The following is a 56,343-nucleotide window of genomic DNA, read 5'->3' on the forward strand; positions in this document are numbered from 1 at the left end:
AGCTTCTGTTCGCATTGTTTTGGTCCCGCTTCAGAAAGTCCGCCAATGGCCTATTTCGGCGATGCGTCGCATTCTGCCGCGCCCTTGACCAACGCGCGCGTGGCGAACGGCCTGGCGTCGCCGTCACGGGGGCTGCTGAGAACGAACAGCGCCGTTACGCAAGAGCTCTAGAAGTCAAGGGGCGTGCAGTTCCAATCTGGATGAAAAGAAGTCCTAAACCCGCTAAGAACAATAGATAGCTGTGACTTCATACAGTATCATTAGCGTACCCACTAGATGTAGTGTGTTGACCCCTTGGCAAACGCTGCATATAGTGCATTAGCACTCTAGGCGGCTGAGTGCCAAATTCCCCATTGGCCGCCACTCTTAGACTGGGTCAATCGTGGCAGATAAACATCAACTCATTTTCTATCCCGTCGGAAACGGCGACACCACCCAAATCGTCTTGTCCGGCGGGCGCCGTGTCCTGTTCGATTTCTGCCACCGCGAGAAGGCCGAAGACCCGAGCACGCCCGAGATTGATCTCAAATCGACGCTGAAGTCCGATCTCAAGAAGGCTGAGCGCGACTATTTCGACGTGGTGGCCTTCACCCATGCGGACCTGGACCACATTCAAGGCAGCACCGAGTTCTTCGAGTTGCAGCACGCCAAAAAGTACCACGGCGAAGGTCGAATCAAGATTCGCGAACTCTGGGTGCCCGCGGCGATGCTGTTGGAGCAGGCCGACAACGAACACCAGATGGAGGAGTTCGTCCTACTCCGGCAAGAGGCAAGGTATCGGCTGCTCGAAGGCAAGGACATCCTGGTGTTCTCGAAGCCCCAAGCACTTGCCGATTGGCTCGAACCCCTCTTGAAAGAACGCGGCGAAGCGGCCTCGGCTCGCGATCACCTGTTCATCGACGCGGGCGAGATAGTGCCTGGCTTCTCGCTCGAGGCTGACAAGGTGGAATTCTTCTGCCACTCGCCCTTCATCAAGCACTGCGACGAAGGCGACATCATCCGCAACGATGCTTCGCTGGTCTTCAACGTGCGCTTTCGTGCCGATGGTGCTCACTACGACTACCTCGAAGTCGGCGATGCCACCTGGGAGAGCATGGAGGACATCGTCAAGACGACGCAGTACCACAAGAACGAGGACAGGCTGGCATGGGATCTCTACAACATCCCCCACCACTGCAGCTACCTCGCGCTGAGCGATGAAAAGGGCGAGAAGGAAACCGAACCCAAGCCGCTGATCAAAGAACTTCTGCGCATGGGCAAGCCGGACGCATACATCGTTAGCTGCAGCAAGCCAGTCCCGGACGCGAGGGACTCGTACACCCAGACTCAGCCCCCGCACATCCAGGCCCGCAAAGCCTATGAGCGGTACCTAAAGGAAGTTGGTGGCCGCAAATTCCTCGTCACAATGGAAGAGCCGAACGCCAACAAGCCAGAACCCATCACGTTCGAAATCACGAGCGGCGGCGTCAGTTGGATTCGCTCCGCGTCTATCGGAGCGCCGGCCGTCATCCTGTCTTCGCCCCCGCGAGCAGGTTGATGACCGGCGAGTATCACGAGCTAGCCAACGTCGTCGAGATCGCGGATGCGGCGGCTCTGACGATTCCGCGAGCCCGGCTGCTTCACGATGCTATCGTGAGACAGCGTGATTTCACGATTGTGCAGCTCTTGCAGTACAGCAAGGACGAAACACCGAAGCTCGAGTGCATCATCCTCGATGTCGAGTGCGACGGCGTTCCTCCGAAGAACAGTGTCGGCATCCACTATCGAGAACGTCTGGCGCTGTGCGTGTCGGACGATCCCAAGTTGCTCGTCGAGGTGCTAGCGCTGCGCAAGGACTTTCCGGTCCTGATGCACCAGAACCAGGGCGCCCCGGACGCTCCCGCCAGCCTCTGCCTGTACTTCGAGCCTGCAGCGGCCGTGATGCGCACCTGGACGCCGCAGAGTTTTCTGCGCCGAATTCAATGGTGGCTCGAAAAAAGTGCGCGGCGTGAACTGCATCCGGCAGACCAACCGGTCGAGCACCTGTTCTTCGCGACCAAATACGAGTTGGTCCTGCCGTGGAATCTGCCGGCACTGCGCAAGAGTGCCGAGCACCGCTTTGTCATCGAGCGAGGGCCCGAGCGTCCCGGCGGAGGGTTCACATGTTTCCTGGAAGCCGTCCCAAGGGATGCCGCCGTCAAGTCCGGCACGACAGCTCCGATCGAGCTGGTGCTGCCGCCGATAGTGCATGGGCTTGTAGAACGCGATCCCGCGACCTTCGGGCAATTGGCCGACCTTCTCTCCAGGCGTGGCATCGAACTGCTGCCCAGGTTACAGGCAACTCTCCAGGCGCGCGTGGGCGACAAAGGCGCCGCGGTATCAGGCGACGACAAATCCACGATCATCTTGCTTCACATCCCCCTGTGTCGCGCCGAAGGCGAAGAACCAGTGGGCATGACGCATCGCGCGTTTGTACTGCTGACGGGCGGACTGGAGTTCGGTGTTGCCATCGGCGCATTGTTCTTCCATGAAAAAAGGTACTTCAGCGCAGCCGGACTGATGGATACGCAGCCGACCACCGAGTGGCGTGCGCAGCCGCTGCTGCCGATGGCCGTGTTACATGGAAATGATGCTGTCGCGGCGCGGAGGCAGTCGGGCATCACCGACGAAGGCCCCGTCGGCGTACTGGTCGGTGCGGGCTCGCTCGGCAGCGCGATGCTCAACCTGTGGGGACGTTCCGGCTGGGGGCGCTGGAGCGTCATCGACAAGGACCACATCAAGCCGCACAACCTGTCGCGGCACACGGCCTATTCGATGCACATCGGGCGCCCCAAGGCGTCCGTCGTAGCGGACTTGCACGCGGCGGCCATGAACGGGGCCACCGAGGTCACCCCGCTGGATGTGGATGCCAGCGATTTCAGCGCGGGGGCAGTCGCCGATGCACTCTCAAGTGCGAAGTTGGTGGTCGATGCCTCGACGACCCTGGAATACCCTCGGGGCGTCAGCGCGGTCGACCGCTTCGCTAGGCACATTTCGGCCTTCGTCACGCCCAGCGGCAACGCCGCGGTGCTGCTCGCGGAGGACTCCCAACGGCTCATACGGCTGCGCACCCTCGAAGCACAGTACTACCGCGCCTTGATCCAAGAGGGCTGGGGAGCCAATCACCTCGCGGGCAATGCCGGCTCGTTCTGGAGCGGCGCGAGTTGCCGGGACATCTCCATGGTCCTGCCCTACTCACGGATCATGGGGCAGGCCAGCACTCTGGCCGAGCAGATTCCCGCTGCCGCTGAGCAAGACGGCGCGATGATCCGTGTCTGGCAGCGTGATCCTGTTCGCGGCGCGGTGGAGGTCCACGATGTGGCCGTGGCGACCGAACGGCGCATGGAGCTTGGCGAGTTCGCTCTGTTCATTGACTCGGGTGTCGAGCAGCAGCTTCGGGACATGCGCACGAAGGGCTTTCCGAATGAAACCGGCGGCGTGCTACTCGGCTACTACGACTTCAACATTGGCGCCGTCGTCGTGGTCGCGGGCTTGCCGCCTCCGCCGGACAGCAAGTCCAGTCCCAGCTCCTTCGAACGCGGCGTCGCAGGCTTGGCGGAGGCAGTTGCCGAGGCCTCCCGTCGTACCGCTGGCGTCGTCAGCTACATCGGTGAATGGCACAGCCATCCGCCGGGACATTCCGCCTCGCCCAGCCGGGACGACCTTGTGCAGCTCGTTCACCTAGCCCTGGGCATGGCCGACGATGGCCTCCCCGCCGTTCAGCTGATCGTCGGGGAACAAGATTTGCAAATCTTGCAGGGCGCGATCAAATGATGCGCGGCACGCAGACGTTCGCCAGCTTGGCAAAGCTGGGAGGCTGTGCTTGGGCTGATTTCAGGAATTCCCTGCCTCCTGCGCGAGATGGAGGTACGGCATGCCAGGGCAAATGATCCTGCGGATCTGGGATGTGCAGCACGGCGCGTGTGCCATGCTCACCCATGAGTCCGACAACGGCGTGCAGGGCCGGCTCGCAATGATCGATTCCGGCGACAACGGTTTGACGGGCTGGAAGCCCAGCACCTACATCAGGAATTACCTGCAGCGCAGCGTGCTGGACTATCTGTTCATCACGAATGCCGACATGGACCACATGAGCGATCTGGACAATCTGTGGAGCGAAGGCGTCAGCGTCTCCTCGTTCTACCGGAATCGCTCTGTTTCACCGGGAGCTCTGAGGATCATCAAGGAAGCAGGTGGTGAGCTAACCGATGACATCGAACGGTATCTCAGCCTTCATTCCGACTATATCCACCCTATTGACGCCCCCTTCGATCAGCACATGGGCGGCATCACTGCGACCACCTTCCACAACCCCTACCCTCTCTTCCATGACACGAACAACCTGAGCTTGGTCGTGTTCTTCAAGTTCGGGCCGTTCAAAATCCTGTTTCCTGGCGACCTTGAAGAAGATGGATGGCTCGCGATGCTCGATCAGCAGGCGTTTCGCGAAGAGTTAGCCGACACGGCGGTGTTGGTCGCCTCCCACCACGGACGCACGAGCGGCTATTGCGCTCGGATCTTCGACTACTTCACGCCGCAAGTGGTGGTGGTCTCCGACAAATCGATCGTCCACTCTACCCAGAAGCCACACTACCAGTACGCTGCGTCGGACCTTGGCGTGTTGGTGTCCAACACCAACCGACGCCGGCGCTGCTTGACGACACGCAAGGACGGATCGATCCTGTTCGAGGTCCGCGATGATGGCCGTTACAAGATCACCACGGAGTACGACGGATGAGGGACATGAAGGATTACAGCAGCAAGACCCTCAAAGGTCGCAACCTCGCGTGGCTGGTCGCCACGCTCGTCCTGGACGTCCTCGTGCTGCTTGTCATCGCGTTCCACACCGCTATCGACGAACTGACGCCGACGAAGGTCGCCATCATTCGTGCCAGCCTGACGACATTACTGCCTATCCCGGCGCTGATCCTCTCCTCACTCATTTCTTCGGATCACAAGGCCATCCTGGTGTTCTGGCGTCTGCAGCATCCGCTGCCGGGTGCTCGAGCCTTCTCGGTGCATGCGCCTGCCGACCCACGCATTGACCTGGAGAAATTGAAGAAAAACGTGGGCGAGTTTCCGAGCGCGCAAAGAGAGCAAAACTCGAAGTGGTACGGCTTATACAAGCAGGTAGACTCCGACTCATCGGTGGTCGACAGCCACAAGAATTACCTGCTGTTCCGCGACATCGCCGCGATGTCGCTCCTGCTCGTACCGGCGCTACCGCTGGTCATGCATCTCAACGGTGTCGACTCGACTCGCATATCGGTATCCGCCGTATGGTTCCTCGGACAGTATTTGATCACTGCCTTTGCAGCGAGAACCACAGGCATTCGGTTCGTACAGAACGTCTTAGCTGTGCATGCCAGTCGAAAAGTGGTCGGCTCAAGGCCTACAACTCGCAAGGCCGCATCGACACAAGCACCAGCGGAGAATTGACGCGCATCTCTGTCTCCTCTGGGCAACCAGCCACGCATCCAAGGACCGGCTCGCGTGGTCTGGCAAGACTACGGCCTGACGGCGACGCTGAACTCGAGCCCGGAAAAGCACATTCAACATTCGGGATGGCAAATGTCGAAGAAGTACAGAGGGAAGACATGCGTCTACTGCGCTGCAGTGGGCGCTTCGGAGACTGCGGACCATGTCGTGTGCAGGGAGTTCTTCCCCCTGTCGGCGCGCGACAACCTCCCGAAAGTCCCTTCCTGCCAGATGTGCAACGGCGAGAAGTCGTACCTGGAGCATTACCTCACCGCGGTGATGCCCTTCGGTGGTGCGCAAGCAGGCGCGCAAGAGATGCTCGAGGAACAGATCTCCAGGAGGCTGGAGCGAAACGAGAAGCTGCGTGCAGAGCTTTCCGCGGGTTTCAGCTACAGGTTCGTCTCGAAGGACGGTGGCCCGTGGCAGCGGCAGTTGGCGATCTCCTTCGACGGCGACAGGCTCAATCGGCTCTTCGGGTACATCCTGCGAGGCCTCGCCTTCCATCACTGGGGACTGGTCTTCAACAAGGAGCATGCAGTCAGCGCCAGCTTCGTGGGCGAGGTCGCCCGGCCGCTCATCGAGGAAAGCCTCGCGCAGGACGGCGTGCGGATCACGGGGCGTCTCGGCGACGGAGTGTTCGTTTACGAAGGGCTGCAAGCACAAGGTGACCCTTATTTGACGATCTGGCGCATGTCGCTCTACGGCTCCGAAGTCTTGGCGCAGCGGCCGAGCGGTCGCATGACATGGGCCTACGGCCTGACGGCGCCCAGATCTTCGCTGGCGGCCGCGGAGTTCGTGCAGATGCTCCAAAACTCTTGAACTTCCGTCGGCGACACGGCAGCCGCCCGTCGACTCCAAGACGAATTTTCAACACGCACGAGACAAGGCCCATGACGATCGAGGCGTATCGACAGTACCGCCGAATCCTGAAAACCACTCCCAACAAGGGAAAGTACGTGGAGTATGGCTGGGGAGGCTTGCCGCAGTCGCTGTACATCGCCTTTGCATGAATGAAGGCAATCCTGGGCGAGCCGGTCACCTGCAGTCCGATAAAGTCCGCAGCCTCATCGTTCAATTCGTCGCAGACGAGATGCTCGAACCGGTTGCCAAAGACGCGATGCCTACCGGCAGACGCGGCGGTCTTCTGGTCGATGAACTCGAACAAGGACCCAGCCGACCAGCCTGTGCCCGGCCCAGGACTTGGCCCCGTCCCTTTTTCGCTGTCTATGTGCTGCAAGGCCGGGAGAGGATGAAGCAGCGACAACACCGCCGTTCGCATGCGCGCCAGACGGCCGTTGCTCGCGATGTCATCGAAGTCGCCTGCCACGTAGATGACACCGCGCGTCCCGGTGAAGATTCGGAATGCCTGTTCCTTGTTCAGGCCGTGCCCTTAGTGCGTATTCCGGCGAACGTGACCGACGATTCCGCTCTATCGTGACCGGTCGTCACGCGTGTTGAGTTGCGCGTTCAGATTGTAGAAGTGGCGGTCACGATGGGTCTTTGTTCTTCTCCTTTTGGGGCGTTTTCGCGGTCTGACGCAATGACTCGCCCGTGAGGGTGAGTCGGTGGTTCTGCTGGGCGCTGTTGCATAACCCGAATTCAGGGCGAGCCTCCCCTTACCCCAGACGCAGCTATGCCACGCGCACAGTCTCAGGCGTTCCTAGACTGGTGAACCTGTTGAGGATCGATGCCCGCACCTGTAGCTCGGTCACCTGCCTCTGGAAGTCCCGTGCCATCACGCGATCGCCCAGTCTCTTGAAGCACCCCATCTTGGTCTCCACCAGGCTGCGGCGGTGATAACCGCTCCACTTCTTCCAGATTGAACGGCCCAGCTTGCGCGTCGCCCTCAGGATTTCGTTTCTTGCCTGCGCCCCAGCTTTGCCATCCGCCCAAGGCTTGGCGTTCTTGCGTGTGGGGATGATCGCCGCGGCCTGCCGGCTGGCAATGGCCTCGTGGCACGCTTTGGTGTCATAGGCACCGTCGGCGCTCACCGAATGCAGTTGTTCATCCGCAGGAATCTGCGCCAGCAACTCCGGCAGCATCGGCGCATCGCCAATGGCGTTGTCCGTGATCTCAATGGCGCGGATCTCCAGCGTCTGTGCATCGATGCCCAGGTGCACCTTGCGCCACTGCCGGCGGTAGTCGGCACCGTGCTTCTTCGTCTTCCATTCGCCTTCGCCCAGCATCTTCACGCCGGTGCTGTCGATCAGCAGGTGCAGGCCCGCGCTGCTGCGGCGCGTGGCAATGGCCACACTCAATGTCTTCTGACGCCGCGACAAGGTGCTGTAGTCGGGCACGGCCCAGTCCAAGTGGGCCAGTTTGATCAGGCTCTCGGCCAGGCCCGTAGCCTGGCGCAGGCCCAGCCCCAGCCCAAACATGCACTTCAAGGTCAGGCAGAACTGGATCGCAGCATCGCTGAACACAGCGGGCCGGCCCGAGCGACCACTGGCAGGAGCCTTCCATTGAAGGTCGGCATCGAGCCAAACCATCAATGATCCCCTGCGCTTGAGCGCCGCGTTGTACTCACTCCAGTTCGTCGTGCGGTACTTCGCCCGCGGTGGCTTGCTCATCTGTATAGCCTAACCACGATCGGAGGCCACTCCCGCAGGGTTATGCAACAACGCCGGATGAAGCCGCAAATGTCTGCTGCGCCGCAGAGCCCGACCAAGAGCCTGGGTCTCCGCTCCGTCTGACCAATGCGTGCGGCACCTGGCTAAAACCGAGGCAGACTGCGAGCGCGCGGTCTTCTCCAAGTTCAGGCGTTCTTCTTGCCCGAGCTCGATAGCCGAATCGGGCCCGACTTTGGCGCTCATGCCGCACGGACGATCGCGTCCCAAGACGGCAGTCCACCACGGGTTTCGCCGCGCATGTATTGGTAGGGAACCTGTGTCTTCACGCCCAAGGCCTCGGCGGCATGCCAGGCCCATCGGGGGTTGTTTAGCATGCCACGGCCCAGTGCAACCAGGTCCGCTTCGCAACGATCGACAATCGCCTGAGCGTGCATCGGGTCGCGGATCAATCCCACGCACATCGTGGGCAAATCGACCGCGCGCCGCACCTGCGCAGCGTAGGGAACTTGATAGCCTGGGACCAGAGGGATCTCGGCTCGTGCGTTGCCGCCCGATGATACGTCCATGTAGTCGCAGCCAAGGGCCTTGAGCTCACGTGCAAATGCCATCGCATCCTTCTCTTGCAGGCCTCCTGGCAACCAGTCGGTGCCATTGAAGCGCACGCCCAGCGGTTTGTGCGCAGGCCACGCAGCGCGCACCGCGTCGACAACCTCGAGCGGAAACCGCATGCGGTTGTGCAGGCTGCCTCCGTATTCGTCGGTACGCGCGTTGCCCAGTGGCGAAAGAAAGGCGCTTAGAAGGTACCCATGGGCAGCATGAATTTCCAACAGGTCAAGGCCGGCGCGGTCGGCACGCTGTGCGGACTGGGCGAATGCGCGCACCACGCGGTCCATGCCCTCGCGGTCGAGCGCGAGCGGCGCATTCCATCCTGTCTCGAAGGGCTGCGCCGTGGGCCCATAAGTTTGCCAGCCGCCTTCTTCTCGCGGCAAGGGACCGCGCCCCTGACCCGGTCGCCTCACCGATGCCTTTCGGCCTGCATGGCTCAGCTGGATGCCGATCGGCATGCTTGCGTAAGGGCGAATAGTGCGGACTACGCGCGCAAGCGCCGCTTCATTCTCGTCTGACCACAAGCCTAGACATTCGGCGGTGATGCGTCCTGCTGGTTCAACGCCGGTCGCCTCGATCATCACGAGACCCGCACCGGACACCGCATACTGCCCCAGATGCAGAATGTGCCAATCGGTCGCGCTGCCATCGACGGCGCTGTACTGGCACATCGGTGAGACGACGATGCGGTTGGGCAGCGTGAGGCCACGCAGGGTGAGGGGCTGAAAAAGAGCGCTCGACATCTTGTATTCTGCATGTGGGAAAGTCATTATCCGTGTCGCAACGCACCGCTTCAAGGCATTGCGCCGCCGACGGCCACAAAGCTGCTTTGCTCGCCTTGCAAGCATCGCCTGCAGGCGCGCCGGTATGCTGTGTCGTCATGACCATCAAGGCACAGGCCTGCATTGCAGGCGCATTCGAACACCCCACGCGGCACGCACCAGAGAAATCCGTCGCTCAACTGCATGCCGAATGCGCGCGCGGCGCGCTGGCCGACGCGGGCCTCTCGAAAGACGACGTCGATGGCTACTTCTGCGCGGGCGATGCGCCCGGCATGGGTCCGTTATCGATGGTCGACTACATGAATCTTCGCGTGCGCCACGTCGATTCGACGGACACGGGTGGGAGTTCCTACCTGATCCATGTCGCACACGCGGCACAAGCCATCGCGACCGGAAAATGCAATGTGGCGCTCATCACGCTGGCAGGCAAACCGCGCAGCGAAGGCACGGCCCCGCGCCCCGGAAATGCCAACCAGCCCGATCTTGAATGGGAGCTCCCTCACGCACCCGCCACCGTGAACATGTACGCATTGGCGGCGATGCGGCACATGCACGAGTTCGGCACCACGAGCGAGCAGCTCGCCTGGATCAAGGTGGCGGCGTCCCACCACGCGCAGCATAACGCCAATGCCATGCTGCGCGACGTTCTGACGGTTCGGCACGTGCTGGATTCGCCGATGGTGGCGGACCCGTTGCACCGGCTGGATTGCTGCGTGATCAGCGACGGCGGTGGCGCGCTCATCGTGACGCGACCCGAGATTGCAAAGAGCCTGGGGCGACCGACGGTGCGCGTGCTCGGCGCTGGCGAAAGCGTCAAAGGTCAGATGGGCGGCGCCGTCGACCTGACCTACACGGGTGCAGCCTGGTCCGGTCCGGCGGCATTCGCCGAAGCAGGCGTGGCGCCGAAGGACATTCAGTACGCGTCGATCTACGACAGCTTCACCATCACGGTGCTGATGCAGCTCGAAGACCTCGGTTTCTGCCGCAAAGGCGAAGGCGGTCGTTTCGTGATGGACGGCCAACTGATCTCCGGCGTCGGCGGCTTGCCCATCAACACCGACGGAGGCGGTCTGTGCAACAACCATCCGTCCAATCGCGGTGGCATGACCAAGGTGATCGAAGCGGTGCGCCAGCTGCGCGGCGAGGCGCACCCTGCCGTTCAGGTGCCCGACTGCCGGCTCGCGCTTGCGCATGGCACCGGGGGTTCACTGGGCACGCGCCATGGAAGCGCCACGTTGATCATGGAAAGGGTCTGAAGCATGAGCACGGTGGCGTTGCAAGAATCCACACGCGTCCTGGCAGACGTTGTCCGTCAACCTGAATCGCTGAGGTTCCAAGAAGGCGCTGCGCAAGGCAGGTTCATGCTACCCCGTTGCAGCGAATGCAGCCGCACGCACTGGTATCCGCGTGCCCTGTGTCCGTTCTGCTTCAGCGACAAGGTCGCATGGCACGATTCATCGGGCCGAGGTACGGTGTACAGCTACACCGTGATGCGCCGGTCCAGGCCGGTCTACGCCGTAGCCTATGTCGCACTGGAAGAAGGCCCTGCAATGATGAGCAACATCATCGGATGCGACGTCGATGCCATTCGCATCGGCATGGCCGTGCAGGTTGTCTTCCACACGGCAGGCAACGGCACGCTGGTGCCCATGTTCAAACCAGTGAACTGAGCACGGAAAACGCGGGCTTGGCCCGCGTGCCCGCATGCGGGCTCAGGTTGCCATCGTTGGCCCGTTCGCTTTGGCCAACGCCATCTCGCGCTGGAACTTCTCGACATGCCCGAAGTACGTGGTCATGGCCTCCGTGGCACCTTGTGCATCGCGGGCACGCATGCACTCCACCATCCTGTGCCGCAACGGTGTCAGCTCGGGCTGGTACATGGCGTCCCAGGGCAGGGCCGCAGCCTGCGCCGCCACGGAATGCTGCATGAGCGTACCCAACGACTGGGCGACGATGGCCAGCACATCGTTGTGTGCGGCCTGGGTCAGCAGCTTGAAAAAATCGAGCGCCGCCACGGCGCGCGCCGCCATGTCGCCGCGGGCCTTCTGCGCATCCATCTCCTGCAGGAGTTTCTCCAGCCCATCGAAGTCACCGTCGTTGCCCTTCTCGCAGGCCAGACGCAGAAGAACTCCATAGACCCTGGCGCGTGCTTCGATCAAAGCCGGTGTCGATACGCGACCCTCGGCCGATAGCGCGCGCAGCGACTGGGCGAGCATCATGTATGCGCCCTTGTAGAACACCAGCGGGTCTTCCTCGCGTCCGTGCTCGAAGCGCTCGACCTTGCCAATGAAGATCACATGGTCGCCAGCCTCGTGTTCGGAGAACGTGCTGCAGTGGAAGCGGGCGACGCAGTGATCGATGAGTGGCACATCACGAAAGCCCGGGCTGTGCGCAACGCCCTCGAACTTGTCCACGATCGAGCTGCTTGCAAATCGGGCCGATAGCGCGCTCTGGTCCTCCGCCAGCACGTTGATGGCAAAGGCAGACGTCCCTCGGAAAGCTCGCAGCAACTTGCTCGACGTGCGCAAACTCCACAGAACCAGCGGAGGATCCAGCGACACGGAGCTGAACGAATTGCAGGTCAGGCCAACCGGCATGCCATCGCCGTCGCGCGATGTGATGATGGCCACGCCGGTCGGGAAAGTGCCGAGGGCACGCCTGAATTCGCGTGGGTCGAATGGCGCGCACGCTGGTTGCAGCAGGGAGTTCGTATCGGACATGTCGTTCCTTTGACCGCGCCACCGTGGACAGTCGATGCGGTGCATTTCCGCCGATCGTTGGCGTCGGAAAATTCTAGGCATGCAAACAGCCAAACAGAAGCGCTCGGGGCGCACAGTTTCTTTTCGAGAACCGGAAGGATTTCAGTGCCCCCCACGTACCGTGTTCGTCGCACGCGGCACCTTCCCTGACGGTTCGAAGCACCACCCTCGCACCGACTCCAGCGTGGTCACGCCCAGGCGTGGTGGTGCAGCGGCCACGCCGTGCGACGGCATTGGTCTGCTATGGCTGCTCAGGACCGAATGGTCTCCCGGTGCGGAATGCGAGGCCTTGGGACGCACGATGGCGGCGCAGGAAGATCAAGCGTTTCGCGCGGCGCGGCTCGAGCCGACGGACTGCGTTGTGGTTTCACAAGCTCGAGACGGAGCCGACCGCGACGTGCGATGTCAGGTCGACTCTTTCACGAACGTACGGCCCTCGACACTCCGGCTGGACGCCAATGCTTCAGAGGCCAAGTTCCTGGCGGCGCACGTACGAGAGATCGCTCCGGTCGCGGACCGACGGTATCAGCGCGGGATTGACCGGTGCGCCGCGCCGGGCGATCCTGGAACGGTAAAGATCAAACAGGACGTCGCGGCGCTGAATCCGCCATTGACCTTCGCGCCGCGTGAAGTGGTCGACGTAGCGGCCAATGGCTTCGTTGTCCACGGAGTCGGTGTCGCTTGCCACCTCATCAACAAGATACATTTGTCGTGACGCACCTGCAGAGGGCGACAGGCGCTGGTAGGCCGTGAAGTAGCTCTCGACCAACGCACTGTCGGGCGCGTTGAATTCGACCAGCACGTTGCTGATGACATGCAGCGACTGCGCAATGTGCGCGTGACGCGCCACCAGCGAAGCTACGAACCCGTCGATGGGGCCGCTGTAGCTGCCGTGGTTGTCGACCGCATCGGGGTGATAGGCGGATCGCACCAGCGCCCAGTCTCTCCGGTCGACACCACGCGCGTAACGGAACAGCGCCTGTTCGATCGCCGTGACATTGGCGTGGCGGTCTGCCGTGGTGTGGTGTGCGGCGAGCGGCATCGGGCCTCCTTGTCGGATCTCTTGTGGTGGCGCGCAGTTGGACGGATGCGCCATGTCCTATTTTCCGCTGAAGACGGGCGCCCGCTTTTCGAGGAATGCCGCCACGGCCTCCTTGTGATCGTCCGTGGCGTAGACCACGGCCATGTGCGAGGAGATCTGGTCCAGGTGGGAGGCCAGGTCCATGGTCTGCGCCTGGCGAGCGGCTCGCTTGATCATGCGGATGGCGATGGGCGGCCCGGCGGCGATCCGCAGCGCCAGCGCCAATGTGTGGTCCATGAGGCTCTCGTCGGGAACCACTTCGCTCACGATGCCCAGCCTCAGCGCTTCTTGCGCATCGACAAAGCGGCCGGTCCAGAGCAGTTCCAGCGCACGCGACATGCCGACGATGCGCGGCAGGAACCACGCGCCACCATCGCCCGGCACGATGCCGATCTTCACGTAGCTTTCAGCGAAGCGCGCGCTCGCCGCCGCGATCCGGATGTCGCCCATGAGCGCCATGTCCATCCCCGCACCGGTGGCCGCCCCATTGACCGCGACGAGGACGGGCTTGTCCATTGCGAGCATCGTCAACGGGATACGGTGCACGCGATCGGTGAGCGAGTTCTTTCGATCCAGAGGGGTGTCTTCTGACCGATCCTTCATGCCGCCGACGTCCCCCCCCGAGCAGAAGGCCTGGCCCGCGCCGGTCAGCACGATGGCGCGTACATCGTCGCGCGCCTGCGACTCTTCAAGTGCAGCCGCCCAAGCCCGCAACATCGGGGTATCGAATGCGTTCCGCTTGTCGGGCCGGTTCAGGGTGATGGTTGCGATCCCTTGCGACACATCAAAATCAAGTTCACTCATGGCGTGGAGTCCTGACGCCCAATGCGTCGACGATGGTGAGACCGACGCCCTGTTCGTGTACCAGAATCGGGTTGATGTCCATCTCGACCAGATGGTCCCTCGTACTGGCCGCCAGCTGTGACAGTTTCACCAGCAGCTGGCACAGGGCCGGCACATCGCAGGGTGGCCGCCCACGCGCGCCGCGAAGCATCGGGTAGCCCTTCAAAGACTGGACCATCTTCAGGGCAGTGTGGGCCGTCAGCGGCGCAGGCGCGAGCGCGGTGTCTTCGAGAACCTCGACGTAAATGCCGCCCAACCCCACCATCACCATCGGTCCGAAGCTCGCGTCGTTGACGATGCCCGCCATCATCTCGAGACCGGGTTTGCCCATGGCCTGCACCAGGACGCCATGGATGTCGGCGCTCGGCGCATGCAAACGTGCATTCGTCAAAATCGCTTCTGCGCCCTGCCGCACAGCGTCCGAGGTTTCCAATTTTAGAAGAACGCCCCCTGCTTCCGTCTTGTGGGGAATGTGCGGGGACTGGACCTTCAGCGCGACCGCGCCACCGATGTCGGCGGCGTGCACCACCGCTTCTTGCGGCGTCTTCGCCAGGTGCTCGGCGGGCAGCTCGATGTCGAACGCGGCCAGCAGGTGCTTGGTCTCGTACTCGCACATCGTGGCTTCGGTTCCCTCCAGCGCGCGCCGGGCACCGGTCGGCAACGCTTGCGCATCCGGCACACCGAAGCGATCGTTCAACTCCTCCTGGAATTTCGAATAGGCTCGCAACCCCTGAAGGCCTCGCACGCACCCCGTGATGGTGGAATAACAAAAGAGACCGAGCCGCTGCAGGATCTGCATCGAACTCGCGCTCGGCAGTGTGTAGGTATAGATGAAGACGGGGATGTCCAACTCCTTCACCAGACGGGCAATCGCCTCACCCTCCTTCTTCAAACGCGTGTCGTGCGCAAAGGAAGAGGCGATGATGATCGCGTCGATATAGTCCGCGTCGCCCAGCACCTCCAGCGTCTGCGCGTAGGCGTTCACTCCCTGCGCCGTGATGTCCACGGGGTTGTTGGTCGACCCATACGATGGGATGAACTGCGCCAGCCGCGCCTGGCGCTCGTCGTCGATCGGCAGAACCTCAAATCCCATCTCTTCGCAGGTATCGGTGAGCCAGACGGCCGTGCCGCCGGATGTCGAGATAATCGCCACGCGATTGCCCCGCATGCGCTTTCCTTGCGAGAAGGCGGCCGCCAGATCGAGCATTTCGTCCTGGTCGTTGGCGCGCAGCACCCCATGGTGATCGAGCACGGCATCCGTGACCCGAACGGAACCCGCCATCGCGCCGGTGTGGGAAGCGGCGGCGCGCTGTCCGGCTCGGGAACGTCCCACCTTGGCCATGATGAGCGGCTTCTGGAGCTGCGCTGCGCGCTTGGCAACATCGAGAAAGCGTTTGGGCTTGCGGAAGCTCTCGACATACAACATCACGTTGCCCGTTGCCGGATCGCCCAGCAGATGTTCGATGTAATCGTTGAGTTCCAGATCCACCTGGTTGCCGACGCTCACGATGTGGCTGAAGGCCATGTTGCGCTGGCGCCCCCGGTTGTAGAGCGCGAACCCCAGCCCCCCGCTTTGCGAGACGATGCCCGTGCCCACGCTGCCCCGGGGCGGTCCCAGCACATCCAGCGCGGGGCTGAAGGTGGCCGCAACGCCGGCATGCACATTGAAGAAACCTTCCGAGTTGGGTCCGTTCACGCGGATGCCGGTGCGTTGGCAGATGTCTTCGATCTGGCGCTGCAGCGCCGCGCCTTCTCCACCTTCTTCGGAAAATCCCGAACTGAAAATCACGGCATTGCGGATGCCCTTTGCGGCGCATTCTTCGAGAGTACCTGGCACCTGGCGGGCAGGAACGGCAATCAATGCCAGATCCACGCTGTCAGGCACCGCGCCGATCGACGGGTACGCTGCATGCCCCGCGATGCGGCTGCTCGTTCGATTCACCGGATAGAACCTGCCTGCGTACTTCTCACGCAAGAGCGTCAGCACGATCTTTCCGCCAATCTTCGTGGCGTCGTCGGTCGCGCCGATGAGGGCGATGCTGGTCGGATTGAAGAAGGTCTCAAGCATGGCGTTCCATCCGAAAGCGGTTGGCGGATTGAAAGTCTCGCGCCTCGGTAACGAAGGCCCAAAGTTGGTCGCCACCGATGCCGGCCACTGTGCGACCGATCCAGGCCGACCATTCGGCCTCGGAGCCGAATTCGTCGCGCCAGGCCATCAGGCGGCGCGTGCTGCGGTGCAGCGCGTGTTCACGCGTGAACCCCATGGCACCGTGCACTTGATGCGATATGGCCACCACATGCCCCGCCGCCTCGCTCACGCGGGCCTTGGTCGCGGCCACGGCGAGGCCGGCCTGATGCCCGTCCGCGGCCGCTGCAACGGCGGCCTCGACCGCGGCCGCACCCGCCGCCACCTGCGACGCCATCATCGCCATTTGCTGTTGCACCGCCTGGAACTTTCCAATCGGACGGCCAAACTGTTCGCGCTCCATCGAATAGCGCAGCGACAGGTCCAGCGCGGTCTGCATGGCACCAGCCATCTGAGCGGAGCGCCACAAGGCGGCGTGAAAGTACAAGGTGTCGGCATCAAGACCTCGACCCTCTTCCCCCACGGACGCGGCCACCAATGGCCATGCATCAAAAGAGAAGTTATCGCGCGGCTCACCCGCGTAGTTCTGACCCAAGCTGGATGGCGTTGGCCGCGGAATGCAGACCGTGGCATGCGACGCGCCACAGCGTGCCACCGCGACGATGGCGTGCAAGTGGCGCCCCCACGGTATGCGGTGCAGGTCTCCGCTCAGCAACCAATCGGTCCCCCTGCGTTCGAGCGCCAACACATCCGTCGTCAACACCGGGCCAAAGGCGAGGGGGCCTTCAGGCACCGCCAGTCCAGCGGCGTTCAGGGCAAACTGTCCCAGCAAGGTTTCGACGATGGGAATAGGCGCCGCTGTGGCGCCCGCCGCCCGCGCCAGAGCGGTCAACAAGTCCAGGGGCAAGCAGCGTCCGCCATCGCTCTCGGTGTCGATCACCGAGGTCAGGCCGGTATCTGTCGCCAGCCGCCACAGATCGACAGGCCAGTCGCCCCCCTCGAGCCCGTCATACAGCTCGGCCGTACACGCGTCGGAAAACAGGCGCGTGGCCGACTCGACCACCATATCGTTCAATTCGCTCATCGCATTCCCATGCTCTTGGCAATGATGCCGCGCAGAATCTCTCGGGTTCCGCCGCGGATCGAAAAAGAAGGTGCGTGCAAGGTGGCTCGCTCCAGCGCAGCCTGTAGCACGCCGTTGCGGTCTGCCCCCAGGCGTGCCAGTTCGGGCACGACCATGCGGGCAATGTCCGGAATCTCGCGTTCGAATCCTGTCCCCAGATCCTTGACCAACGCGGCTTCGGTGTAGGGCGTGACACCCTTCTGCAACATGCCGGCGATCGACAACGACATCCGCTGAAGTGTCCACAAATGAGCGACGAGCCGACCGGTCGCAACATGCGATGAACCACCGCGCTTTCGAGCGGTATGCGCCACCAGTTGGCGAAGCAGGAAATAGGTGCTGAGCCAGCGGTCGGGTCCGCTTCGTTCGTAGGTCAATTCGCTGCTCACCTGATTCCAGCCATTGCCGACGGTGCCAATCAGCATGTCTTCGGGGATGAATACCTCGTCGAAAACGACTTCGTTGAAATCGGATTCGCCCGCCAGGTTCTGGATGCCGTTGATAGTGATGCCCGGTGACTGGAGGTCCACGAGAAACTGGCTCACGCCGCCACGCCGATCTTCTTCCACGCTCGCCGTTCGCGCAAAGAGAATCATCATGTGCGCGCGGTGCGCGTTGCTGGTCCACAGCTTGGCACCGGACACGCGCCAGCCGCCCTCGACCGGCACCGCGCGGGTTCTGACCGACGCCAGATCCGAGCCCGAACCGGCCTCGCTCATACCAATGCAGAACGTGCATTCGCCTTTGGCGATGCGAGGCAGGTAGAGCTCGCGTTGCCGCTCGGTCCCGAAACGCAGGAGCACTGGACCGCTCTGGCGATCAGCAACCCAGTGGGCGCGCACCGGAGCACCAGCCGAGAGAAGCTCTTCCGTGACGACGTGGCGCTCCATGGCGGTTCGCTCGTGGCCGCCGTACTTCTTGGGCCAGGTCATGCCCACCCAACCACGCGCGGCAAGCCGCTTGCTGAACCCGCGATCGAAGCCCGCCCAACCTTCGGGGCCCGGTGCCCAGCTGCCCTGCTTTTCCTCATCGCCAAGGAAAATCCGGACTTCCTTGCGAAGCGCCATCAGCGCGCTCGACTGAGGGAATGGTTCGAATCTGAAATGGGACTGTTGAGACAAGTCCGTCTCCTTCTGTATGAAGCCGGAGCGGCGGGCTAAAGCCGCGCGCCAGGGCTGGGACATCGCTTTTGTGAAGGAATTATTAGCCGTGCCGAAACGCGGATGCCCCACAGAAACTGCAAAGGTACTTTTCGACAACCACCAAAGCCGAGGCGCGCTATTCAAGGGAGATCGCACTGCGCTGGCCGATCTCGGTTCCGGTTCTTGCAAAGCAATTGTTCGTTTTGCTCCGCTTATCACACGCCGTATCGCTACCTAGAATTTTTGTCATCCCGCGAGGGTCGTTGACCCCCCGGCAACGTCAGGCAAACCAGGAACTGCAATGGACTTTGGCATCTTCAACCTCCTGCAACAACGCAATCAGACGCTCTCATCTCGCGAGATCGTCGCCAACACCGTCGAACTCACACGCCTTGCCGACGATCTCGGCTTCGGCGCCGCCTGGTTCGCGGAACATCACTTTTCCAACTACGGTCTGTGCCCATCGCCGCTGATGCTGGTCGCCCACTGCGCAGCACTGACAAAGAACATCCGCCTGGGCCCCGGCGTCATCGTCGCACCGCTTTACACGCCTGCACGACTCGTGGCCGAGATCGCTCTCGCGGACCAGTTGTGCGGCGGGCGTTTCAACCTGGGCATCGGCGGGGGCTACCAGCAGTTCGAGTTCGAGCGGTTCGGTGTGTTGATGGACAACACCAAGGAGCGCACGCAAGAGATGCTGGACATCATTGAGCGCGGACTGACCGAGAAGAAGTTCAGCTACGACGGCACTTACTACAAACAACTGCTGTCGTCGATCAGCGTGCGAACGGTGCAGAAGCCCATGCCCCCGGTCTGGATCGCCAGCGGAGATCCTGCGCTGATGCGCCGCGCCATCCGCGACGGCCATTCCATCTTCATCGGCGGTGGGCTGGGGAACTACAAGCGCATGGGCGGCTTGCGGGGTGTCATCGACGGCATCTGCGAGTCCGAGGGCAAAGACCCTGCCAAGGCCAAGCTGGGCTTGCTGCGATTTGCCTTTGCCAGCGACGACGACAGCGAGATCGATCACTTCGTGGAATGCGCGCGCTACCAGCAGCGCGTCGCCGTCGCGCTCAAGACGCGCAAGGAATCCGTTGCCGACGACTACATGATCCACGAGCAACCGTTCCCCGAGGAGCTGACGCTGGAAAAGATCAAATCCAACCTCCCCGTCGGCAACGTCGACACGGTGATCGAGCGCCTGGTGCGCGACATCCGGATCGTACGCCCGCACCACGTGGCCATCCACACGCAGATCGGTGACCTCCCGCACGACCGCATGTGCAAGCAACTGGCGCTGTGGGCGGAGAAGATCATTCCGGCGGTCAAGAAGGAGGTTGCCAAGTTCGACCCGTACATCAGCGTCGCCCCCGCCGTGGCCGAGGAGGCGGTAGGCCGTTGAGGCTCGCTGGTGGACCACCTGATGCAACAACAGAACACCAACCCGGCAGCAGACACCTCCAACATGCCCGAGGGACCTTTGGCCGGGATTCGGGTCATCGACGTGAGCCGCGTGCTGGCAGCACCTTTCTGCGGTCAATTGCTGGCCGACATGGGCGCGGACGTCATCAAGGTCGAGGGACCGAACGGCGACGAAAACAGAGGCTGGGCGCCTTTCAACGCATCCGGCGAGAGTTGCAATTTCATGAGTGTCAACCGCGGAAAGCGCGGTATCACGCTCAACCTCAAGACCGAGCGCGGCCGTGAAATTCTGTACGAGATGCTCGCAAACGCCGACGTACTGATCCACAACTATCTGCCGGATGTGGCCGAAGTCCTGGGCATCAACGAAACGCTCTTCCGGGAGAAGTACCCGCGTCTCATCGTGTGCGGTATCTCTGCGTTCGGTGCTAAGGGTGACATGCGCAACCGCCCCGGATACGACTCGCTGCTGCAAGCGTTCGCGGGCATCATGGGCTTCACGGGGGAGCGTGACGGGCAGTCGGTACGGTCCGGCGTGTCGTTTGTCGACATGACGACCGGCGTCTTTGCCTACAGCGCCGTCTTGTCTGCGTTGATGGGCCGGGCGCGCACCGGCAAAGGTGCGAACGTGCGCGCCTCTCTGCTTGAAACCGCCTTGGGCTTGTTGAGCTACCACGGCGTCTCGTGGCTCGAAGCGGGTGTGCTGCCGCAGAAGGAGGGCTCTGGTCTCTGGAACCAGGTGCCGTACCAGGCTTTTCCGTGCAAGGACGTGGAACTGGTCACGGGAGCACTCAACGACGCGACCTGGCGCCGCATGTGCCAGGCCATCGGCCGCCTGGACCTGCGCGACGATCCGACGCTGGCGACGAACGCACAGCGCCTCGAACGCCGACAGGAAGTCATCGACATCTTTGCCGAAACCTTTCTCCAGGACACGGCCGCCAACTGGACGCGAAAGCTCGGCGAGCTCGGCGTGCCCGTTGCGCCCATGCACACGGTGGCTGAAGCACTCACGCACGAGCAGTCGCTGGTCAACGACATGGTGCTGAACATGACCGACCAGGACGGCAAGGCCATCCACCTGCTGGGCGTTCCGTTCAAGGTGGGCGATGCGGCCAGCTTTGCCCAACGGCCTCCGCCGCGTCTGGGTGAGCACACCGAGCAGGTGCTGCGCGAAACCATTTCGCTCTCGACCGCCGACATCGCCGACCTGCGCGAGCAGGGAGTGATCTGATGGGACGGGTGGAGATCGCCGTTGGTGACAACGGCATGGTGACCTTCTGGCTGGACAACCCAGGCAAGCTCAACGCCTTGAACGAGACCATGTTGGCCACGTTGACCAACGGCATCCGCCACCACGGCGCGCAAGCGGCTTGCCGCCTCATCGTGGTCCGTGGCCGCAACGACACCTTTTGCGCGGGCCGCGACGTGGCAGGTCTGCAGCGCACTGAAGGCTCGGCATCGCCGGATGCCCTGGAGCAGATCCGACCGGCGCGAGAGCTCGCCGAGGCCTTGATCGATTGCCCCGTGCCGACGGTGGCGGCCGTGGCCGGCCGCGCGGTCGGGCTCGGCATGGGCATGGTGGTCTGGTGCGACATGGCCATCTGCGAGGCCAGCGCAACCTTCAGCGTGCCCGAAGCACGCATCGGCATACCGCCGAGCATGATCGCGCTCTCGCTCGTGCGCGCCATCGGGCCGCGCGCCACCGCCGACCTGGTCCTGCGCGGGCGCACGGTGGACGCCGGGCACGCATCGCAGATCGGACTGGTACAGAAAGTCTGCGAAGACGCTGCGGGCATGGACGCGGAGCTTGCCGTCCTGTCATCGGACGTCTGGCGCTGCAGCCCGGCTGCACTTCGAGGCAGCAAGCGACTCTTGCGCGAGATCAGCGACATGCCATTCGACGACGGTTTTTCGCGCGCCATCGAAGTGGCCGCCGCGTCTCTCGGTAGCGCCGATGCGATCGAAGGCATGGACGCCTTCCGCTCCAAAAGACCGCCGGGCTGGACGCTAGAGCCCACACCGGCCACAGCTGACGGTCGCAAAACGCCATCAAAATAATCAACGAACAAGGAGACACGGCAATGGAAACGACAACAGGACTCGCGGGCAAGGTGGCCGTGGTGACCGGCGCTGGGCGGGGCATAGGACGCGAAATCGCCCTGCTTCTCGGTCGCTACGGCTGCAAGGTGGTGGTGAACGACGTGGGTGCGAGCCTGCAGGGCGAGGGCGGCGACATGGCGCCCGCCGATGAGGTGGTGCACCTCATCAAAAGCGCTGGCGGCGAAGCGGTGGCCAACACCGATAGTGTGGCCGACTGGGACGGCGCAAAGCACATCGTGCAGCAGGCACTGGACACCTGGGGAACGCTCGACCTTGTGGTGAACAACGCAGGCATCCTGCGCGACGGCATCTTCCACCGCCTGAGTCCGGAAGAGTTCGACGCCGTGGTGAAGGTGCATCTGTACGGCAGCTTCCATGTGAGCCGCGCGGCGGCCCCGCATTTCCGGGACCGCAGCACCGGCGTGTACCTGCACATGACGTCGACCTCAGGCCTCATCGGCAGCCTGGGTCAGGCGAACTACGCATCGGCCAAAGCGGGCATCACGGGTCTGTCGCGTTCGTTGGCCCTGGACATGGCGCGTTTCTACGTGCGATCCAACTGCATCGCGCCCCACGCATTCAGTCGGATGATCGAATCTGTTCCCGGCAAGAGTCCTGAAGAGCAGGCGGCTTACCTTGAAAAGCGCAAGGCCACAACCCGACCCGAGCAGATCGCCACGGTGGCAGCCTTCCTGCTGGGCGATGGCGCCAAGGACATCACCGGCCAGATTTTCGGTGTGCGTGGCAACGAGGTGTACCTCTACAGCCAACCCCGGCCCATCCGCATCTTTCAACGCGCCGACCCTTGGACGCCCGAGACACTGGGCGAACAGCTCGCACCGGCGTGGGCCAGTTCGTTCGTGCCACTGGAACGCACGCGGGATGTATTCCCTTGGCAACCCGTCTGACCCGCAGGGAGCCCTGACGATGGCATTGAACCGGCAACAGCTGCTCGGATGGAAGGTGGACGACATCGTCCAGACCTACACCGAGCGCGACACGCTGCTATACAGCCTCAGCCTTGGCTTGGGCATGAACCCGATCGACCCGGCCGAGCTTTCGTATGTGCTGGAGCCCGCACCGAAGGTATTCCCGACGATGGCGCTGGTGCTAGGCAATCCTGGTCCCTGGACCGGCCATCCTGCCTTGGGCATCGACCGCAAGATGATCGTGCATGGCGAGCAGGGCATCACCTGGCACCGTGGCCTTCCAACTTCGGGTACCGTGATCGGCCAGACACGCGTGCTCGACGTGATCGACAAAGGCGCGGAAAAGGGTGCGCTGCTGCTCACCGAACGCAAGCTCTACCTGGCCGAGTCGAACGAGCTCGTCGCATCGATCACGGGCACGACCGTGTGCCGCGGAAACGGTGGCTTCGGCGGTCCATCGGGCCCGGTGCCGCCGCCACACAAGCTGCCCGATCGCGCACCCGATCTCGCTGTGGACATGCCGACCACGCCGCAAGCAGCGCTTTTGTACCGGCTCAACGGCGACTACAACTCCTTGCACGCGGACCCCGTTCGCGCCAGGCAGGCCGGATTTCCGAGACCGATATCGCACGGGCTTTTCTCATTCGGACTGTGCGCGCGGGCTGTCGTCCAGAGCCATTGCGGCATGGATGGCGCGAGGCTGAAAGCATTCTCGGGGCGCTTTGCGTCGCCCGCCTACCCCGGCGAGACATTGCGCATCCAGCTCTGGCGTGACGGCGACGTCGTGTCCTTCAACGCGATCGAGCCGCTGCGCAACGTGCAGGTGGTTAGCAACGGACGAGCACAAATCACTTGAACGCATTTCCGCGCTGGTGCCGCAAGGCCGGCGTCCAGCACGACCCGCAAGCCAGGAGACACCGTCCATGAGCATCACCGTCCAGCGCATCCAGAACACCTACCTCGCGGCCAAGGATGCCGGCGCGCTCGCGCACTTCTACCAGTCCGCGCTCCAGCTGAAGCTGAAGTTCCGCGACGGCGACCACTGGATTCAGCTCGATGCGGGAGGGCACAACTTCGCCATAGCCGGGCCGCGCGAAGCCGCCGTAGCACAGGGCGCGGTCGTGGTGTTTGAAGTCAACGACCTCGCTGCCGTGTGCCAGCGGTTCGAGGAACTTGGTGGCCGTGTGGAATCCACTCGAGACATGGGTTCGCACGGAAAAGTTGCGACCATGGTCGACATTGCCGGGAACGCGATTCAGTGTTTCCAGGGTGCCAGCCAGGGCGCGTGTGTCGAACAGAAACAGGAGACAACATGATGACGATCAAAACATTCAAGGCGTGGGGACTGGCGGTCATGCTGGGACTCGCCTCTGTGGGAGCCGTGCAGGCGCAGCCGGCCGCGCCATTCCCCTCGCAGCCGATCAAGCTGGTGCTGTCGTATCCACCGGGCGGGGTGATGGACCCCGTGGCCCGCTTGCTCGCACCGTACCTCACACAAGAACTCGGCCAACCCGTGGTCGTGGAGAACCGAACCGGCGCGGCGGGCACCATCGGTGCGGCCTACGTGGGACGCTCCAAACCAGACGGCTACACGATCCTGCTGGCGCCCAACGGCGTGACACTGCACCCCGTCACCATGAAAGCCACTGCCGGCTACGACGTGCGCACCGACCTCACCGCGGTCAGCATGATCGCAACAGGGCCCTACGTTCTGACTGTCAACCGCGACCTGCCGGTCAACAACGTGCGCGAACTGGTGGAATACGCCAAGCGCAATCCCACCAAGGTGTTCTACGGCACTGCGGGCGTTGCATCGCCCTTGCATCTGCTGACCGAGCTTTTCAATGGCGCTGCGGGCACCACCATGACCCATGTGCCGTACCAGGGGAACGGGCCCGTCGTGAAAGCGCTGCTCGGTGGCGAGATCCAGGTCGGCTTCGACACCATCCCTGGTGCACGCGCGTTGGCCGACTCCGGGCGGCTGCGCATGCTGGCCGTCACCACGCCCAAACGCAATCCGGCGCTGCCCGATGTCCCAACGCTGGAGGAATCGGGCATCAAGGGCCTCGAGGCGGACCTGTGGCAGGGCTTCTTCCTGCCCAAGAACGCACCCAGACCCATTGTTGACCGTTGGAATGCCGCCATTGTGAAAGTGATGGCAGTGCCTGAGGTGAAAGAGAAGATGGCCGGGTTTGGCTTCGAGATAGCGGGATCGAGTCCCGAGCAACTCGACGCACGCATTTACCGCGAGATCGCGCAATGGGAAAAGGTGATCAGGATGGCCAACATTGATCTGAAGTAATTTTCAGCCAGTAGATCGATGCAGGATCCATCCTCGACGCGGTGGGTTCTGATCCGTTGACGCGTGCTGTTGACTTCTGGAAGTTCCGCGCATGACTGTGCCAATATCGAGGCCGTCCCAGGCGCCAGCCCTGCCCGAGCAGCCGAGCTCAGGTGTTGCCTCGCTGGCCCCGGACGCACGCACAGGACCAGATTGTATCGGATCAGACAGGATGTTCAATTCCATTCGCCTATTTTTGAGAGTCGTGCAGGACGGCAGTCTTTCCGCAGCGGGCAAAAGCTCCAACTTGTCGCCCGCGTCCGTTTCCCGCCGCATCGCCGCGCTCGAAGAAGAACTGGGTATTCAGCTGTTCAACCGCACGAGCCGCAAAGTGGTGCTCACGGACGCCGGCGAAGCCTACTACCAAAGAATCAAGCCGGTGGTGGAGGAATTCCTGGACGTGCAGATCTCCGCTCGCCAGATGCAGGATGAAGCTCAGGGCCTGCTGCGCATTCACTCCAGAACGTCGGTGGGCATACAACTCATTGCACCGGGCATCAAGGAGTTCTGCGAACTCTATCCAAAGGTCACGGTGGAGCTGCAACTCTCCGAAACGCCCGTGAACCTGATGGACAAAAACTTCGACATCGACATCCGTCTCGGCGAACTCGAGGATTCGTCCTTTCTGGTTCGCAAACTTGCATCGAGCGAGCGCATCCTAGTGGCGAGTCCAGCCTACCTTGCCGCGCATGCACCGATCGAGAAACCCGATGACCTGATGCAGCACAACTGCCTGACCTATCGGCTGGATTCCGAAACGACATCCTGGCGATTCTCCAAGAAGGGCGAGCCAGCGCAAGAGCTCAAAATCACGGGCGGTTTTCACACCAACAATGCCGAAGTTCTCAGACGCGTCACCCTCTCAGGGCTGGGCGTCTCGCTGCTCACGGACTGGGGCATTTATGCCGACCTTCAGGAGGGTCGCCTGATGCAGGTCCTGCCAGACTACCGCACGACCAACTACTCCTTTACCAATGGAATTTACGCCGTATTCCGCCAGACACGCTACGTGCCGAAGAAGGTGCGGGTGTTCGTGGACTTTGTGGTCAAGAGAATGAGCGTCTCATAGCCTTAGGCGACCGGGCATCGAATGTTACGCTTCTCGAGAAGGTGATGTGCGCGCTGCGCAAACACGAACCAACGGGGTTTGTGCAAACATCCAACGCGTCAGTTCAAAAAAACCGGAGACACCATTGGTCGCAGCCTTCACAAGACGCGTCCTGCTCGGCGCTGTCTGCATGGGTACATGCATCGCAGCCACAGCGGTGAATGCCCAGGATCGTTTTCCCGGCCGTCCCCTCACCCTGGTGGTGGCGTATCCCCCGGGGGGGTCGACCGACCCGGTGGCGCGACTCCTGGCGCAGCACATGGCCAAGACCATGGGTCAACCGGTCATCGTCGACAACCGCCCTGGCGCGTCCGGAACCATGGGCGCTGCCTACGTCGGTCGCCAGGCGTCCGATGGCTACACGGCACTGTTCGCACCCAACGGCGTGGCCATTCACCCGGTCACCATGAAGAAGGCCGCCGGCTACGACGTCCGCCACGATCTCGTGCCAGTGAGCCTGGTTTCGCAGGGGCCCTACGTGTTGACCGTCGGCGCACAGGTGCCGGTCAACTCTGTGGCCGAATTGATCGCCTATGCCAAGGCACGCCCACACAAGCTGTTCTACGGCACGGCCGGCATGGCGTCACCTCTTCACCTGCTGCAGGAGGTGTTCAACCGGACTGCCGGCATCGACCTCACGCACGTTCCTTACAAGGGCAACGGCCCGATGCTGGTGGGACTTCTGGGCGGTGAAGTGCAGGTGGCGCTGGACACCGTGACCAGCGCACGCCCGCTGGCCGAAGCAGGCAAGCTGAAGATCCTTGCCGTGACCAGCCCGAAGCGAAACGGGGCGCTGCCAAACGTGCCCACGCTCGAAGAGGCGGGTGTGAAAGGCCTGACCGGGGGCACGCTGTGGCAAGGCGTCTTTCTGCCCAAGGGCACGCCGGCATCGATCGTTGCCAGATGGAACGCCGCCGTGCTGGACGCGCTGCGCGTGCCTACCGTGGTGGCCATGCTGGCCGAGTTGGGCTTCGATGCCGTCGGCACCACGCCGGCTCAGCTTTCGGAACGAGTCGACCAGGACATCGCCCTCTGGGAGGGCATCGTGAAAACCGCCAACATACCGCTCGATTGACATGCAAACAACATCCGACAAGCAAGAAGTCGCCGTCGTCATTGGCGGTGCAAACGGTATCGGTGCCGCCGTGTGCCGATTGATGGCGCAGATGGGCTGGCGTGTGGTGGTCGCCGATCGCGACGCTGCCGCGGCCGAAATGCTCGCGCAGGAGATCAATGGCGTGGCGCGGTCGGTGGACGTGACCGACGCCGGGCAAGTCAACGCGCTTGCCAGTGGCGTCGAAGCCGAGCTGGGCAGCGCGGATGCGCTGGTTGTGTCGTCAGGCGCATTTCAGCCGATTCTGCAGCCGGAGCAGATCACCGAGGATGTCTGGAACCACATCTTGAACGTCAATCTGTCGGGGACCTTCCGCTGTAACACCGTCTTCGGCGCGCAGATGGCCAAACGCGGCGGCGGCAGCATTGTCAACATCGCGTCGGTGACGGGCATGCAGGCCTCTCCCGTGCTGGCCTATGCGTCGACCAAGGCAGCGGTCATCAATCTCACGCAGAGCCTGGCTTGCGAGTGGGGGCACGCGGGGGTTCGTGTCAACGCAGTTTCTCCAGGGGTAACGCTGGTACCACGCATCCTCAAACGCTGGTCCGAAGGTGGCGGCACCCGCGCGGCGGGCGATCCGGGACAACATGCGGCACTGGGTCGCTGCGTGGAGCCCCACGAAGTCGCCGAGGCGGTCGAGTTTCTCGCGTCGAAGCGCGCGCGCGCGATCACGGGCATCAACCTACCGGTCGATGCGGGCTGGTTCGCGGCGAGCGGAACCGAAATGTACGGCGGCCCTCGCAGGGCAAAGGTCCAGTCTTGAAACACGGACAGCGATCGTCACGGAAAAAGCCGACGGACATGGCAAGGGCCGGCAATGACTTCATCACATCTCTCCGACCGCGTGGTCATCGTCACCGGCGCGGGTCGTGGCATTGGCCGTGAGTCCGCCTTGCTGATGGCGGCGGAGGGCGCGTCCGTCGTCGTCAACGACATGGGCACAGCGATCAACGGGGATGGCGCAGACGCCAGCGTCGCGCAATCGGTGGTCGACGAGATTACCGCGCGCGGCGGCAAGGCTATTGCCAGCAGCGCGGACATCTCGAAGACAGACAGCGGGATGCAGCTCGTGGCGGCCGCACTCGACGCCTTTGGACGCCTTGACGCCGTCGTGAACAACGCCGGCATCATGCGTGGCGCGCCGTTCTGTGAAATGGATGCCGATACCTGGGACCTTGTGCTGCGCGTCAACCTGAGCGGAGCCTTTTACTTGAGCCGTGCGGCAGCGCCGCACTTCGTCCAACAGAGATCGGGCGCCTTTGTTCACCTCACCTCCACGGCAGCGCTGATCGGCTCGATGAACCAGGCCAACTATGCGGCATCCAAGAACGGTGTGGCGGCCCTCTCGCGCTCGCTGGCGATCGAGTTGGAAGCGCACGGTGTGCGGTCCAACTGCGTGTCGCCGCTGGCGTTCAGCCGCATGACCATCGGTGCAACCGGGCGCTCTGAAGAAGACCGGGTGGTTGTGAAGCAACGTGAGGCTGAAGGCGCCGCCGCAGTGGCCCCGCTGGTGGCGTATCTCGCGAGCGACGCGTCCAGTGGCATCAACGGCCAGATCATCGGTGTGCGTGGCAAGGAAGTTCACCTCTATTCGCAGCCGCGCCCCGTGCGCACCCTGCACGAGAGCGATGGCTGGACGGTCGACAAGATGGCCCGCAAGCTCGCGCCGTCTTGGCGATCCTCGTTCACGCCGGTGGAACGCACGCGCGATGTGTTCACCTGGGATGTCTGACCACGCCGCCAATTGCGGCGTGACATGAGCTCCGGCAAGCACCACCGGCATCGCAGTTCAGCCTCGGATCGTCGGTCGTGTTCGAGGGGTCCAATGAGAAAGCGGATGTCCTGCGACCGGGCTTCGAAACGCCTTGATGACATTTCCATGGGTGGTGCCCAGATACACGGTCTTCAGATCGATTCCGCCAAATGCAAGGCTTGAGATGGGAAGTACGAATTTTCCGGTGTTCGAGCCGAGCTGCTCGAGGCTGAGCCGCCCCTCTTGATATGAGCGCTCGATCGCATTGACGGTGGACGCGTTATGGTCTTCTAGGGCGATGCGCGCATGGCCTCGGGGATCGATGCGGTACAGGCGATTGCTGATGATGCTCGTCACCCAGAGATGGTTCTCCGAGTCGAACGCGGCGCCGTCGGGGAATGCGCCGGTGCCCAGTTCGCAAAACAACTCGGGAGACCCGATCGTGCCCTGCTCCAGCGGCACGCGGCTGATGCGGCGACCGAATGTCTCGACCACATACAACGCCTTGCCATCGGGCGCCAGGCGGCACTCGTTGGTGAAGCCAAAGCCCTCGGCAACAATCCTTGCGCCCTTCTCGTCGACCATCACGACGAACCCGTCTCGGACCTGCTGGTTGTAGGCCAGCGTTCGAGGCTTGGTCTGCGTGCTGATGGATATCCAGACGCGCTGTTCGTGGTCGACCGTCACATAGTTGGCGGCGGAGAGTTCACGTCCGTCGACTTCCATCAGGAATGGCCGCATGTCGCCACGCGGCGTGATCTCCCAAACGCCACCCTCGGCGCCCATGTTGGCCATGAGAAGGCTCCCATCGTCGCGAAGCGCGATGCCGTTCGGGGTGAAACCGCTTTTTCCTTGACCCAGAATCCGACGTGTCCCGTCCGGCTTCAAGTGCAAAACCCCCGTGGGACGGTGCGACACGAACATGCCCGAATCGCGAGTGCACAAGATGCACTCCGGCCTGTCCATGCCTTCGTAGGCGGTGGAAATCATCGAAGGTGAAATCTGGGCGAACTCCATGAACGGTCTCCTTGAGGCCGATCACTTTACCGATGCAGGCCGCCGCGTCAAACGCCTGTCCTTTGCGTTCTTCGAACATGTCCTATGCATGAATCGAGCCGCTTCCCACGTTTTGCCGAACCTATGATTTGTCGCACAAATTCTGATGTGGAGACAACGACATGCCCATCTCGAAATCCTTCGTGCGCACCTGCCTTGGCGCAGCGTTGTGCCTGACACCGTGGCTGTTGGCGCAGGCCCAGGGCAATAGCGCACCGATCCGGATTGGCATCCTCAGCGATCAGAGCGGTCCGTACTCCGCGATCGGTGGCAAGGGCTCGGATGTGGCGGTTCGGCTCGCGATCGAAGACGTTGGAGGCAAGGTCCTGGGGCGTCCGGTGGAGTTCGTTTCCGCCGATCACCAGAACAAGGCCGAACTGGCCACCTCGCTCGCACGGCAGTGGATAGACGGCGGGCGCGTCAATGCCATTGTTCAGGGCGGCGGTACATCGGTGGTCGGCTTTGCGCTCAAACAGGTGGGCCAGGAAAAGAAGACCATCACGATGGATGCCGCGTCAACCAGCGTGGACCTGGTAGGAAAGGCCTGCTCTCCCTACGGGTTCCAGTTCGCGTTCGACACGTACTCCATGACGAATGTGCCCAGCGCACAGATGGTTCGCCAAGGTGGCGGGAAGTGGTTCTTCATCGCGGCCGACTACACCTTCGGAAAGAACATCGTGCGCGATGCCCGTGACTTCATCGAGAAATCGGGTGGGAGCATCGTGGGCGTGGCCTCCGCACCGCTGGGCTCGCTCGACTACTCGTCATATCTGCTTCAAGCCCGGAGTTCCGGCGCCGATGTGATCGGACTGGCTTTGGCGGGGACGGACCTGGTCAACGTGCTCAAGCAAGCCTCTGAGTTCGGCATGGACTCCGGCAAGCAACGGCTGGTGGGGTTCTTCGTGATGATCACGGACGTGGTCGCGCTGGGTCTTGAAAAGGCACAGGGCATGATGATCGCGTCGTCGTTCTACTGGGATCTGAATGACCAGACGCGCGTCTGGTCCAAACGCTTCATGAACCAGTACGCCGGGAAGGTACCTTCTGAAGTGAACTCGGCGACGTATTCGGCTACCCTGCATTACTTGCGCGCGGTCGAAGCAGCAAAGACAACCGACGCCGATGCGGTCGCCGCAAAGATGCGCGAAATGCCCATCAACGACATGTACAACAAGTCGATTCAGATCCGGGCTGACGGGCGCGCGCTGCACGACAAGTACTTGCTTCGAATCAAATCCCCGCAACAGTCGAAATACAAGTACGACCTGTACGAAGTGGTCTCCCGGGTGCCCGGTGTGCAGGCCTATGCGCCAATGAGTGAGGCATGTCCTCTGGTCAAGCGCGAGGGTAAGTCCTGATCAACGCATATGAACCGTTCCAGTACCGAAACGTGCCTTGAACCCATTGACTACATCTTGCGAGCTGAAGGGCTGACGCGGCGCTTCAATGGATTTCTGGCGGTGGACGGTGTTGATCTGGCCGTGCGGCGTGGCGGTGTGCATTCGCTCATCGGCCCCAATGGAGCTGGCAAGTCCACGCTGTTCAACCTGCTGACCAAGTTCGTACCACCCAGTTCGGGCCACATATGGTTCGATGGTCAACGCATCACCCAGGTACCGCCTCACGAGGTTTCTTCGCTGGGTATGGTGCGGTCTTTCCAGATATCGGCGGTGTTTGCACAGATGTCCGTCCGGGAAAACATCCGTGTGGCACTGCAGCGCCACCACGGCGGCACCTTCGCGTTCTGGCGCTCGGCTGCGACCCTGCGCAAGCTGGACGGCGAGATCGAAGTGCTGGCCGACCGGGTCCGTCTCTTGCCTTTTCTGGATGTGCAGGCAGGTGTTCTTTCCTATGGACAGAAACGGGCTCTGGAGATTGCCACGACCTTGGCCATGAAGCCCCGGTTGCTGTTGCTCGACGAGCCCACCGCGGGCATGGGCAGCGAGGACATCGATCGGACTGCCGATCTCATCGAGGACGTTGCAGCGTCCGTGACCATTCTCATGGTGGAGCACAACCTGGCTGTCGTTTCTCGCCTGTCCCGTTGGGTATCGGTGCTGGCGAGAGGGCGCCTCCTCGCCGAGGGAAGCTACTCGGACGTGTCCGCCGACCCGCAAGTCATAGAGGCCTATCTGGGGAAAACGCATGTTTGAAAAGACGATCAAACGGTCGCCAGCGGGTGTGGCGCTGGACACGACGGGCGCACATCCCGCCGGTCTCGCTATCCGGGAACTGGACGGGTGGTACGACGATTCCCACGTGTTGCATGCGGTGTCCTTGTCGGTCCTCCCCGGTGAGGTAGTCACGCTCGTTGGGCGCAATGGCGCGGGAAAGACCACCACCTTGCGCGCGATCATCGGCTTGCTCCGCAAGAAGCGCGGATCGATCCGGTTCGGCAGTGCGGACATCGGCGACTTGGGGCCACGCGACATCGCGCGGCTCGGCATCGCATACGTGCCGGAAGAGCGCGGTATCTATGCGCGCCTGAACGTGCTTGAGAACCTTCGCCTTCCGCCGGTATTGCGACAGGGGGGCATGACGGAAGCGCAGATATTCGCGCTGTTTCCGAATCTTCAGGAGCGGCTTTCCAGCATGGGAACGCAACTGTCCGGGGGCGAGCAACAGATGCTGGCCATTGCGCGCGTTCTCCGAACAGGGTCGAGGTTCATCCTGCTCGATGAACCGACCGAAGGACTGGCTCCCGTGATTGTTCAGAAGATCCGGGACACGTTGATGCACCTTCGGTCCCTGGGCTACACCCTCCTGCTGGTGGAGCAGAACCTCCAGTTCGCGGCATCGATCACAGACCGGTATTGCGTGCTGGAGACGGGTCGAGTCGTAGACACGTTCGACAATCTGAATGCGCACCATGCACACGCGCAATTGCGGCGCTATCTCAGCGTCTGATACACCCCGCATCCACTCTTCATCTGTCTATTCACCAGGGGAATTCATGTCCGAATTGTTCGGTGTGCCGATGACGGCTTTGGCCGGCCAGCTCATGCTGGGCATCATCAACGGGGCGTTCTACGCCATCCTCAGCCTGGGCTTGGCCGTGGTCTTCGGATTGCTGAACGTCATCAACTTCGCCCACGGTGCCCAGTACATGCTGGGTGCCTTGGTGGCATGGGCACTTCTCAACAGTTGGGGCATCTCGTACTGGTGGTCATTGCTGCTTGCGCCAATGGCGGTGGGCGCAATCGGCCTCGTGCTCGAAAAGTTTTTGATCGCCCGCGTGGCCTACGACCATCGGTACGGGATGTTGGTGACGTATGGCCTGGCACTGATTGCGCAAGGACTGGTTCGCGATCATTTCGGTGCGGCAGGCTTGCCCTATTCGGTGCCGGAGGCGCTCAGAGGCGGTGTTGACCTCGGCTTTGTCTTTGCGCCTTACTACCGGGTCTGGGTGGTGGCCGCGTCGCTCACTTTGTGCGTTTTGACCTACCTGTGCATCGAAAAAACCCCGTTGGGTGCCAACCTTCGAGCCGCCACGGAGAACGGTGCACTCGCGGAGTGTTTCGGCATCAACGTGAAGCTGTTGTCGACGCTTACGTATGGCGCCGCGGTGGCCCTGGCCGCCTTCGCGGGTGTGCTGGCCGCACCCATGTATTCCGTCAATCCCGTGATGGGCGCGGATCTGATCATCGTGGTGTTCGCCGTCGTTGTGATCGGCGGCATGGGCTCCCTGTCTGGCGCCGTCGTGGCAGGGTTGGGGCTCGGCATCGCCGAAGGCTTGACCAAGACCTTCTACCCGCCCGCTTCCAACATCGTCATTTTCATCATCATGGCCGTCGTGCTGACACTCAGGCCCGCGGGCCTCTTTGGGAGGGACAAGGGATGAACAGTTTGCTGCGTGGAAACGCCATGGCGTCAAAATTGAGAGGTGCCGCGCCTTCGGGCACGTGGCAGCTGTTCGCGGGACTCACTTTCCTGCTGCTGATCAGCCCCTGGTTCCTCTACCCGCTGTTTCTCACCAAGGTCTTGTGCTTTGCCTTGTTCGCTACAGCGTTCAACCTGCTGATCGGCTTTGGTGGCTTGATGTCCTTTGGCCATGCCGCCTTCTTTGGCATCGCCAGTTACATCGCGGCCTATTGCGCCAGAACATGGGGAGTCCCACCTGAGCTGGCCATTCCATTGGCGGTGGCCGGCGCGGCGGTTTTGGGGGTTCTCATCGGCGCCCTGGCCATTCGCCGACAGGGTGTTTATTTTTCGATGATCACACTGGCGCTGGCGCAGATGGTCTATTTCCTGTGCGTACAGTTGCCGTTCACGGGCGGTGAAGACGGCATTCAAGGCGGCGTCAGGCTGCCTTTTCTGGGTCTCTTCGAGCTGAACAACGACTGGGGTTCGTACTACTTCTGCGCGGTGGTCTTTCTGGCCGGCACCTGGTTCGCACACCGTGTGGTTCATTCTCCTTTTGGTCAGGTGATCCAGGCTATCCGAGACAACGAACCACGTGCCATATCGTTGGGATACAACGTCTACCGGTACAAGCTGACACTGTTCGCTCTGTCGGCAGGTCTCTCGGGGCTGGCGGGTGGCTTGAAGGCAACGTTGTTCCAGGTGGCCTCTCTGCCGGACGTGCACTGGTCCATGTCGGGTGAGGTGCTGCTGATCAGCCTGATCGGTGGCGTCGGAACCCAACTGGGTCCATTGGTCGGTGCGTTTGTGGTTATCGCCATCGAGCACTATCTCGCGCCCTTCGGATCGTGGGTGACGATCACGCAAGGGGTCGCCTTCATCGCCGTGGTGGTGTTGTTTCCCAAAGGCATCGTCGGTTCGTGGGGTAGCCGCGTTCCGGGGCTGTTCCGGTCTCGAGCGCAGGCCGCAGTTCACTCCCCCCCCAAACAGGACTGAACCCGTGATCGCGCACACAAAACGATGGACTCATCGACCAGAGGGATCCAATTGGGGCGACTTCGGCGAAGACGACCGCCTGGGGCGGCTCAATCTGCTGGACACAGATCGGGTGTTGCAGGGGCTGCAGGAGGTCAAGGATGGGCGCATCTTTTCGCTCACATTGCCCTTGAACCTGCCTGGTGGCGAATCGTCCATTGGCCGGCAGCCGCCGCGTTGGGCGGCCAGTGCGGAAGACGAGGGCTGCCGGTGCAATTTTCATCGGCCGTTCACGGACTTGCTGGCGGGGGCGACGGGCTATGTGTGCGACGACTTGGTGACGCTGCACACGCAGTATTCGACGCAATGGGACGGACTGGGCCATGTCGGCGTCGATTTCGACATGCATGGCGACGGGAACGCGCAGGTAACCTACTACGGTGGATTTCAGGCGCGGGACATTCAGCTTTCCGATGTCGAGGGGACGTGCCCAACCAATCCGCTGGGGATCGACCAGGTGGCCAAAGCCGGGGTTCAAGGGCGGGCCGTGCTGGTCAACCTGAGATCGATGTGCGGAGACGCGCGTGTGGTGGTGGGTTACGACCTCTGGATGGAGGCTCTTCACCGGCAGCGCATTCAGATCCAGCCTGGCGACATGGTCTGCATCTACACCGGCTACAGCGACCTGCTGCTTCAGGTGCAAGGCAAGCCGGACCACGAAAGGCTGCGGGGGAGTTGTGCTGCGCTGGACGGAAGCGATCAGCGCCTGCTTCAATGGATCACCGACAGCGGCGTGGTGGCCTTGTGCGCAGACAACAACGCGGTGGAGGTGGTGGACCGTGGCTCGTTTCACTCGGCGAATCCCAAGCCGTTTCTGCCGCTGCATGAACATTGCCTGTTCAAGTTGGGGGTCCATCTGGGCGAACTGTGGTTTTTGCGCGAGCTAGCGCAAGCGCTTGAAGCCGGTGGGCGTTCGGCTTTTTTGTTGACAGCCCCACCGCTGCGGCTTCCAGGGGCATTCGGTTCGCCTGTGACGCCCATCGCCACTATCTGAATTACCGTGGCGGCAGCATCCGGCGCGTGGGTGCCCTGTCCATCCACTGGCGAATGGTTTCGGCCTTTTGGCCAAAGAGCCGGCGAGGGTTATTAGCTGTCAGCGACCGCTGTAGTCCGCCCACTTCAGTGTAGGCGTAATCCGGCCAACGCAGAGTCGCATCAGCCGGCCAGCGTATCAGTTCTGATTTGCCCGGTGGTCCAGCCCCAGGGGTTCACTCCAATCGCCGGGGTTAGTGGGTCACTTCTGGATGGAAATCAACAATCGCTCGACTGCTGCACGGTCTGCGCCCGCGGACAACAGCAGCGACAGCAGTAGCCGAGCCTTGGCCGCCGGCAGGCTGGCGCCGTGGATCAGGCCCCGCGACAGCAGATCCATTTCGGAGCCCGGGAAGCCATAGGTTCCGGTGAACACGGGGCCCGCGCGCACGCGCGTGCAGAGGATCACCGGCATGGTCGCGGCGAGTTTCTCCAGGTTCTGCACGCAGGCCGCAGGCACGTGGCCCGCGCCCATGCCTTCGACCACCGCGCCTGCGTAGCCCAGCGAGGCGAGCGCGGGCAGCATGCGCCCGTCCTCCCCCAGGCCCAGGGCGATCTGTGCGATCGCCGCAGGCGCCGCATCGCAGCGCACTGCCTCCACTGGCAGCGTGATGCGGCCCTCGGGCCGGGCGAAGAGTTGCACGCGTCCCTCCACCACGGCGCCGATGGCGCCCGTGCCCGGCGAGGCGAAGGCGCTCGTGAGTGCCGTGTGTGCTTTCTGCACCCAGCGCGCCGCATGGACTTCGTCGTTCAGCACCACGACCACGCCCAGGCCTCGCAAGCGCGTGTCGGCCGCTGTGGCGACCGCCGCGAGCAGGTTGGCCGGCCCATCCGCACCGGCGGCTTGCGGCCCGCGCATCGCCCCCGTCACCACGATGGACCTCGCATCGTGCGCAGCGAGCAGATCCAGCACGAAAGCCGTCTCCTCGATGGTGTCCGTGCCCTGCACCACGACCGCGCCAACGGGCGAGCCCGGTGCACCATCCAGATGCATGCGCAGCAGCGCGGCCACTTCCCGAAGGTGCTGCAGCGTCAACGATGCACCCGGCAGGCGCGTGGGCGTGACGGCGTCCAGCTGCGCGACCTGTGCGAGGCGCGGCTCGACCGCAAGCAGTTGTTCCGCTGTCAAGGTCGGAAGGATGCCGTGGGTGCCCGATGCGGCCGTCATCGTGATGGTGCCGCCCAACGAAAGCACCAGCACGCGCGGCAGTGACGGGCGTGCGTCTGCGAGTGCCGGGTCAGTGTTCACGGGTGGGCCTTGGGCTGATCTGAGGTCTGTTCCAGGAACCAGTCGAGGATCTGCTCGCCCGACCACACGACCACACCCGTGTGGCTCAACACGTAGTCGTACAGCTCCTCGACGAACCCGATGCGGTGCGGCACACCGCTCAAGTACGGGTGCACGGAGATCGCCATGACGCGCGGCTGCGTCGCGCCGTCCTTGTAGAGACGGTCGAAGTGCGCCTTTCCGCGGCGCAACATCTCGTCGGAAGGCTGTTGCTGCACGGCGCTGACCACGACGTCGTTGAGATCTACCGTGTATGGGACGGACGTGATGCGCCCTTTGGGCGAATGCAAGGCCACCGGTTGGTCATCCAGCACCCAGTCGGCCACGTACTCGACGCCGGACTCGGCCAGAAAGTCCAGCGTGTCGTCGGTCTCGGTGAGTCCGGGGCTTTCCCAGCCGCGCGGCGGCTTGCCCGTGAACTGCTGGATCGCGTCGATGGTTTGGCGGATCGCGGCGCGTTGGTCTTCCACCTTGTGCATGGGGCGCTGCACGTGGCCGTGGCCCATGAACTCCCAGCCGGCCTCATGCGCTGCGCGGCATGCCTCTTCATAGACGCTGATCGCGCTGCCATTGAGCGCAAGGGTCGCCGGCATGCTACGGCTCTTGATCGCCTCGAGGATGCGCCAGAAGCCCACGCGCATACCGTATTCGTGCCAGGCCCAGTTAGGCACGTCGGGCAACAGCGGCGCACCCATGGGAGGGGACAGCACTGCGCGCGGCATGGCGCCGGTGGGCTCCCATACCTCCACGTTGACGATGTTCCAGAGCACCACGCGCGCGTTGTCGGGCAGGCGAAGACGCGCGCGTCGCACGATGGACTGGTAGGGCGCGCGAGCGCGCACGCTGGTGCCGATGTCGGAAGTCATGGGTATCTCCAGGGAGGGGGAAACGGCTGCGCTGAGGACTGGGGCTGCGAGTTCTCTCTCTGCGTCCTCGCTCGCCCAACAGAGCGTGTTCAGGCGGTGAACACCTTTTCAGGTCGATCAGGCCGAAGGGCACATCCCGAATCGGTCGCATAGCCAATCGAGCATGAGTTCCTGACCGAGGGTCGGGTTGTCGTGCTGGCAGTGCTCCGCGCCGGTCTCCTCGGTGTCTGTCACGCGCAGCGTCACGTCGACGCCGTTGCTGCGCGCGTACTCGAACACCATCTTTGCGTCTTCTACGCCCAAGGTGTCGTGTCCGCCGTGCAGGATCAGGTAGGGGCAGCGCATCTGCGACAGCACGCCCTCCAGCTTGAAGGGGGCCGCTCGCGACACCACTTCCTTCATGCTGTCTGCGCCGAACACCCATTTCATGTGCATGGCGAGGCCATGGTCCTCCCCGCGCGTGCTGTAACGCTGCTGAATGTTCCAGATCGCGCCATGCGATATGCAGGCGGCGATGCGGTGGTCGCACGACGCGGCGCGCGCGGAATAGTAGCCACCCAGGCTGGAGCCGCTCAGTGCGATGCGGTCCGGGTCGATGTCGCCGCGCGCCAGAAGCCAGTCCACGCAGCGGCCCACGGGCACCTCGTAGTCGAAGCGGGACACGAGCCCGTGACGCCGCAGCGCGCCGCCCTGGCCCGGGCCATCGACCAGCAGTATGGAGAAGCCACGCTGCAACGCCCCCCGACCCGTCATGAACCACAGTTCGTCCTTGTACGAGTCGAGTCCGCCGAAGGAGACCAGCACGGGCTGCTTCGCGCCGCCGTGGGGCGAGCGGACAAAGTACGCCGGCAGGGTCGTGCCGTTCTCGTAAGGGATCTCGATCACCTCGCCGGGAATGTCGAGGAACCCCAGGTGCTTATGGGACGCCTGCTCGCACAGCGTGAATGTCGCCAGGCGTCGCGGGTCTTCCGGCTGCAGCCAGAATTCGGCCATGCGGAAGTAGTTGGCCGCCCTGAGCCAGCAGTTCATGGCGGTACGGCGGTGACCTGCCTGCGCCGCCGCGTCTCCACGCTCCACGTTCCGTTTGGCGACCCGCTCCCATTCCGCGAACCAGCTTTCATCATCGCCCGGCATCATGCGGCTCGCGACCTGGAAGCACTCGCTGATGGCACCACCACCTTCCTGCGTCTCCCCCAGGCCGCGCCGGAATTGGTATGAATGCCAGAAGTGGTCGGGCCATTGTTGCCAGCCGAACGGTTCGAAGCGGGGGGGCGTAGTCTCTTGCATCTTGTTGTCCATGATGGGTCTCACTGCGGTACGAAGCCGATGTTTTTCACAACCTGACCCCAAAGTTCGTAGGACTTGAGGAAGGTCTGGTTGAACTGCTCCGGCGTGCCGATCACGGGCTCGTATCCCACGTTGCGCAGGCTGGCCTGCACGTCCGGTTGCTGCAGGGCGTGGTTCACTGCTGCGTTCAGGGAATTGACGATCTGCGCTGACGTGCCGGCTGGTGCGAAGAGGCCGAACCAGCCGTAGACCTCGTAATCCGGCACACCGGATTCGCGGAAGGTCGGCAGGTCCGGCGAGGCATCGATGCGCTTGCCGGCCGAAGAGGCCAGGGCCTTGAGCCGGCCGTCCTTGGTGTACGCGATCATCCCGGAGTAGGAGTCGAGCGCCAGGTCGATCTGGCCGGACAACAGGTCTGTGGAGATCTGGCCGACGCCCTTGTAGGGCACATGGACCCATTTGACGCCCGTCTTGGCCATCAGCAGCTCCATCATCAGGTGCGGCAGGCCACCTTCCCCGTTGGTACCGTAGGTAAATCGGTCGGGCTGCTTTCTGGACAGTGCGATCAGTTCCTGAAGGTTGTTCGCGGGCACCTTGCCGTTGGCGAACAACACCAGGGAGTTGGACGACACCTGTGCCACCGGTAGGAAGTCCTTGCGAACGTCGTAGGACAGATTCTTGAAGGTATGCGGCGCCACCGCGAAGGCGCTCACCTGGCCCATCACCAGCGTGTAGCCGTCCGGTGCCGAACGCGCGACGGCGCCGATGCCGATCTGACCGGTCGCACCGGCGCGGTTGTCCACGATCACCGGCTGGTTCAGGTGGCTTGCGAGCTTCTGGGCGATCAGGCGCGCCTGAATGTCCGCCGCATTGCCCGCAGGGTATGGCACGATCAGCCGTATGGGCCGGTCTGGGTAGCTCTGCGCCTGTGCCGTCAGCGGTGCCAGGCACGCCAACAGCCCCAGGGCCGCAAAACGGCGCAGCGTGGTCCTCAACTTCGGTTTGCTCGTCATCGAATACTCCTAGGAAGCCATGGAAAGAATCTGGTGGATGTCGGCAGGTCCGGTGATGGGTCTGGGGTTGGTGTGCACCCACCGGTCTAGCATCGACTTCTCTGCGATTTCGTCGAAGCGCTCGGGGCCCAGGCCCACGGCGTGCAGCGTGCCGGGCAGATCCAACTCCGCGATCAACTGCGCGATGGCATCTGCCGCCGCTGCGCCGGACTGGCTCAGGGCCTTGCTCAGTTCCGCCTGCCGCGCACCGCCCGTGGCGGCGTTGAAGCGCAGCACGCTGGGCAGCGTCACGCAGGAGCAATACCCGTGCGGCACACCCATGGCGCCGCCCAACACATGGCCGATGCCATGACTGGCTCCCATCGGAACGCCGGACCACATCGCGATCTGCGCCAGCCACATGCCGTTCTGGCAGGCAGCGCGAGCTTCTACGCTGCCGGGGTCCGCCTTGCAGTCGCGCAGGCCCTGCGCCAGCAAGGGCAGTGCCAGCAGCGAGCAGGCATCGGACATGGCGTTGCCCTGCAAGGAGCAATAGCCTTCCACTGCGTGGTCCACGCAGCGGATGCCTGTGGACAGCCAGGTGTCCAGGGGCGTGTGCTGGACAAGCCATGGGTCCAGCACCGCGACATACGGAATGAGTCCGGGGTGGCGGATGCCTTGCTTGAGCTTGCGCACCGGATCGGTGGAGCCGGCCGTGGGCGCGAACTCGCCACCGGACAGTGTGGTGGGCACCGCGATGTGGCGGATGGCAGGCGGGCGGAAAGCTGGAGCGGTCAAGGCGCCCGTCTTGGGGTCCGAACGCAGCAGGAAGGGCTCGAAGGCGTCCAAGGTGCGCAGGTCGTGTTCCAGGCACAAGCGAACGGTCTTGGTCGCGTCGGTGACGGAGCCGCCGCCCACACTGACCAGCAGATCCGCGCCCGCCTCGCGGGCCGCGTCCGCCGCGCGCAGCACGGCGTCGCGTGGCACGTGCTGGGGAATGGCATCGAACTGCCCTGCGAAGCGGGCACCCAGCCGCGCGCGCAACTTCTCGATGTTGTCGGTATGGCGGTTGAGCGACCCACTCACCACCAGGAAGACGCGCTGCGCGCCCGCCCGCTCGACTTCCGTTGCCACAGTGTCCACGAAAGGCTTGCCGAAGCTGATGCGTTCCATGGCAGGTATCAGCAACTGGCCCGCGCGCAACGCGGGCGACTCCAAAGGTTTCATGGCCTTGCCCTTTGCTATAGGAAAGAGCCAGGGGAAAGTCCCCGGCTAGCTACCAGTCTATGGATGGGTGCCATGTCTTCCTAGAATATGTTTCATGCAAACAAGTTATGGGTCATAGTCATGGACATACGGCAGATGCGCACCTTCGTCGCCGTGGCGCAGCAGGGCAGCTTTACCACTGCGGGGCGCGTTCTGCAGGTGTCGCAGCCGGCGCTGAGCAACCAGATCCGCGCACTGGAAGAGGAGTTCGGCACCATGCTTCTTCTGCGGCATGCCCGGGGCATCACGCTCACCACGGCGGGCGAGAAGTTGCTGGTGGAGGCCCGCTCCATCGTGCGGCAGGTGGACCGGTTGCAGGCCACCCTGGCGGCCGAGAGCCCGCAGCCGCGCGGCGAACTGGCCGTTGGAGGACCCCCTTCGTTCACCGAATCGCTGTTCCCCTCCGTCGTTCGCCAGTACCACTCCCGTTATCCGGGCGTGCTCCTGAAGATGACGGTGGAGCTGACGAGCGAGTTGGAGGTACTGCTGCTGCGCGGCGAAATGGACTTGTGCATCCTCACCAACCCGGCGTCGAACAAGAAGCTCTCTTTCACCCCGTTGGTGACCGAAGACCTGTTCCTGGTCGGCCCGCCCGGCAGCCCGGTGTTCAGGCGGCGCGAACTGGAGATCACCGACTTGACGGACCTCCCCCTCATCGTGGCGGGCAGTGGAAACTTCGTGCGCGTGCAACTGGACCGGCTGGCACGCGAGGAGGCCGTGTCGCTGCGCATCGTGGCCGAAGTGACGAACTTGGGCGTGCCGCTCATCGGTCGCTTTGTGCGCGACGGCCTGGGCTATGCCGTCCTGACGAAGCGGGCCGTGCAGGACGAGTTCCGCCCCAAGGAGGTCGGGCTCTCGCGCCTGAAGGGCCTCGTCATGACCCGGGTGCTGGCGCGCCGCGCGGACGTGCCACTGTCGGCCGCCGGCCTGGAGATGGCCAGCCTCATACGGCAGGAAGCAAAGTTATTTGTCAAGTGATGCGGACGTGCGGGCGCCATCCCTTGCCGGCATGCGACTTGCCCGGCCAGTGGCATGGTCCGACTGGCTTTCCGCGTACCGCTGGCTAGGCGTCAACCAACTCATCCAAACCATCGAATCGTGACGGCTGGCTCCGGTGACGCAGAACATCAACGGGATGCCCTAGCCCACCGAATCAGTGGAAGTTCAATCCCGGGGCGATTCAAGCGCGATGCCGTCGATGCGCTTGAATTCCTTGCATAACGCGCTGAGCACCCCAGCTTCAAGACGGTGAACTGCACAGGAACGCTGATGGCTTGCGCCCGCGTGCAAAGGCCCTAATCGAGGCGAATGCCCGCGCTGTCGATCACCGCCTTCCATTTCTCTGTTTCGGAAACTACCAGCGATTCAAGCGTGGCGCTCTGTCCGCCAGCTGGCTCCATTCCCATCTCGCTCATCTTCTTGCGAAAAGCCTGGTTCCCAAGTACTTGGTTGATCAGCCCATTCAATCGCGCGATGACTGCTGGCGGACTGCTGCTCGGCGCCATGTACGCAAACCAGATCGGTACGTGGAAGCCCTTCAGATCTTTCGCCGCACTCATCGGGGGCAGCTCCGGATACAGAGCTGTGGCTTCCGCATTGGCAACCGCCAGTGCCCGCAGCTTGCCAGCCCGGACATACGGCATGCTCTCCGCGGCCACTGCAATCATGACCTGGACCTGTCCCGACATCAGGTCCTGCAGTGCCGGTGCGCCTCCTTTGTAGGGTACGTGGAGGATGTCGATTCCGGCCGACCGCTTGAACACCTCCATGGCCAGGTGGGTCGATTGACCCGCGCCGGATGAGCCGTAGCTCAGCTTGCCGGGGTTCGCCCGCGCGTAGGCAATGAGTTCGTCCACAGTCTGCACCGGCAACGACGGAGTGACTAGGAGAACGTTCGGGAGGACGGCCGCCAGGGCAATCGGCTTGAGATCCTTCTGCGGATCGTACGTGAGCTTCTCGCCGTACAGGCTGGGATTCACCGTGAGGCCGCCCATCGTTGACAGCATGAACGTGTGGCCATCCGGGGCGGCGCTGCGCAATGCCGCCACCGCGATTTGCTCGCTGGCGCCGGCACGGTTGTCGACGATGACAGGCTGGCCCGCGTGCTTGGCCATCTCCTGAGCGATCATGCGCGACAGCGCATCCGTGGCGCCGCCCGGGGGATAGGGGACGATGATGCGCAAGGGCTTGGTCGGAAAATCAGCAGCAGGCACTTGTGCGTGCGCAATGCAAGCGAGAGCAGCGCACAGGATGGAGGCGACGGCTTTGCGGAGTGTGGTCATGGGCATCATGGGTGAAGGCGTGAGGTGTTCAGTTCAGTTCGTCTTTGCCGAGGTCCCAGAGCAGCGCGTACTGCTCTTTGCGGGTGTAGTGCGCTGCGGCGAAGCTGGGTGAGCGCAGCAGCTTCTGCAGGACCGACTCGGACGACGACTCGACGAGGATCAGCCACTGCGAGTGATCGGGATCGTCCGGCTTGCCATTGGCGATCGGGATCGACAACTGGACGTCGGGCACGATCAGGCTCGCTCCGAGGACGTGTCGTGTTCGCGCCAGTGTCTGGAGCAGGTCTGCGACCTCAGTCCGCAGCATGTCCTGGCCCATGGCATTGAAGTCGATCCGCACGACACCCAACGCCGCACCGCGTCCCGCTCCAGCGCACATCTCCACTCGGCCCAGGATGCGAAGAGGATCGACCTGGCGGTCGATGTTGGTCAGGGACCAGGGCGTCTGGTTGGCCAACGCTGCCTTGTAGGCCGGGCCGGTCAGCGTCTCGAAGTTCTCGGTCGTGTAGGTCGCAAAGTACCTGCGCTTGGCATCGCGCGACTGGTAGCGCCTTGCGTTGAGAAACCCCGGGATGCTGACCCGCTCTTCCAGGTGCTCTCTGTCGTACCAATCGTTGAACTCCTCGTCATGATCGGGCGCAACGTTCATGGACGTGACGAGGATGCCGTTCCCCTGTAGTGGCATGGTGTCTTTCGTGAAATGTGGCGATTGCCGGAGCGGCCATGTTCCAGGAGCAGACCTCACGAAGCAAACTTGAAATTTGAGGGAAGTCGCTATCGATTTGGCTATCACTGCGTTGGTGCCAGACCTGCGCGAGCTGGTGCACGCGCACGGCAACGGTGCGCGAGAAATGCGGGCCACGGGCACGCGCGAAAGCGGGTCGGGCGGCAGGCTCTCGAGCTGCTCTGGCGACCGTTCGTGAGATGGGGATGGAGGCCGCGGGGGCCTCACGCAAGCCAAGGGCGCTGTGGATCGCGCCGGGGTGCCGCATCGCCTGACCCGCCTGTCAGCTGGCGCCTGCGGCCAGGGTTCGCGCTTCGGCGCTCACCGCACGGCCGTGCCTGCACGCGCTCGATGCGCAGCCGGGTTCAGCAACCGCCAGGCCGGCGCTGGTGCCACGTTGTGGCGTGCTCGTAGGCCCATCCGATGCGCAAGGCTGTGGCTTCGTCGCAGGCACGCGTGACGATCTGCAGCGAGGTCGGCAGTCCGGCCTGCGACGCGCCGTTCGGCAACGACAGTGCCGGCAGGTTCAGGTAGTTCGCGAACCGCGTGAAGTGCGCGGGAGCCTTGGTCTGATCGACCTCTTCGAGCGGCAGGGCCACGGTCATCGTCGTGGGCGTCAGCAGAGCGTCGACGTCCTGCATCGAGGCCAGGAACCGGGCCAGCATGGTGGACCGCATGGCCAGCGCCTCCAGATACTGCCGTGCCGTGACGCCGCGCCCTGCCTCGATGCGCGGACGCACATGCGGATCCAGCGGACTAGACGGATCGTCGATGACCTCGTGGTACAGGGCGTAGCTCTCGGCGGCCATGATGCGCAGGTTATGCGCGGCCACGTCCGCGAAGCGGAACGGCAGTGACAGCGGGACGATCGTTGCGCCCAGCTGCGCCAACGTGTCGATGGACTGCTCGTAGGCTTCGAGCACGTCCGCATCGGCGTACTGCATCTCCTCCTGCGGCATCCGCGCCAGGCACATGCCTTGCACACCTCGTCGCAGCAAAGGATGTGGATCGACATAGGTCAGACCGGTGGTCGCCGGATCCTTGACGTCCGAGCCCTGCATGGCCGCGTACAGCAACGCCACGTCCTCGATGCAGCGCGCCATCGGGCCCGGCGTGTCCAGCGTCGGGCTCAGGGGTCGGATGCCGTGCGTGCTGACGCGGCCCGTGGTGGTCTTCAACGCGCAGATGCCGCACCACGACGCGGGTAGGCGGACCGAGCCGCCCGTGTCGGTCCCGACCGCCCAGGGCGCGAGATCTGCCGCCACGGCCACGCCCGAGCCGCTGCTCGAACCGCCCGGCGTTCGCGCACGTGCCATGTCCCAGGGATTGCGGGGCGTGCCGAGGTGGGTGTTGGTGCCCCAGCCGCCCATGGCGAACTCCACAGTGTGCGTCTTGCCGAGAACGATCATCCCCTGGGCGATCAACCGCGAGGCCAGCGTAGCGGTGCTCTCGGCCCGCCGGGTGCGCCAGTGCGCGGAGCCGCCGTTGGTGATCTTTCCCTGGATGTCGACTAGGTCCTTGAGCGCGACGGGAATGCCGTGCAACGGGCCGACCGCGTGGCCTGAGCGGATCGCGAGATCCGCAGCCTGCGCAGCGAGCCTGGCGTCTTCGGCGTACACCTCGCTGTAGGCGTTCAGGGATGGATTCGCTTGCGCGATCCGCTGCAGGTAGGCCTCGACGAGATCGGACGACGTCAACGTGCGGCCTCGCAGCTGTGCCGCGAGTTGATGGGCCGGCGCGAAGGTCGCGGGGTGTTCAGTCATGCTTCGGTTTCCTCGAATCGTCGTCATTGAGGATCGACGCCCGCGTCCTTCAGGATCTTCCCGTAGTTCGCCGCATCCCTGCGCAGGGCTTCGTCCACGTCATGGACGGTGCCGCCCGAAGGCTCCAGCGCGATGTCGCTGAACTGCCGGCCCATGTCGCCCTTCAGCGCCTTGTTGAGCTCATGGTTCAGGCGTTCGATGACGGCCGCGGGCGTCTTCGCCGGCGCGGCGAGCCCGATCCAGGTGGTCGACACGTAGCCTGGAACACCGGATTCCGCCACCGTCGGCAGATCCGGAAGCAGCGCGGACCGCCTTTCGCTGGTGATGGCAATGGCGCGCAGCTGCTTGCCTTCCCGTGCGTGCTGCAAGGCGGTGGGCGAGGTCTCGAACATGCTCTGGATCTGCCCGCCGAGCAGGTCGGACAGCGCCGGCGCGCCACCCCGGTAGGGAACGTGCAGGAGGTCGACGCCGGTCATCGACGCGAACTGCCTGGCCGAGATGTCCTGACCGGTTCCAATGCCGGCGCTTCCCATCGTCACCTTGCCCGGCTCCGCCTTGGCTTTGGCGACCAGGTCCTTCACGCTGCCGACCTGGGCAGAGGGATGAACCAGCAGGATGTTGGGTTGCTCCGCCAGACGGATCAGCTGGGAGAAGTCCTTCACGGGATCGAAGCCGGTGCGCTTGTACAGGAACTGGTTGGCGGCCATCACGCCCGAGCTGTACACGAACAGGGTCTGCCCGTCGGGAGCGGCCCTGGCCGCGGACTCGGCGCCGATGTTCCCCGATGCGCCGGAGCGGTTGTCCACGACAACGGGTTGGCCGAGCACGTCGCCCAGGTGCTTTCCGACGGCTCGCGCGACCATGTCGACGCTTCCTCCAGGGGGAAAGGGCACGACGATCTTGATCGGTCCGCTCGGCCACGCCTTCTGCTGCGCCATCGCAGGGGCACACAGCGCGCACATCGACAGGGCCAGGACACCGCATCGGGTGAAGATGGAGATCATGAGTTTGCTTTCAGGTTGGTGAGAACGACGCGGCTCATGCGAGCCGGTTGGCATGGGTGTGCTCGATCGTGTCCAGGATGACTTGTGTCGATCCCATGATGTCGGGGTACTTCTCGCCCGCATCGATCCTTGCGAGAGTCTTCTTCTCATCGCGCATCATCTGCAGGGCCCGCAAGGCCGATTCCCGGATGTCCGAAGCCGGGATGACGAGCACCCCGTTCTCGTCCGCGAGCACGGCATCTCCAGGTTCGACCGCAGTGCCGCCGCAACTGACCGTGCTGCAGAACTCGCCACCCAGGCCGAGCGTCTTGACCGTCACAGCCGACGTGCCGCGCGACCACACTGGCACACCGTACTGACGCAGCTCGGCGAGATCCGTCACCAGCCCGTCGACGACGATTCCCACGACGCCTGCCGCACGCGCCGCGTATGCAACGGCACCGCCGAGGGTGGCGATGGCTCTGTCGCCGCACCGGTCGATCACCAGCACGTCGCCGGGCCGGGCCTGCCCGACGGCGTAGTGAACCATGGCGCCATCCATGCCCGGTGCGCGGACGGTGACCGCCGTGCCGGCGATCCGCCGATCGACGAAATGCGCGCGGATGTCGGGGCTCAGAAAGCCGGTGTGGCGGAAGTGGCCGATTACCGCCGGCTCGGCCTGGACCAGAAGTTGCAAGAGTTCCGGATCGATGGCCGGAGGGAGAGGATGAAGAACGTACATTGCACCGAGTCCGATTTGGAAAGCCACAATTTATCGACCACGGGCAGCAATGCCTACTGAGTTATTTGGAGCTGAGTTGATAGACTTTTTCGATCATGCGCGTCACCCTTCGGCAGCTTGAAGCGTTCTACTGGACGGCCAAACTGGGCAGCGTTCACGCGGCCGCGGGCCATCTAAACTTCAGCCAGCCTGCCGTGTCCGCGCGCATCCGCGAGCTCGAGGACGTTCTTGCGCTGCACCTGTTCACGCGCAACAAGCAACGCCTTCAACTCACGCCCGAAGGACGCCAGGCGCTTGCGCATGCGGAGCGCGTCCTGGGTGAGGCCCAGGACTTCGAGCGGCTCAGCCGTGGGGGGCCATCGCTGGAGGGCGTGATGCGGCTCGGTGCGGACGAATCCACCGCCATGGTGGTGTTGTCGGAGATCCTGAGCCAACTCAAGCGCAGCCACCCTAATCTTACTGTGTCATAAATGACATAATTCCATCTTCCGGACTTCGAGCTGGAGGATCGATGAATGCAGCAGAGCGATTCGATAGCTACCTGCAGCACTTGAGCGAAGGCTTGGGTCATGCGGACCGGCATGCAGGCCTTCGCGGTTACTGCACGGGCCTGATGCTTCCCCTGGCGCGCAAGAGCGTAGAGCCCATGGCCGCGCGGGTGGATCCGATGCACGCCAGCGCGCGGCACCAAGCACTGCACCACTTCGTGGCCAAGGCCGAGTGGTCGGACACGCAGATGCTGCGGCGGGTGTGCCAATGGGTGATGCCCAAGATGGACTTCAGTCAGGGCGGCTGGTGGATCATCGACGACACCGGGTTTCCGAAGAAGGGCCGCCATTCGGTCGGGGTCACGCGCCAGTACTGCGGGATGCTGGGCAAACAGGACAACTGCCAGGTGGCCGTGAGCATCTCGCTTGCAAGCAAGCAGGGCAGTCTGCCTGTGGCCTGGCAGCTGTACCTGCCTGAGGATTGGGCGGCGGATGCTGAACGCCGCGCCAAGGCCGGTGTTCCCGATGAGGTGCGCTTCGCCACGAAGACACAGATCGCGCTGCAGCAGCTACGCACGTTGTTGGATGAAGGCGCGCCGCATCACTGCGTGCTGGCCGATGCCGGCTACGGCGTGGACAACGCCTTTCGCCAAGCGCTCAGCGACATGGGCTTGCTCTACGCGGTAGGTGTCACATCGGCCGTCGTTGTCTGGCCGCCTGGCGTGCAGCCGCTGCCACCCAAGCCTTACAGCGGCATGGGCCGCCCGCCAGTGATGCCCAGGCGCACGGCGGCGCTGCAGCCCATGAGCGTCAAGGCGTTGGCGCAGTCCCTGCCAAGCCGAGCGTTCCAGAACGTCAGTTGGCGCGAGGGAACCAACAACACACTGAACGGCCGCTTTGCGGCCGTGCGGGTGCGCCACGCTGGCGGCAATACGGGCAAGGCACGTCTGCGTCCCGAGCAGTGGCTGCTCATCGAGTGGCCGGCAGGCGACGCTGAGCCAAGCAAGTACTTCCTGTCCACCCTGCCAGAGGACACGCCGATCAACGAGTTGGTCGACGTGGCCCATCAGCGCTGGCGCATCGAGCGCGACTATCAGGATCTGAAGCAGGACTTCGGTCTCGGCCATTACGAGGGCCGAGGGTGGCGCGGCTTCCATCACCATGCCGCCTTGAGCATCGCGGCCTATGGGTTCCTGATGGCAGAACGCCTCGTCGCCGACAAGTCCGTCGGCGGCAAAAAAAACTTCATCCAACGCCAGATGCCTGCCCTTTCCGAGGATTACGTCCCCCGCGGCAGTCCTGCGCGCGCAGCGTCACGTGGCGACGTCGATCACGAGCCTGCGCCAGTGGCTGAGTTTTCAGCTGATCGCTCGTCTCGGGCAGTGCCCTTGCTGCGGCAGGGTAAGCGCAAGACTACTCTTGTGACACAGTAAGACTAAGCTGGCCGTCGAGCTGACCATCGACGTGGGCACGGTGCTGCGGGACAAGCTTGGACGCCGTGAGCTGGATGTGGCGCTTCTCACGAGCGCCGGGACCGCGACCCATGTCGTGGATGAAATTCTGGGTTGGGTGGAGTTCCAATGGATCGCGTCCAGCACGCTGGCGCTTGCGGATGGTCCTTTCACTCCGACCACCGCCGCGACGCTTCCCATCGTTACCAACCCGGCGCCTTCGACGCTCAACGACGCAGTCAAGAAGTGGCTGCGCAGCGGAGGAGTCGATTTCGACGGTGTCAACACGTCGAACTCCTTGCAGCTGATGCTGCGCCTGGTGCAGGCTGGCCATGCGGTCGCCGTTCTGCCCATGCCCATCCTGCGCGAGCAGTTGGAGGCCGGTGAATTGCGGCAACTCCCGGCGCAGCCGCCCCTGCCGCCCTTGCCGTACTACGCCTCCTTCGTCAACGACGGGGTCGGCAGCTTCGCTTCCAGCCTCATTGCCATCGCCAAGTCCACCTTGGCGGCAAACGACTTCTTCGCACGCGCGCCGACAGGTTCGTGAGAAGGGCGGGCCGCGCCCGTGGCCACACGGCGGCTGTCGCGACCGCCCTGTCGTTTTACGCCTGGGCAGTGGCGCTGCGCTCGCACCAGGCCTTGTACTTGACCTTGTTCTCCTCGTTGGGCGGATACAGGCCTGGCAGGGCAGCGCCTTCCAGAACCTGCTCCATCATCCAGCCCTCCATGCGCTCTTGCTCCACGGCAGCCGCAACGACCTCATCGACCATGTCCGACGGAACCAGGACGGCGCCATCCTGGTCGACGACGATGATGTCGTTCGGATAGACCGCGACGCCGCCACAGTCGATCGGCTCCTGCCAGCCGACGAAGGTCAGTCCGGCCACCGAGGGTGGGGCCGCCGTCCCCTGGCACCAGACGGGCAACTGCGTGCCGAGAACGCCCTCCAGATCGCGGACCACACCATCTGTCACCAGCGCCGCGACGCCGCGCTTCTTCATGCGCGCGCACAGGATGTCGCCGAAGATCCCGGCGGACGTAGTGCCAAGCGCACCGACCACGGCGATGCAGCCCTCTGGCATGGCCTCGATGGCGGCCCGTGTTGAGATGGGAGAACCCCAGGACGCCGGCGTGGCCAGGTCCTCGCGCGCCGGCACGAAGCGCAGCGTGAACGCCCGGCCCACCAGTCGCGGCTGTCCGGGGGCGATGGGCCGCGTTCCACGCAGCCAGACGTTGCGCAAGCCATGCTTGAGCAGCACGGTGGTGAGGGTGGCGGTGGAAACGCCGGCGAGGGCCTGTTGGATCGCCGGGTCGAGGGGCAAAGTCGAAGTGCTCATGGTGTTGATGTGACTGGGGTTCAAACGCTGGCAATCAGTCCGCCGTCGATGCGCAGGACCGACCCGGTGATGTATCCGGCCCTCGGCGAGGCCAGGAAAGTGACGGCATCGGCATATTCCTGCGGATGCCCATAGCGGCCCACGGCGATGGAAGAAGTGCTCTCCTGAGACACATCCTCTACCGACCGCCCTTCGCGCTTCGCTTTTGCCTCATCCAGCAAGCGTATGCGCGCTGTCGCGATGCGGCCGGGAAGCACGATATTGCTGGTGATGCCGTCCCGCCCCACTTCGCGGGCCAGTGTCTTGGACCAGCCGACGAGCGACATGCGCAGCGCATTCGAGATCGCCAGATTCGGAATCGGGGCGACCACGCCTGAAGACGTGCTCGTCACGATCCGGCCGAAACCCTTCCTGCGCATGCCGGGTAGCACACGGTCCGTCACCGCAATCACGGACAGCACCATGCTTTCGAAGCTGGTGCGCCACAGATCGGGATCCTGTCCGAACGCAGCTGTCGGCGGCGGCCCCCCGGTGTTGTTCACCAGGATGTCGACCTCGCCCAGTTCTCGTTCGATCCGGGAGACCATGGGGTCGACGAGCGCAAGCTTGCCGAGGTCCCATTGCAGCGCTACAGCCCGTCCGCCTGCCCGCCCAATGGCATCGGCCGTTTCCTGTGCGGCCTGCAGGTCGATGTCGGCCGCCGCAACGTGGCAGTCCTCCAGCGCCAGCGTTCTCGCGATGGCGCCTCCGAGCCCGCCGCCAGCGCCGAGCACCAGTGCGGTTCTGTGTTGAAGTTGCAGGTCCATGGTCCTTCTTCCAGGTTGACGATCAGTGGGGTTGCATGCGCTTCACGGATCCCGCATCGCTGCGCGCAGCCTCGGGGCGCCTGATGTGCGGATGCACCGGGCCCGTCAAGCGGGCGATCCATCCGGGTAACCGGGCATGTCGAAGCCGATGCGCTCGAGTTCGGCTTCGACCTTGGCTGCGTTGGATGTGTCCAGTGCCACCGACGGCGGGCGCACGGTGCGCCAGCCGGCCGCACCGCTGTAGACGGACACCGCATGCTTCATGGCCGGGATCATGTAGCCGCCCTGGAACACCTTCCGCACGGCGTCGGCCTTGGACTGCAGCGACTCTCCTTGCGGCGTGTTCCATCCCTCGACCACGGCATGGATGCCCGCCGGGTTCATGTTGACGGTGGCACTGATGCAGCCGGCCGCGCCCAGCGGCATCGCGGCCGACAGGAACGACTCGCTCGCCGGAAACACGTCGAAGCCATCCGCAGCGAAGTTGTCGAGCATGGCCTTGGTGTTGCTCCAATCGCCAGACGAGTCCTTGGCGCCGGCGATCACCTGCGGATAGCGCTTGCGCAGCCGCTCGATCAGGCCGAGCGTGATGGGTACATGCGACATCTGCGGGATGTGGTACAGGTAGATCGGTGCGATTCCCGAGCCCACCCGTTCGATGAGTTCGGCGTAGTACGCGAACACACCGTCATCGTGTACGCCCTTGTAGAAGAACGGCGGCAGCACCAGCAGGCCGGCCGCGCCGGCCTGGCTCGCATGACGCGACAGCGCGACGGCATCGGGCAGCGCACAGGCCCCCGTGCCGGGCATCATCTTCGCGGCGGGAATACGGGCCTCCAGCAGCGCGTCGGTCAGCGACATGCGCTCGGAGACGGAGAGAGACGCGGCTTCCGAGTTGGTGCCGAAGATGGCCAGGCCGGCCCCGTGATCGGACAGCCAGCGGCAATGCGCGATGAATCGTTGCACGTCCGGCTCGAGTCGGGCGTCGAAGGGGGTCAGGACAGGCGCCAGGGCGCCGCGGATCTTGGTGGTCATGGATGGTCTGTGGAAGTGGTTGTTCTCAGCGCGTCTGCGGTCCGACGGCGAAGCGGGATGCGGCGATGCCCTGGACGCCGCCTTTGACAAGGTTGCGGCCCACGCAGAACACCCGGCGCCTTGCTCGCTTCAGGGATCGCGAAAGTATTTTTCAGCAGCGCTTATCAATAAAGACCGATTTCGTGCGTTTGAAAGAAGGGAAAACTTGCTTCTGGGGCTGCTGACGCAGAATGCGGCCATGGACACCCGGTTTCTCCAGAGTTTCGTCACGGTCGTCGAGAGCGGGTCGATCGCCGAGGCGGCGCGCCGTCTAGACCTGACGCCAGCTGCCGTTGCTTCGCGTCTGCGCACACTGGAGCAGGACATGGGCGTGGTCCTGGTCACGCGCTCGGGCCGCTCTGTTAGGCCAACAGAGGCTGGCCTGCAAGTTCTCGACCAGTCCCGTGGCGTGCTTCGCAATGTGTTCGATCTACGTGCCGCGGCGCTGGATACCCAGGCGCGCGGTCAACTGCGCTTGGGCGTGTTCTTCTCGGGCACGACCACCTTCATGCCCACCATCCTCGAGAGCTTCTGCGCGGAGCACCCACATCACTCGGTGTTCATTGACGTCGGCTGGTCGCCGGACCTGGCTGCCAAGGTGGTTTCGGGCGAACTCGACGCCGCAATCCTGGTGGAGCATCACTTTTCCATCCCGAAAGGAAGTGAATGGCTTCCGCTGACGGAGGAGCCGCTGGTGGTCATCGCGCCGAGCGCATTGCAGGGCGCGACGGATGCGCACTCGGTGCTGCAATCACAACCCTTCATCCGCTACGACCGACGCATCTGGGGTGGTCGCCTCGCCGATCGCTACCTGCGCGAGCGAGGCCTGCGTCCCTGGGTGCGCCTGGAGATCGACGGCCTGATGGCGATCGCCAATCTGGTGAGCCGCGGCCTGGGCGTCTCGCTGCTCCCTGACTGGTCGCCGATGTGGATCCCAAGCTTGTCGCTGGTGCGCATTCCTCTGCCAGGGTTGGCGCCCACTCGGCGCATCGGGCTCATGCGGGGCACGCGCAGCACACGCAACGCGCTCGTGGATTCGCTCCTGCTGCATGCGAGTGCAGCCTTTGACCCACATTCCTGAACTGCCCCGGGCGGTTCACTGTGTTTTTCTTCCTGTTGGAAACCTCAACCAGCGGCCGGAAGAAAGACCCACTTTGCCCTCTGGAACTTTCGCCCGCGCCTCCTGCCGCGTTCGACCCCGACCCCGACCCCGACGCCGAGGGCAACTCCAAGTTCGTGCGGATGGCCGAGAAGCTCATCAACATCGACGAGATCAGCATCGACCTCATCGACCTCACCGACCTCATCGACCGCATCAACCCGTTCCATCGCGCCTACGAGATCCTGTCCAAGTCCGTGACTGCGGACGTGCTGCGCGCCATCCACTGCACGATCTCGGCCACTAAGATCGCCATGAGCGAGGAGAAGGCCGTGGCGCTGTTCGCGCGCATCAAAGCGTTCACGGCCGAGCGCGGCCACAAGCCGGGCCTGGCGTCGGTGAGCCCCATGGAGCGGCGTATGGCCGAGGCGCTGCCGTGGATCGGGGACGCCAAGCGCAAGCGGATGGGCGACGGAGCCTGAACGTGGCCACCAAGAAGACGCTCGACGAGCTGTTGGCCGAGGAGGTCGATTCACCCTTGCTCGACGTTAAGCCGAGGGCCGCCACCGCTCCGGACGGCGCGGCGCGCGCGGACCCAGTTCGAGGAGATCAAGGTCTTCGTCGACCGCAAAAAGTTCGCGCCGGGAGGGGGCCAGGGGCCCGGAAGATCGGGATCATCGAGCGCTATCCTGCGCTACCGATACGACCACCGAGCGTGCGCGATCGTCGAAGCTCCGCGGGGAGGGTTAGCAGGCTGTTGAAATTCATCGCTGTGCCTTGACCGAGCAGCCACATGCGAGCGCATCGAGTGGCTGAGCGCGTAGAACTTGAATGCGCAATGCGCCGTGGCGGGTTGTGCGCGCGGCGCGCAAGTCGCATTGGCCGCTCATCAGGCCGCTCCCTGCGGCATCGCAGCCAGCATTCGGGCCATTCGCACGATGTTGCTTGCCGTCATCGTCAACTTGAAGTGCTGGTCCACGCGTTTGATGCCTCTGTATGCAGTCTGGCGGATCCGCCCAACGGTCTTGCCACAGCCGAAGTGTTCTTCGATGCGCTTGCGGATGTCTGACTGACTGCATAGCCGGGATGTCGCGTGGTTCGTCCATCGATGGCACTGCCCCCGATTCGTGTGTTGTTGCTCGCCACATGGGGCGTGATGCGCCGTTGGCGGCAAGCATCGACGAAGTCGCGCGTGTCATAAGCCTTGTCGGCAGCGAGCGTCTTCGGATGACTGCCGGGCAAGGTATCGAGCATGGCCAGCGCAGCCGCTCGCTCGCCCCGTCCATCGGCGTGAGTGACAACCGCACCGACGACCAACCCCGAGCGGTTCTCCATCAGCACATGTCCCTGGAACGCCATCACCGCCGCAGTGTTGTGGCTTTTCCTGAACAGCCGTGCATCCGCATCGGTGGTGCTGGCGTGGGTGTCGTCGCCGCGTCGATTGCCCTTCCAGTCGGCCTGGGTGTTGCGCCCGCTTGAGCCGCCGCTGTTGGCGTCGTCGTTGCTGCCGTCCTTGGGCACGAAGCTTTTGTGGCTGGCCCAGGCCTGGATCAGCGTGCCGTCCACCAAGAAATGCTCTCGGCTGAGCAGGTTGTGCTTGTCGGCAACGGACATCACCTCGGTGAAGAAGCTCTCGACGACGGCGTGCTCGAG

53 protein-coding genes and 1 pseudogene (1 of these 54 only partly in view) are annotated in these 56,343 nt (G+C 63.4%); 31 read left to right on the forward strand and 23 right to left on the reverse strand.

The window, feature by feature from the left end:
- Positions 1–382 precede the first annotated feature (382 nt).
- From IB278_RS04480 to IB278_RS04505, 6 genes are all read left to right on the forward strand, one after another.
- Positions 383–1,537: a hypothetical protein gene (locus IB278_RS04480; protein WP_192322760.1), complete on the forward strand. Its 1,155-nt coding sequence runs from the start codon at positions 383–385 to the stop codon at positions 1,535–1,537.
- Positions 1,537–3,792, forward strand: a complete 2,256-nt coding sequence (locus IB278_RS04485; RefSeq protein WP_192322761.1) for a ThiF family adenylyltransferase — start codon at positions 1,537–1,539, stop codon at positions 3,790–3,792. The genes IB278_RS04480 and IB278_RS04485 overlap by 1 nt, the downstream gene beginning before the upstream one ends.
- A 112-nt stretch (positions 3,793–3,904) precedes the next feature.
- Complete coding sequence (locus tag IB278_RS04490; RefSeq protein WP_225612716.1) at positions 3,905–4,756, forward strand: ComEC/Rec2 family competence protein; 852 nt, start codon at positions 3,905–3,907, stop codon at positions 4,754–4,756.
- Positions 4,757–4,761: 5 nt separating this feature from the next.
- Positions 4,762–5,457 (forward strand): hypothetical protein, encoded by a 696-nt coding sequence (locus IB278_RS04495; RefSeq protein WP_192322763.1) that lies wholly within the window; start codon positions 4,762–4,764, stop codon positions 5,455–5,457.
- Positions 5,458–5,511: 54 nt separating this feature from the next.
- Positions 5,512–6,315, forward strand: a complete 804-nt coding sequence (locus IB278_RS04500; RefSeq protein WP_192322764.1) for an HNH endonuclease — start codon at positions 5,512–5,514, stop codon at positions 6,313–6,315.
- A gap of 187 nt (positions 6,316–6,502) precedes the next feature.
- The gene (locus tag IB278_RS04505) at positions 6,503–6,934 is read left to right on the forward strand and encodes a hypothetical protein (RefSeq protein ID WP_192322765.1); all 432 of its coding nucleotides are present in this window, start codon (positions 6,503–6,505) and stop codon (positions 6,932–6,934) included.
- 193 nt (positions 6,935–7,127) lie between these two features.
- On the opposite strand, the gene IB278_RS04510 is transcribed toward IB278_RS04505, so the two are convergent.
- Both IB278_RS04510 and IB278_RS04515 read right to left on the reverse strand, forming a co-directional pair.
- Positions 7,128–8,066 carry an IS5 family transposase gene (locus tag IB278_RS04510; protein ID WP_192322766.1) on the reverse strand — a complete coding sequence of 313 codons (939 nt, stop codon included), beginning with the start codon at positions 8,064–8,066 and terminating at the stop codon, positions 7,128–7,130.
- Between the two features lie 239 nt (positions 8,067–8,305).
- Positions 8,306–9,415, reverse strand: coding sequence for an NADH:flavin oxidoreductase/NADH oxidase (locus IB278_RS04515; protein WP_192322767.1), 1,110 nt, complete (start codon positions 9,413–9,415; stop codon positions 8,306–8,308).
- A gap of 137 nt (positions 9,416–9,552) precedes the next feature.
- On the opposite strand from IB278_RS04515, the gene IB278_RS04520 reads away from it, so the two are divergent.
- Positions 9,553–10,710 carry a thiolase domain-containing protein gene (locus IB278_RS04520; protein ID WP_192322768.1) on the forward strand — a complete coding sequence of 386 codons (1,158 nt, stop codon included), beginning with the start codon at positions 9,553–9,555 and terminating at the stop codon, positions 10,708–10,710.
- A gap of 3 nt (positions 10,711–10,713) precedes the next feature.
- On the forward strand, positions 10,714–11,124 hold the full coding sequence (locus IB278_RS04525) for a Zn-ribbon domain-containing OB-fold protein (protein ID WP_192322769.1): 411 nt from the start codon (positions 10,714–10,716) through the stop codon (positions 11,122–11,124).
- 42 nt (positions 11,125–11,166) lie between these two features.
- Here IB278_RS04525 and IB278_RS04530 read toward each other — a convergent pair whose 3' ends face one another.
- The 6 genes from IB278_RS04530 to IB278_RS04555 form a co-directional block, all read right to left on the reverse strand.
- On the reverse strand, positions 11,167–12,174 hold the full coding sequence (locus IB278_RS04530; protein ID WP_192322770.1) for a flavin reductase: 1,008 nt from the start codon (positions 12,172–12,174) through the stop codon (positions 11,167–11,169).
- A 502-nt stretch (positions 12,175–12,676) separates the two neighbouring features.
- Positions 12,677–13,255 carry a nuclear transport factor 2 family protein gene (locus IB278_RS04535; RefSeq protein ID WP_192322771.1) on the reverse strand — a complete coding sequence of 193 codons (579 nt, stop codon included), beginning with the start codon at positions 13,253–13,255 and terminating at the stop codon, positions 12,677–12,679.
- 57 nt (positions 13,256–13,312) lie between these two features.
- Positions 13,313–14,098, reverse strand: coding sequence for an enoyl-CoA hydratase-related protein (locus IB278_RS04540; protein ID WP_192322772.1), 786 nt, complete (start codon positions 14,096–14,098; stop codon positions 13,313–13,315).
- On the reverse strand, positions 14,091–16,205 hold the full coding sequence (locus tag IB278_RS04545) for an acetate--CoA ligase family protein (RefSeq protein ID WP_192322773.1): 2,115 nt from the start codon (positions 16,203–16,205) through the stop codon (positions 14,091–14,093). The genes IB278_RS04540 and IB278_RS04545 overlap by 8 nt, the downstream gene beginning before the upstream one ends.
- Positions 16,198–17,307, reverse strand: coding sequence for an acyl-CoA dehydrogenase family protein (locus IB278_RS04550; RefSeq protein WP_192322774.1), 1,110 nt, complete (start codon positions 17,305–17,307; stop codon positions 16,198–16,200). Before IB278_RS04550 ends, IB278_RS04545 begins: the two co-directional genes overlap by 8 nt.
- The gene (locus IB278_RS04555) at positions 17,304–18,530 is read right to left on the reverse strand and encodes an acyl-CoA dehydrogenase family protein (protein WP_225612717.1); all 1,227 of its coding nucleotides are present in this window, start codon (positions 18,528–18,530) and stop codon (positions 17,304–17,306) included. Before IB278_RS04555 ends, IB278_RS04550 begins: the two co-directional genes overlap by 4 nt.
- Positions 18,531–18,789: 259 nt before the next feature.
- Here IB278_RS04555 and IB278_RS04560 point away from each other — a divergent pair, with 259 nt between their 5' ends.
- The 11 genes from IB278_RS04560 to IB278_RS04610 all read left to right on the forward strand — a co-directional run bounded on the left by IB278_RS04560 (position 18,790) and on the right by IB278_RS04610 (position 29,237).
- Positions 18,790–19,890 (forward strand): LLM class flavin-dependent oxidoreductase, encoded by a 1,101-nt coding sequence (locus IB278_RS04560; RefSeq protein ID WP_192322775.1) that lies wholly within the window; start codon positions 18,790–18,792, stop codon positions 19,888–19,890.
- Between the two features lie 21 nt (positions 19,891–19,911).
- Positions 19,912–21,144 (forward strand): CaiB/BaiF CoA transferase family protein, encoded by a 1,233-nt coding sequence (locus tag IB278_RS04565; protein WP_192322776.1) that lies wholly within the window; start codon positions 19,912–19,914, stop codon positions 21,142–21,144.
- A complete protein-coding gene (locus IB278_RS04570; protein WP_192322777.1) occupies positions 21,144–21,971 on the forward strand; it encodes an enoyl-CoA hydratase/isomerase family protein in 828 nt (275 codons plus the stop codon). Before IB278_RS04565 ends, IB278_RS04570 begins: the two co-directional genes overlap by 1 nt.
- A 23-nt stretch (positions 21,972–21,994) precedes the next feature.
- Positions 21,995–22,921, forward strand: coding sequence for an SDR family NAD(P)-dependent oxidoreductase (locus IB278_RS04575; RefSeq protein ID WP_192322778.1), 927 nt, complete (start codon positions 21,995–21,997; stop codon positions 22,919–22,921).
- A 19-nt stretch (positions 22,922–22,940) separates the two neighbouring features.
- Complete coding sequence (locus IB278_RS04580) at positions 22,941–23,798, forward strand: MaoC family dehydratase (protein ID WP_192322779.1); 858 nt, start codon at positions 22,941–22,943, stop codon at positions 23,796–23,798.
- Positions 23,799–23,865: 67 nt separating this feature from the next.
- Positions 23,866–24,258, forward strand: coding sequence for a VOC family protein (locus tag IB278_RS04585; protein WP_192322780.1), 393 nt, complete (start codon positions 23,866–23,868; stop codon positions 24,256–24,258).
- A complete protein-coding gene (locus tag IB278_RS04590; protein ID WP_192322781.1) occupies positions 24,255–25,244 on the forward strand; it encodes a Bug family tripartite tricarboxylate transporter substrate binding protein in 990 nt (329 codons plus the stop codon). Before IB278_RS04585 ends, IB278_RS04590 begins: the two co-directional genes overlap by 4 nt.
- 211 nt (positions 25,245–25,455) lie before the next feature.
- A complete protein-coding gene (locus tag IB278_RS04595; RefSeq protein WP_192322782.1) occupies positions 25,456–26,352 on the forward strand; it encodes a LysR family transcriptional regulator in 897 nt (298 codons plus the stop codon).
- A gap of 169 nt (positions 26,353–26,521) precedes the next feature.
- Positions 26,522–27,466, forward strand: coding sequence for a Bug family tripartite tricarboxylate transporter substrate binding protein (locus IB278_RS04600; protein WP_225612758.1), 945 nt, complete (start codon positions 26,522–26,524; stop codon positions 27,464–27,466).
- A 1-nt stretch (position 27,467) separates the two neighbouring features.
- Positions 27,468–28,268, forward strand: coding sequence for an SDR family NAD(P)-dependent oxidoreductase (locus tag IB278_RS04605; RefSeq protein WP_192322784.1), 801 nt, complete (start codon positions 27,468–27,470; stop codon positions 28,266–28,268).
- 54 nt (positions 28,269–28,322) lie between these two features.
- Positions 28,323–29,237: an SDR family NAD(P)-dependent oxidoreductase gene (locus IB278_RS04610; RefSeq protein ID WP_192322785.1), complete on the forward strand. Its 915-nt coding sequence runs from the start codon at positions 28,323–28,325 to the stop codon at positions 29,235–29,237.
- Positions 29,238–29,294: 57 nt separating this feature from the next.
- Here the strand turns inward: IB278_RS04610 and IB278_RS04615 are convergent, their stop codons facing one another.
- The gene (locus IB278_RS04615; protein ID WP_192322786.1) at positions 29,295–30,275 is read right to left on the reverse strand and encodes an SMP-30/gluconolactonase/LRE family protein; all 981 of its coding nucleotides are present in this window, start codon (positions 30,273–30,275) and stop codon (positions 29,295–29,297) included.
- A 161-nt stretch (positions 30,276–30,436) separates the two neighbouring features.
- On the opposite strand from IB278_RS04615, the gene IB278_RS04620 reads away from it, so the two are divergent.
- From IB278_RS04620 to IB278_RS04645, 6 genes are read left to right on the forward strand one after another with little or no spacing between them, the layout of a single operon-like run.
- Entirely contained in the window at positions 30,437–31,672 is a 1,236-nt protein-coding gene (locus tag IB278_RS04620) for an ABC transporter substrate-binding protein (RefSeq protein WP_192322787.1), read from the forward strand.
- A gap of 9 nt (positions 31,673–31,681) precedes the next feature.
- Positions 31,682–32,467: an ABC transporter ATP-binding protein gene (locus IB278_RS04625; protein ID WP_192322788.1), complete on the forward strand. Its 786-nt coding sequence runs from the start codon at positions 31,682–31,684 to the stop codon at positions 32,465–32,467.
- Complete coding sequence (locus IB278_RS04630; protein WP_192322789.1) at positions 32,460–33,221, forward strand: ABC transporter ATP-binding protein; 762 nt, start codon at positions 32,460–32,462, stop codon at positions 33,219–33,221. Before IB278_RS04625 ends, IB278_RS04630 begins: the two co-directional genes overlap by 8 nt.
- Before the next feature lie 46 nt (positions 33,222–33,267).
- Complete coding sequence (locus IB278_RS04635; protein ID WP_192322790.1) at positions 33,268–34,155, forward strand: branched-chain amino acid ABC transporter permease; 888 nt, start codon at positions 33,268–33,270, stop codon at positions 34,153–34,155.
- On the forward strand, positions 34,152–35,171 hold the full coding sequence (locus tag IB278_RS04640; protein ID WP_192322791.1) for a branched-chain amino acid ABC transporter permease: 1,020 nt from the start codon (positions 34,152–34,154) through the stop codon (positions 35,169–35,171). Before IB278_RS04635 ends, IB278_RS04640 begins: the two co-directional genes overlap by 4 nt.
- Before the next feature lie 4 nt (positions 35,172–35,175).
- Positions 35,176–36,204 carry a cyclase family protein gene (locus IB278_RS04645; RefSeq protein WP_209502821.1) on the forward strand — a complete coding sequence of 343 codons (1,029 nt, stop codon included), beginning with the start codon at positions 35,176–35,178 and terminating at the stop codon, positions 36,202–36,204.
- A 240-nt stretch (positions 36,205–36,444) separates the two neighbouring features.
- On the opposite strand, the gene IB278_RS04650 is transcribed toward IB278_RS04645, so the two are convergent.
- The 5 genes from IB278_RS04650 to IB278_RS04670 all read right to left on the reverse strand — a co-directional run bounded on the left by IB278_RS04650 (position 36,445) and on the right by IB278_RS04670 (position 41,848).
- Positions 36,445–37,491 carry an asparaginase gene (locus tag IB278_RS04650; RefSeq protein ID WP_318646668.1) on the reverse strand — a complete coding sequence of 349 codons (1,047 nt, stop codon included), beginning with the start codon at positions 37,489–37,491 and terminating at the stop codon, positions 36,445–36,447.
- Entirely contained in the window at positions 37,488–38,396 is a 909-nt protein-coding gene (locus tag IB278_RS04655; RefSeq protein ID WP_192322792.1) for a polysaccharide deacetylase family protein, read from the reverse strand. Before IB278_RS04655 ends, IB278_RS04650 begins: the two co-directional genes overlap by 4 nt.
- A gap of 117 nt (positions 38,397–38,513) precedes the next feature.
- A complete protein-coding gene (locus tag IB278_RS04660) occupies positions 38,514–39,695 on the reverse strand; it encodes an alpha/beta hydrolase family protein (RefSeq protein ID WP_192322793.1) in 1,182 nt (393 codons plus the stop codon).
- Positions 39,696–39,703: 8 nt separating this feature from the next.
- On the reverse strand, positions 39,704–40,696 hold the full coding sequence (locus IB278_RS04665) for a Bug family tripartite tricarboxylate transporter substrate binding protein (protein WP_192322794.1): 993 nt from the start codon (positions 40,694–40,696) through the stop codon (positions 39,704–39,706).
- Positions 40,697–40,705: 9 nt separating this feature from the next.
- The gene (locus IB278_RS04670; protein WP_192322795.1) at positions 40,706–41,848 is read right to left on the reverse strand and encodes an iron-containing alcohol dehydrogenase; all 1,143 of its coding nucleotides are present in this window, start codon (positions 41,846–41,848) and stop codon (positions 40,706–40,708) included.
- Positions 41,849–42,037: 189 nt separating this feature from the next.
- Here IB278_RS04670 and IB278_RS04675 point away from each other — a divergent pair, with 189 nt between their 5' ends.
- Complete coding sequence (locus IB278_RS04675; protein ID WP_192322796.1) at positions 42,038–42,919, forward strand: LysR family transcriptional regulator; 882 nt, start codon at positions 42,038–42,040, stop codon at positions 42,917–42,919.
- 317 nt (positions 42,920–43,236) lie between these two features.
- Here IB278_RS04675 and IB278_RS04680 read toward each other — a convergent pair whose 3' ends face one another.
- The 5 genes from IB278_RS04680 to IB278_RS04700 all read right to left on the reverse strand — a co-directional run bounded on the left by IB278_RS04680 (position 43,237) and on the right by IB278_RS04700 (position 48,435).
- Positions 43,237–44,223: a Bug family tripartite tricarboxylate transporter substrate binding protein gene (locus tag IB278_RS04680; RefSeq protein ID WP_192322977.1), complete on the reverse strand. Its 987-nt coding sequence runs from the start codon at positions 44,221–44,223 to the stop codon at positions 43,237–43,239.
- 28 nt (positions 44,224–44,251) lie between these two features.
- Positions 44,252–44,872 carry a DUF4286 family protein gene (locus tag IB278_RS04685; RefSeq protein WP_209502819.1) on the reverse strand — a complete coding sequence of 207 codons (621 nt, stop codon included), beginning with the start codon at positions 44,870–44,872 and terminating at the stop codon, positions 44,252–44,254.
- Between the two features lie 440 nt (positions 44,873–45,312).
- Positions 45,313–46,710, reverse strand: coding sequence for an amidase (locus IB278_RS04690; protein ID WP_192322798.1), 1,398 nt, complete (start codon positions 46,708–46,710; stop codon positions 45,313–45,315).
- Positions 46,711–46,733: 23 nt separating this feature from the next.
- Positions 46,734–47,714 (reverse strand): Bug family tripartite tricarboxylate transporter substrate binding protein, encoded by a 981-nt coding sequence (locus IB278_RS04695; protein WP_225612718.1) that lies wholly within the window; start codon positions 47,712–47,714, stop codon positions 46,734–46,736.
- Between the two features lie 34 nt (positions 47,715–47,748).
- Complete coding sequence (locus IB278_RS04700; RefSeq protein ID WP_192322799.1) at positions 47,749–48,435, reverse strand: RraA family protein; 687 nt, start codon at positions 48,433–48,435, stop codon at positions 47,749–47,751.
- Between the two features lie 95 nt (positions 48,436–48,530).
- Here IB278_RS04700 and IB278_RS04705 point away from each other — a divergent pair, with 95 nt between their 5' ends.
- The 3 genes from IB278_RS04705 to IB278_RS04715 are packed head-to-tail and all read left to right on the forward strand — an operon-like array spanning position 48,531 to position 50,921.
- On the forward strand, positions 48,531–48,905 hold the full coding sequence (locus IB278_RS04705) for a LysR family transcriptional regulator (protein WP_192322800.1): 375 nt from the start codon (positions 48,531–48,533) through the stop codon (positions 48,903–48,905).
- A gap of 41 nt (positions 48,906–48,946) precedes the next feature.
- On the forward strand, positions 48,947–50,356 hold the full coding sequence (locus IB278_RS04710; RefSeq protein WP_192322801.1) for an IS701 family transposase: 1,410 nt from the start codon (positions 48,947–48,949) through the stop codon (positions 50,354–50,356).
- A 19-nt stretch (positions 50,357–50,375) separates the two neighbouring features.
- Entirely contained in the window at positions 50,376–50,921 is a 546-nt protein-coding gene (locus tag IB278_RS04715; RefSeq protein WP_225612761.1) for a substrate-binding domain-containing protein, read from the forward strand.
- A 55-nt stretch (positions 50,922–50,976) separates the two neighbouring features.
- Here the strand turns inward: IB278_RS04715 and IB278_RS04720 are convergent, their stop codons facing one another.
- From IB278_RS04720 to IB278_RS04730, 3 genes are all read right to left on the reverse strand, one after another.
- On the reverse strand, positions 50,977–51,711 hold the full coding sequence (locus IB278_RS04720; RefSeq protein WP_192322803.1) for a ribonuclease activity regulator RraA: 735 nt from the start codon (positions 51,709–51,711) through the stop codon (positions 50,977–50,979).
- A gap of 20 nt (positions 51,712–51,731) precedes the next feature.
- Complete coding sequence (locus tag IB278_RS04725; protein WP_192322804.1) at positions 51,732–52,517, reverse strand: SDR family oxidoreductase; 786 nt, start codon at positions 52,515–52,517, stop codon at positions 51,732–51,734.
- A 105-nt stretch (positions 52,518–52,622) separates the two neighbouring features.
- Positions 52,623–53,552, reverse strand: a complete 930-nt coding sequence (locus IB278_RS04730) for a dihydrodipicolinate synthase family protein (RefSeq protein WP_192322805.1) — start codon at positions 53,550–53,552, stop codon at positions 52,623–52,625.
- Here IB278_RS04730 and IB278_RS04735 point away from each other — a divergent pair.
- Positions 53,551–54,672 (forward strand): LysR family transcriptional regulator, encoded by a 1,122-nt coding sequence (locus tag IB278_RS04735; RefSeq protein ID WP_192322806.1) that lies wholly within the window; start codon positions 53,551–53,553, stop codon positions 54,670–54,672. The two genes, IB278_RS04730 and IB278_RS04735, sit on opposite strands and share 2 nt — an antisense overlap.
- 20 nt (positions 54,673–54,692) lie before the next feature.
- Complete coding sequence (locus tag IB278_RS04740; RefSeq protein WP_192322807.1) at positions 54,693–55,172, forward strand: hypothetical protein; 480 nt, start codon at positions 54,693–54,695, stop codon at positions 55,170–55,172.
- Between the two features lie 407 nt (positions 55,173–55,579).
- Here the strand turns inward: IB278_RS04740 and IB278_RS04745 are convergent.
- Positions 55,580–56,343 (reverse strand): annotated as a pseudogene (locus tag IB278_RS04745) (IS5 family transposase) (its annotated part continues 108 nt past the right edge of the window); the annotation flags it as partial.

The organism is Variovorax sp. VRV01 (assembly GCF_014852545.1).
Taxonomy (GTDB): domain Bacteria; phylum Pseudomonadota; class Gammaproteobacteria; order Burkholderiales; family Burkholderiaceae_C; genus Variovorax; species Variovorax beijingensis_A.

Excerpts from the sequence above, each read along its gene's own strand:
- IB278_RS04730 (WP_192322805.1), bottom strand. The coding sequence starts at position 53,552 with ATGACCACCAAGATCCGCGGCGCCCTGGCGCCTGTCCTGACCCCCTTC.
- IB278_RS04690 (WP_192322798.1), bottom strand. The coding sequence starts at position 46,710 with ATGACTGAACACCCCGCGACCTTCGCGCCGGCCCATCAACTCGCGGCA.
- IB278_RS04620 (WP_192322787.1), top strand. The coding sequence starts at position 30,437 with ATGCCCATCTCGAAATCCTTCGTGCGCACCTGCCTTGGCGCAGCGTTG.
- IB278_RS04615 (WP_192322786.1), bottom strand. The coding sequence starts at position 30,275 with ATGGAGTTCGCCCAGATTTCACCTTCGATGATTTCCACCGCCTACGAA.
- IB278_RS04655 (WP_192322792.1), bottom strand. The coding sequence starts at position 38,396 with ATGACTTCCGACATCGGCACCAGCGTGCGCGCTCGCGCGCCCTACCAG.
- IB278_RS04535 (WP_192322771.1), bottom strand. The coding sequence starts at position 13,255 with ATGCCGCTCGCCGCACACCACACCACGGCAGACCGCCACGCCAATGTC.
- IB278_RS04710 (WP_192322801.1), top strand. The coding sequence starts at position 48,947 with ATGAATGCAGCAGAGCGATTCGATAGCTACCTGCAGCACTTGAGCGAA.
- IB278_RS04555 (WP_225612717.1), bottom strand. The coding sequence starts at position 18,530 with ATGTCCCAGCCCTGGCGCGCGGCTTTAGCCCGCCGCTCCGGCTTCATA.
- IB278_RS04515 (WP_192322767.1), bottom strand. The coding sequence starts at position 9,415 with ATGTCGAGCGCTCTTTTTCAGCCCCTCACCCTGCGTGGCCTCACGCTG.
- IB278_RS04485 (WP_192322761.1), top strand. The coding sequence starts at position 1,537 with ATGACCGGCGAGTATCACGAGCTAGCCAACGTCGTCGAGATCGCGGAT.
- IB278_RS04675 (WP_192322796.1), top strand. The coding sequence starts at position 42,038 with ATGCGCACCTTCGTCGCCGTGGCGCAGCAGGGCAGCTTTACCACTGCG.
- IB278_RS04635 (WP_192322790.1), top strand. The coding sequence starts at position 33,268 with ATGTCCGAATTGTTCGGTGTGCCGATGACGGCTTTGGCCGGCCAGCTC.
- IB278_RS04660 (WP_192322793.1), bottom strand. The coding sequence starts at position 39,695 with ATGGACAACAAGATGCAAGAGACTACGCCCCCCCGCTTCGAACCGTTC.
- IB278_RS04680 (WP_192322977.1), bottom strand. The coding sequence starts at position 44,223 with ATGACCACACTCCGCAAAGCCGTCGCCTCCATCCTGTGCGCTGCTCTC.
- IB278_RS04560 (WP_192322775.1), top strand. The coding sequence starts at position 18,790 with ATGGACTTTGGCATCTTCAACCTCCTGCAACAACGCAATCAGACGCTC.
- IB278_RS04595 (WP_192322782.1), top strand. The coding sequence starts at position 25,456 with ATGTTCAATTCCATTCGCCTATTTTTGAGAGTCGTGCAGGACGGCAGT.
- IB278_RS04505 (WP_192322765.1), top strand. The coding sequence starts at position 6,503 with ATGAATGAAGGCAATCCTGGGCGAGCCGGTCACCTGCAGTCCGATAAA.
- IB278_RS04580 (WP_192322779.1), top strand. The coding sequence starts at position 22,941 with ATGGCATTGAACCGGCAACAGCTGCTCGGATGGAAGGTGGACGACATC.
- IB278_RS04510 (WP_192322766.1), bottom strand. The coding sequence starts at position 8,066 with ATGAGCAAGCCACCGCGGGCGAAGTACCGCACGACGAACTGGAGTGAG.
- IB278_RS04495 (WP_192322763.1), top strand. The coding sequence starts at position 4,762 with ATGAAGGATTACAGCAGCAAGACCCTCAAAGGTCGCAACCTCGCGTGG.
- IB278_RS04725 (WP_192322804.1), bottom strand. The coding sequence starts at position 52,517 with ATGGACCTGCAACTTCAACACAGAACCGCACTGGTGCTCGGCGCTGGC.
- IB278_RS04705 (WP_192322800.1), top strand. The coding sequence starts at position 48,531 with ATGCGCGTCACCCTTCGGCAGCTTGAAGCGTTCTACTGGACGGCCAAA.
- IB278_RS04685 (WP_209502819.1), bottom strand. The coding sequence starts at position 44,872 with ATGAACGTTGCGCCCGATCATGACGAGGAGTTCAACGATTGGTACGAC.
- IB278_RS04720 (WP_192322803.1), bottom strand. The coding sequence starts at position 51,711 with ATGAGCACTTCGACTTTGCCCCTCGACCCGGCGATCCAACAGGCCCTC.
- IB278_RS04575 (WP_192322778.1), top strand. The coding sequence starts at position 21,995 with ATGGAAACGACAACAGGACTCGCGGGCAAGGTGGCCGTGGTGACCGGC.
- IB278_RS04590 (WP_192322781.1), top strand. The coding sequence starts at position 24,255 with ATGATGACGATCAAAACATTCAAGGCGTGGGGACTGGCGGTCATGCTG.
- IB278_RS04605 (WP_192322784.1), top strand. The coding sequence starts at position 27,468 with ATGCAAACAACATCCGACAAGCAAGAAGTCGCCGTCGTCATTGGCGGT.
- IB278_RS04625 (WP_192322788.1), top strand. The coding sequence starts at position 31,682 with ATGAACCGTTCCAGTACCGAAACGTGCCTTGAACCCATTGACTACATC.
- IB278_RS04640 (WP_192322791.1), top strand. The coding sequence starts at position 34,152 with ATGAACAGTTTGCTGCGTGGAAACGCCATGGCGTCAAAATTGAGAGGT.
- IB278_RS04665 (WP_192322794.1), bottom strand. The coding sequence starts at position 40,696 with ATGACGAGCAAACCGAAGTTGAGGACCACGCTGCGCCGTTTTGCGGCC.
- IB278_RS04525 (WP_192322769.1), top strand. The coding sequence starts at position 10,714 with ATGAGCACGGTGGCGTTGCAAGAATCCACACGCGTCCTGGCAGACGTT.
- IB278_RS04540 (WP_192322772.1), bottom strand. The coding sequence starts at position 14,098 with ATGAGTGAACTTGATTTTGATGTGTCGCAAGGGATCGCAACCATCACC.
- IB278_RS04695 (WP_225612718.1), bottom strand. The coding sequence starts at position 47,714 with ATGATCTCCATCTTCACCCGATGCGGTGTCCTGGCCCTGTCGATGTGC.
- IB278_RS04490 (WP_225612716.1), top strand. The coding sequence starts at position 3,905 with ATGATCCTGCGGATCTGGGATGTGCAGCACGGCGCGTGTGCCATGCTC.
- IB278_RS04550 (WP_192322774.1), bottom strand. The coding sequence starts at position 17,307 with ATGAGCGAATTGAACGATATGGTGGTCGAGTCGGCCACGCGCCTGTTT.
- IB278_RS04700 (WP_192322799.1), bottom strand. The coding sequence starts at position 48,435 with ATGTACGTTCTTCATCCTCTCCCTCCGGCCATCGATCCGGAACTCTTG.
- IB278_RS04520 (WP_192322768.1), top strand. The coding sequence starts at position 9,553 with ATGACCATCAAGGCACAGGCCTGCATTGCAGGCGCATTCGAACACCCC.
- IB278_RS04530 (WP_192322770.1), bottom strand. The coding sequence starts at position 12,174 with ATGTCCGATACGAACTCCCTGCTGCAACCAGCGTGCGCGCCATTCGAC.
- IB278_RS04565 (WP_192322776.1), top strand. The coding sequence starts at position 19,912 with ATGCAACAACAGAACACCAACCCGGCAGCAGACACCTCCAACATGCCC.
- IB278_RS04610 (WP_192322785.1), top strand. The coding sequence starts at position 28,323 with ATGACTTCATCACATCTCTCCGACCGCGTGGTCATCGTCACCGGCGCG.
- IB278_RS04670 (WP_192322795.1), bottom strand. The coding sequence starts at position 41,848 with ATGGAACGCATCAGCTTCGGCAAGCCTTTCGTGGACACTGTGGCAACG.
- IB278_RS04570 (WP_192322777.1), top strand. The coding sequence starts at position 21,144 with ATGGGACGGGTGGAGATCGCCGTTGGTGACAACGGCATGGTGACCTTC.
- IB278_RS04600 (WP_225612758.1), top strand. The coding sequence starts at position 26,522 with ATGGGTACATGCATCGCAGCCACAGCGGTGAATGCCCAGGATCGTTTT.
- IB278_RS04630 (WP_192322789.1), top strand. The coding sequence starts at position 32,460 with ATGTTTGAAAAGACGATCAAACGGTCGCCAGCGGGTGTGGCGCTGGAC.
- IB278_RS04735 (WP_192322806.1), top strand. The coding sequence starts at position 53,551 with ATGGATGGTCTGTGGAAGTGGTTGTTCTCAGCGCGTCTGCGGTCCGAC.
- IB278_RS04545 (WP_192322773.1), bottom strand. The coding sequence starts at position 16,205 with ATGCTTGAGACCTTCTTCAATCCGACCAGCATCGCCCTCATCGGCGCG.
- IB278_RS04585 (WP_192322780.1), top strand. The coding sequence starts at position 23,866 with ATGAGCATCACCGTCCAGCGCATCCAGAACACCTACCTCGCGGCCAAG.